Origin of the sequence: Planosporangium flavigriseum, assembly GCF_011947225.1 — a bacterium.
GTDB lineage: Bacteria > Actinomycetota > Actinomycetes > Mycobacteriales > Micromonosporaceae > Planosporangium > Planosporangium flavigriseum.
This window is the reverse complement of the sequence record NZ_JAATVW010000008.1, coordinates 56,378-112,305: the sequence shown is the minus strand read 5'-3', so window position 1 is coordinate 112,305 and position 55,928 is coordinate 56,378. Positions and strand designations below refer to the sequence as shown.

Below are 55,928 nucleotides of genomic sequence, written 5' to 3'. Positions count from 1 at the left end.
TCGGGTCGACGTGGTCACCCCGCAGCCGGGACACGAAGACCAGGTTGCCGCGGCTCTTGGACATCTTCTCGCCGTTCAGGCCGATCATCCCGGCGTGGACGTAGTGGCGCGCGAACGGGTGGACGCCGGTGAGCACCTCGGCGTGCGCCGCCGAACATTCGTGGTGCGGGAAGAGCAGGTCATTGCCGCCGCCCTGCACGTCCAGTCGGTCGCCGAGGACGGCAAGAGCGATGACCGCGCACTCGATGTGCCAGCCGGGCCGGCCCGGGCCCAGCACCCCGCCGGGCCAGGACGGCTCGCCGTCGCGGGCGCCGCGCCACAGCAGCGGGTCGAGCGGGTCGCGCTTGCCCGGCCGGTCGGGGTCACCGCCGCGCTCGGCGGCCAGCCGCACCATCTCCGACCGGGACAGGTTCGACTCGTACCCGAACCGCGGCGAGGCAGCGAGATCGAAGTACACGTCGCCGGTGCCGTCGTCGAGGCGGTAGGCCGCGCCCCGGTCGAGCAGGTCGGCCACTGTCGTCGCGATCCGCGGGATCGACTCGACCGCGCCCACGTACCGCTCCGGCGGCAGGATCCGCAGCGCCTCCATGTCCTCGCGGAACAGGGCGGTCTCCCGCATGGCGAGGACGACCCAGTCCTCGCGGTCCCGGGCGGCGCGCTCCAGCAGCGGGTCGTCGATGTCGGTGACGTTCTGCACGTACCGCACCGGAATGCCTGCGTCCAGCCAGACCCGGTACGCCAGGTCGAACGTGATCATCGTGGCGGCGTGCCCGAGGTGGGTGGCGTCGTACGGCGTGATGCCACAGACGTACATGGTGGCCGGCCGGCCCTCATCCGCGGTCACGGTCGACGCGACCTCGCGCCGGGCCGAGTCGAACAGGGCAAGGGTCGCGCCGGTGCCGGGCAGCGGCGGGACGTCGGGTGCCGACCAAGACTCCATGGCGCTCAAGGGTAATGGCGGCAGGTGGCGGCCACGCCGCGGGATGGATCAAACTGTGCCGAAGGTCGGGTCACACCGTCAGATCGGCGGCCACGGTATCGACGGCCAGTCGTCGTTCGGCTCCGGAAAGCACCGGGTGGCGAGCAGCCGGTCCACCCGCATCGCGAGCGCCCCGAGCTCCATCTCCGTCAGGTGCTCGGCGAGGGTCGAGCCCAGCCGGCCGCTCAGCTCGACCCGCAGCTTCTCCAGCAGCTCGACGCCGTCGTCGGGCAGCGGCTGCCCCACCCAGCCCCATAGCACGGTGCGCAGCTTGTCCTCGGTGTGGAAGGTCACGCCGTGGTCGACGCCGTACACGTGGCCGTCGACGGTCACGATGATGTGGCCGCCCTTGCGGTCGGCGTTGTTCACCACCGCGTCGAAGATCGCCATTCGCGCCAGCCGCGGGTCGTCGGCGTGCACGAGGGCGTACGGGTGTCCCTGCTCGTCGCGCGCGGCGGCCACCCGGTGCCAGCCGGCCGGCACCTCCCCGGTGGGCACGAATCCGAGCAGCGGGTCGTCCTGGCGCTCCTCGTCGATCCACAGCTGGCACATGCCGGGGCCGAACGGGCCGTCGCGCAGCACCGTCGGCGGCACGACGTCGAAGCCGGCCTGCGTCGACAGCAGGTACGCCGATATCTCCCGGCCGGCAAGGGTGCCGTCGGGAAAGTCCCACAGCGGCCGCTCGCCGCGGACCGGCTTGTACACGCACCGGGCGGTCACGCCGTCAGCGGTGATGACGGCCCGCAGCGTGGCGTTGGACGCGTCGACGAGACGCCCCTCCAGCTCCAACTCACCGTGGCGGAGCAGCGTCAGCGCAGTCTCGCCGGTGAGGGCGGCCCGCACGTCAGCCGGCACCTGGGAGGCCGGCATCGGGCCGGCCGGTAGGTCGGCCGCGCCATGTGGACCTGCCGTCACTGCCAGCTACCGCCGGTAACCGTTGTGCCGGGGGCAGAGGTGACCGCGCACGTCGAGCGGCTGGCCGCACAGCGGGCACGGCGGGCGGCCGGACGCGACGACCTTGCGGGCACGGTCGATGAAGGCACGCGCCGCCTGTGGGGTGAGCCGCACGCGCAACCGGTCCCGGTCGGCGGCCAGCTCCCCTTCTTCGTCTTCCTCTTCCTCTTCCTCGGCCTCGCCCTCGCCCACGGCGATCGCCTCGATCACCACGGTCGCGGTGTCGACGTCGAACGCCAGACCGAGCGTCCCGACCCGGAACTCCTCATCGAGCGGGGTCTCGAGCGGCTCGTTGTCGGCGGGTGACAGGTCAGCCGGCGGCAGCTCGACACCGAAGCGCCGGTGCGCCTCGACAAGCAGCTCGTCGAGCTTCTCGGCCAGCAGGGCCACCTGCACCTTCTCCAGCGCCACGGTGACCAGTCGGCCGCCCCCGCGAGCCTGCAGGAAGAACGTCCGCTCTCCCGGCGCACCCACGGTTCCGGCCACGAACCGCTCCGGCGGCTCGAACGCGTACACCTGGTGGGTCATATGGAAGACCCTATCCGCCCAGACGCCGCGTGTCGCGTCGGTCCATGCACCTCAGGCGACCTCCTCGGCCAGCCCGGCGCCGCCCCCGACGGCCGCGTCAGAGTCGCGGGTCGAGCGCCGCCGCCTGGTCTTTCGCCGCGGTACGAGCGTGCTCAGCGGCGCGCCGGAGTCGTTGAGGCGGAGCACGAACGGGCGCAGCGGCGTGTAGTTGATCACCGTCACAGACGCGGGTTCGATCACGATTCGTTGGAACATGTCCAGGTGTATGCCGAGCGCATCCGCGACGATGGCTTTGATCACATCTCCGTGGCTACAGGCGAGCCACAGCGCGTCCGGCCCGTGCTGCGCGTTGACCTGCGCGTCCCAGTCCCGCACCGCGGCCACGGCGCGGGCCGACATGGTGGCGATGGGCTCTCCGCCGGGGAACGTCGCCGCCGAGGGGTGCTGCTGCACCACCTTCCACAGTGGGTCCTTGGCCAGCTTCTTCAGCGACTGGCCCTCCCAGTCGCCGTAGCCGCACTCGATCAGCCGCTCGTCGACCTGCGGGGCCGAGTCCGGTAACGCCAGGGCGAGGGTCTCCCGGCAGCGCGCGAGGGGGCTGGTGACGACCGCGGCGAGCCGGACCCCGGCGAGCCGCTCCCCGGCCGCCTTCGCCTGCAGCTGCCCCGTGTCGTCGAGCCCGACCGGCTGGTGGCCCGCGAGGGTGCCATCGGCATTGGAGGTGGTCCGGCCGTGCCGGAGGAAGATAACGGTCGCCACGACGGGCAGCTTACGTGCCCGTCCCCCGCCTTTCATGATCGTGGAGGGTTTGTGTGGTTCTGATCCCGCAAACCCTCCACGGTCATGGCGTCACGTCGCGCTGATGGCCCCGGCCGCCAGCAGGCCGATGATCGCGAGGCCGGCGAGCACCCGGTACCAGACGAACGACACCAGCGAGTGGTTGGCGACAAACTTCAACAGCCAGGCGATCGAGGCGTACCCGACGATGAAGCTGACCACGATGCCGACGCCGGTCGCGGTCCAGCCCACGGTGGCCGCCACCTGGTCGGCCTGGCTGACCGCCTCCAGCGCGCCGGCCGCGCTCAGCGCGGGGATGCCGAGGAAGAACGACAGCCGCGTCGCGGTCACCCGGTCGATGCCGAGCAGCAGACCGGCGCTGATCGTCGCCCCGGACCGGGACACCCCCGGGATCAGCGCGATGCTCTGCGCCGCCCCGATGATCAGCGCATCCTTCAGCGTCACGTCACCCTCGGCCCGCTTCTGCGTGGCCCGGTACTCGGCGAACACCATCACCAGACACCAGGCGATCAGCATGTTGGCGACCACCCAGAGGCTCCGCAACGGACCCTCGATCAGCGGCTTGGCGACCAGCCCGACCACCGCGATCGGGAGCGAGCCGACGATCACGTTGAGCGCCATCCGCCAGTCCTGCGACTGGCGGGCCTCCGCGCTGGTGACCCCGCGCACGAAGCCCATCACGAACCGCACGATGTCGCGCCGGAAGTAGATGATCGCCGCGGCGATCGCGCCAACCTGGATGATCGCGGTGTACGCGGTGACCCCGGGCTCGTCGACCTGAAGGCCGAGCAGCTTCTCCACGATCGTGAGGTGGCCGGTCGAGGAGACCGGGAGGAACTCGGTGAGACCCTCGACGATGCCGAGGATGATCGCCTGCCAGATGTGCACGGTCGCTTACTCTCCCACTCCGGATTTGGCGTACGCCTCACTGATCTGACGCAGGGCGCGAACCCCGTCCTCGGCGTCGCCGACGAACAGTACCGCCGACAGCGTGGTCACGCCGGCTTCGGCGTACGCGCGCATCCGCTCGGCGATGCGGTCGACCGGGCCGAGTAGCGACGTACGGTCGATGAACTCCATCGGCAGCGCGGCCGCCGCGTCGCGGTGACGCTTGGCCAGGTACAGGTCCTGCACCTCGCGGGCCGCGTCGCCGTACCCCATGCGGGTGGCGAGCTGGTTGTAGAAGTTCTTCTCCCGGCTGCCCATGCCGCCGACGTACAGGGCGGCGTAGTTGCGGACCAGCTCGGCGCACGTGTCCACGTCGTCGCCGATGACCACCGGAACGTTGGCCACGACGTCGAAGCCGGCCATGTCCTTGCCGACCTTGGCGCGGCCCGCCGCGATGTGGGAGTGCTGTTCGGCGGCGAACTCCGGCGAGTAGAAGATGGCCAGCCACCCGTCGGCGATTTCGCCGGCGAGTTCGAGGTTCTTCGGCCCGACCGCGGCGAGGTAGATCGGGATGTGGTCGCGTACCGGGTGCAGGGTGAGCCGCAGCGCCTTGCCCGGGCCGTCCGGCAGCGGCAGCTCGTAGTGCTGGCCGTGGTACTCGACGTTCTTGCGGGAGAGCGCCATCTTGACGATGTCGACGTACTCACGGGTCCGCTCAAGGGGTTTCGCGAAGCGCACCCCGTGCCAGCCCTCGGAGACCTGCGGGCCGGACACGCCCAGGCCGAGCCGGAAGCGGCCGCCGGAGATGGTGTCCAGGGTGGCCGCCGTCATCGCGGTCATCGCCGGTGTACGCGCCGGGATCTGGAAGATCGCGCTACCCAGCTCGATGCGGCTGGTCTGGCCGGCGAACCAGGCCAGCATCGTCGCCGCGTCCGAGCCGTACGCCTCGGCCACCCACACCGACGAGTACCCCAGTCGATCGGCCTCCTGGGTGAGCGCCAGATGGTCGGCAGCAGCGGACCAAGCCGTTTGATAGCCGAGATTGAGTGCCAGACGCATCGAGCCTCCCCATTGAAAGCCGGCTTGAGAACCGGTCCGCGCCAACAGCCAACACATGCGGACAACGGTGTAGGTCAGGGTAACGGGGCGTCGGAACACCGCTGGAATCGGTCGAGCCGTATCGTTTCTGTCCATGCAGCAGCGACCGCTCGGCCGCAGCGGGCTGACGGTCTCCCGGCTCGCCCTCGGCACGATGACGTGGGGCCGGGACACCGACACCGACGACGCCGCCGCGCAGTTGAAGACCTTCCGGGACGCCGGTGGAAACCTCCTGGACACCGCCGACGTGTACGGCGACGGCGACGCCGAGACGACGATCGGCGCGCTGCTCGGCACCCTCGTCCCGCGCGACGAACTGATCATCGCGTCCAAGGCCGGGCTGCGGCCGGGGTCGTCACGCCGACGCGACGGGTCGCGGGCCCACCTGATGCGCGCCCTGGACGCCACCCTGACCCGCCTGGGTACCGACTACCTGGACCTGTGGCAGGTGCACGGGTACGACCCGGCCACCCCCCTCGATGAGACCCTCGCCGCGCTGGACACCGCCGTGTCCACCGGCCGGGTCCGGTACGCCGGGATCTCGAACTTCTCCGGCTGGCAGACCGCCCGCGCCGCCACCTGGCAGCACGCCTGGCCGGGCCGCACCCCCCTGATCAGCGCCCAGGTGGAGTACTCGCTGCTGGAGCGGGGCGTGGAGCGGGAGGTGCTGCCCGCGGCAGCAGCGCTCGGCATGGGGGTGCTGCCGTGGTCGCCGCTAGGGCGTGGGGTGCTGACCGGCAAGTACCGCAAGGGCGTACCCGCCGACTCCCGCGCGGCGTCGCCGCACTTCAAGCGGTTCCTCGAGCCCTATCTGGACGCGCGCTGCGCCAGCATCGTCGAGGCCGTGGCTACGGCCGCCGACGGCCTGGGCGCCTCGCCACTGGAAGTGGCCCTCGCCTGGGTACGCGACCGGCCGGGGGTGGTCGCCCCGGTGCTCGGGGCCCGCACCGTCGGCCAACTGCTCGGGGCGCTCCAGTCGGAGAAGGTCGTCCTGCCGCCGGAGATCCGCGCAGCGCTGGATGATGTGTCCGCGGTCACCTGGGGTTACCCCGAGCGCCAAACCTGACCTTCTGGCCTGGTCAAGTCCCCGAGACCGGGGCAGGATCGTTAACCATGGACTACGAGTACGCACCGTTGCGGTTGCCGGCGAACGTCGACCGGTTGACCGCGACGGCGCAGCTGACGATCCAGGCCGAGTACGCCGGGTGGGAGCTTGCCCGGGTGCGGTTGTACGCCGACGGCACCAGGCAGGTCATGCTGCGCCGGAAGGTCAGCGCCGCTTCGCAGCCCGGCTTGTCGTACTGATATCAGCGCAGGATCCGTCACCGGTCCCGACGCCACGCCGGGACCGGTGACGGAGTACCCGGCTCAGCCGCGGCCGGTGTCGCCGCGGCCGGTGTCGCCGCGGCCGCCCTCGCCCTCCTCCTCGACCTCGACGAAGGTGTGCTCGTCGAGCCGGTCGACGAGCCGATCGTCGGCGTCGAGCCGGAAGGGGCCCGTGCCGTCGTTGTCTGCGAACGCCGCCGGGTCCAGGCCCTCGGCGACCTCGGCGACCACGACCACCCCGTTGAGGGACTCCAGTTCCGGGATGTCCAGGGCACCCAGCGAGCCGTCGCTGGCCTGCATGAGCTCCAGCATCGCCGCACCGACGGACTCGACCGGTTCGACCGGCTCACCCTCCGCCCGCGGCCCCGCCCGCCGCGCGGACTCCGCGACTCTCAGCAAGGCACTCACGCTCGGCACCCGGAAGTCTCGGCGCTGGCGCACCGACACCACCCGAGGGTACGGGTCGTCGGCGCCCTCGGCACCCATGGCGAACTGCCGCTCGGCCTCCTCGGCGTCGATCGCGTCGACGTCCCACGGCGTCACCTCCCCGAACGCGTCGAGCAGCTGCTCGTCGTAGTCGAACGAGGCGTTGTTGAGTTCGACGTACGAACGCCACACCTGATCGTCGTCGGTGCGCCCGCCGGCGGCCTTGACAGCGGCGAGATGCGCCCGGGCTGCGGCGCACACCCGCTCCAGGGCGGCGTCCAGGTCCGTATTCTGGTCGGTCATCGTTTGGCTCCCCTTCAGGGTGATCGCTCGGTGTTCAGCATGATTGCGGGGCGTCAGCTCGGTTTCGGGCGTCAGCTCGGTTTCGGGCGTCAGCTCGAAGCGAGGAACCGGTCAAGCACGCGCGCACCGAACTGGAGTCCGTCGACGGGCACGCGCTCGTCGATGCCGTGGAACAGCGCACCGAAGTTGAGGTCTGCCGGCAGCCGCAGCGGCGCGAAGCCGAAGCAGCGGATGCCGAGCTTGATGAAGGCCTTCGCGTCGGTGCCCGCGGACAGCATGTAGGGCACGGCGCGCGCCGCCGGGTCCTCCGCGCGCAGTGCAGCGCCCATGGCCTCGACCAGGGGGCCGTCGAACGTCGTCTCCCAGGGGACCTGACGCTCGATGTACTCGATGTCGATGTCCGGGCCGACCACCGCCCGCAACTGCTCTTCGAAGATCTCCGACTGGCCGGGCAGAGTGCGGCAGTCGACGGTCGCGACCGCGCGGCCGGGGATGACGTTCTCCTTGTAGCCGGCGTCGAGCCGGGTCGGGTTGGCGATGTTGCGGACCGTCGCGCCGATGATCGTCGCGATCGGGCCGAGCTTGGCGATGGCCGCCTCAGGGTCGTCGAGGTCCAGCTCGATGTGCAGCGCTTCGGCGACCTCTGCCAGGAACGCGCGTACCGTGTCGGTCACCGTGATCGGGAAGCGGTGGCGGCCCAGCCGTGCCACGGCCTCGGCCAGCGCGGTGATCGCGTTGTCGTCGTTGACCATCGAGCCGTGCCCGGGCCGGCCGCGGGCGATCAGCCGCAGCCACTCCATGCCCTTCTCGGCGGTCTCCACCAGGTACAGCCGCAGGTTCTCGTCGACCGTGTAGGAGAAGCCGCCGACCTCGCCGATCGCCTCGGTGACGCCCTCGAACAGTTCCGGGTGGTTGTCGACCAGGTAGTGCGCGCCGTAGCGGCCGCCGGCCTCCTCGTCGGCGAGGAACGCCAGTACCAGATCGCGCGGGGGCACCCGGCCCTCCCGCCGCCACTGCCGGACGACCGCGAGGGTCATCGCGTCGAAGTCCTTCATGTCGATGGCGCCGCGGCCCCACAGGTACCCGTCCTTGATCTCGCCGGAGAACGGGTGGACCGACCACTCGCTGGCGTCGGCCGGCACGACGTCGAGGTGCCCGTGCACCAGCAGCGCTCCACGACTGGGATCGGCACCCTCGTAGCGGGCCACCACGCTGGTCCGCCCGGTGGCGCTCTCCCGGATCTCCGGGGTGAGGCCGACCTCGGCGAGCTTCTCCGCCACGTACTCGGCGGCGACCCGCTCCCCCGCGCTCGTGGAGGTATCACCGGTGTTGGTGGTATCGATGCGCAACAGGTCGCGGCAGATCTCCACCACCTCGTCGGCGGCGCTGACAGGGTGGCCGGCCGCGCCGGGAGCGTCTTGTGCGGTCATACCCCTCTTCTTACCAGTCGGGGCTGACACCGCGGACGCGGCCGGCGGCGGCCGGCGCGGATCCTTTTACCAGTTGAAGCCGGCAGTGTACGAGATCTGTGCCAGCACCGCCTGGCCGGTAGCGTTGGGGTGGAAGTAGTCCCAGGTGGACACCTGGGACAGCGCGAACGGGTAGTTGAAGACCGCGTTGCGGTCGAACGCGCAGTTCGGCCCGTACGCGGTGCAGGCCTGCGCCAACTGGGCGTTGAAGTCGACGACGCGCTGGCGTACGCGGTCACGGCGTGCGACGTCCGCGGGGGCGGTCGAGGTCGGGTTGGCTAACAGCGACTGGCAGATGCCGAACAGTCCCCAGGCGCTGCGGGCGCCGCTGTTGTCCTTGCCGACCGCCCACAGCCGCTTGACGTCCGGGATGCTGACGACCAGCACCTTCGCGTCCGGCAGCCCGGCGCTGAGCCTGCTCAGCGCCGCATCGATGGAGGCGCGGAACGAGCCGACCGAGGTCATTGTGGACTCCGAGCTGGTGCAGGCGTCGTTGGCCCCGATGAGCATCGTCACGTACCCGACGTGCCGGGAGACGACCGTGGTGGCCTGACCGGGCATGTCGGCGGCTTTGGCGCCGCTCCTGGCGTCGTTGTAGTTCCTGCCGGAGATCGCGCTGTTCTTGGCGCGGATGCGCAGGTAGTGGCTGTTGACTCCGCTGTCGTCGCCGGTGCTGTACGAGTGCGAGGTGCAGTCGACGTACCAGCCGCAGGCGTTGAACCCGCGGGTGATCGAGTCTCCCATGCTCGCCATTGAGCTGGGCGGTGGTCCGGGGGCCGCGAAGGCGGTGGTGGTGGGGATGATCGCGGCGGCCACGCCGATGGTGAGGGCGAGTAGGCCAGGGCGCACGAGTCTCATGGGCGGACCTCACTCCGTGCGACGAAGGTGTTACCGATAGGTAACTTTCATTAGCGCACGGAGAGTGATCCATTGACATGTGGCGATTGTGCGATTAGCGAAAGAGGCTTTATCAATTCCGCCGGCGCATCTGGCCGCTGGTCGTAGGCGGGCGGCAGGTGACGGATCAGCGGGGCGGTTTGCTGTTCGGACGACTGGGGTATCGATCGGGCAACGTCAGACCGACCGAAGGAGTTCACTCCGTGTCCGCGCCCCTGCCTCCGCTGCCGCCCATCTTCGCGGTGGGCGATGACGACGTCCTCCCAGGCGGGCGCACCATGGTCGACATCCTCGTCGACGACCATCACGAGATCTCGACCCTCTGCGACCGACTACGGGAGTCCCTGGCCGATCGCGCGGCAGCGCGGCCGCTCGCCGACGTCCTGGTGGCAACGCTGTCCCGACACCTGTCAGTCGACGAGCAGTACCTCTACCCCACCGCCCGGGCCGTGCTCCCCGACGGCGCACACCTCGCCGACCAGGAGCTGGCCGAGAACGCGGTGATGCTGCGCACCCTCAAACAACTGCACGGCATGGCCACCGACGATCCGGCGTACCCCGACATCGTCGACACGTTGACCCGGCAGGTACGCCACCACGCGTTGCGCGCGTCACACGAGGTGTTTCCCCGACTGCGGGAAATGTGCAGCGACAACGAACTGGCCCGGCTCGGCAACCGGGTGGAGATCGCGCACGAGGCAGCGCCCACCCGGCCGCACCCGGCCACCCCCGTTACTCCCCCGGCCAACAAGGTGGTCGACCCGGTCGTCGGCGCCGTGGACAAGGTCCGCGACGCCCTCACCGGCCGCACCACCTGGCCGGCGGATCTATAGATCGACGTTTACCGGTTTAGAGGGAAGGGAAATCAGGGATCATGGCTACTCTTCTGTGGATCCTGGCGGTAGTACTGGTCGTCTCCGGCATCGTGGCGCTGCTGCGCTCGCAGGTACTGTGGGGCATCGTGTTGATCATCGTCGGCCTGCTGGTCGGCCCGGGCGGGGTCAGCATCTTCGGCCATTGATCGTCGGCGCGCCGGACTCCCCGCCGGCCGCCCTTATCCCGGTGGGCCTGGAGGCGCCCCGCATGCCTCCAGGCCCACCGGCCTGTCCAGATCATGCACTCTCGTCCCCTCCGACGCCGCCGACACGCAACCCGCGAGCCGTTTCGCATGATCGTCGCCGGGGGTGTACAGTCAATGTCCGTGCCACCGGGCAGGCGGCGGGGCTTCCACGCCCCGTCTTTTCGTCCAGGGCACGGCAGGTCCGAGTGGCGGAATGGCAGACGCGCTAGCTTGAGGTGCTAGTGCCCGCATAGGGCGTGGGGGTTCAAGTCCCCCCTCGGACACAAACCATTACCCCACGGTGGGCGCCCAACATGTGCTTGGACGCTCACCGTTTGCGTTTCCGGATGGTAGGTCAACCGCACACCGAGCTGCCGATACAGTTTCGCCTTGTCGGCCGGATCGGCCTCCCGGAGGACCGCGATGGCGTCGGCGATCTCGTTCACGATGGCCGTGATCCCTTCGCGGCTCATGCGACGCGTGTCACTTCGGCTACCGGCCGCGTAGCGGGCGGCGTCGGCGTGGGCACGTGCGCGGTCGGCCTGAGCCTGGGCGATCCAGGCGGCGACCACGCTCGGATCGGCGCCCGCCTCGAGGGCCGAGCGGTAGCGTTCCAGTTTCGCGTCGCACTCCGCGATCATGGCCTGGGCCTGATTGAGCGCGGGGTTGGGAATGTCGGGCATGCTCACGTCGGCGAGGGCCGCGATGGTGCGGTCGCGCTCGTGTGGGGCGAACAGACCCGCCAACCAGGCGTCGAGAGGTTCGATCACGGCGTCTTCACGGATGTAGACGTTGCGAGGATGATCGAGCCGGTTGGCCAGGGCGTACTCCTGGGGAAACCGGCACCGGTAGTAGGCGACCCCGTGGGAGTACTGGCCCTGCATCTTGCGCCGGCATACCGCACAGCGCACTGCGCCCCGGAAGACGTACGTGTTGCGAGTCCGGTGCTCGACATGCCGACCGCCCTTGCCGGTGCCGCGGCGGGCGAGGATCTCCCGTGCCCGGGCAAACGTGTCATCGTCGACCAGCGGCGTGTGGGCGAGGGTCTTCGAACGGACCCACCTGTCCTGCGAGTTCCAGCGCATGACATTGGTGTAGCCCATGGCGACGTCGGCGACGTCCAGCAGGACCTCATCCGTGCGCTGCCTGTTCCACACTTGCCGGCCGGTGTAGCGAGGGTTGGTGAGGATCGTCCGGACGGCGCTTTTCGACCAGGCGATGCCGGAGCGGTGCCGGTTACGTGCCCGGTCGTGGGCCGACGGGCAGGGGATCCCGTCGCGGGTGAGCCCTTCCGCGATGACGAACAGCCCGTTGCCAGCCAGGAACTCGGAAAATATGCGCTGAACCACCGGGGCTGTCGAGGGGTCCGGGGTCAGGCCGTGCAGCCGCTTGCCGTCGGCGGCCTTGGCAGGGTTGGGGTGGGGGCCGAGATCCTTCAAGGTGTAGCCGTAGGGTGGCCGGCCGCCGAGGTAGCGGCCTTCCAGGTGGGTCTGTGAGGACATGGCGGTGCGCACCCGCAGCTTGATGCGATTGCGCTCGCCCTTGCTCATGCCCCCGAACACCGACATGACCAGCTCGTGGGCTTCGTTGTCGGGTCGATCGGTCCACCGATCTCGGGCACCCACAGCAACCAGGCGACGCGGTACGCGCTGAAGTCGCGCCCGAGCGCGCGCAGACAACTCGTCAGCACTCGATCGCGCGGGAGGGCGCCGTCGGACACCAACGCCCGGAAGGTCTCGGCCCAGCCCGCCTCGAGGCGGCTGTACTTGTCCACATTGGCGATGCTGACCTCACCGCCGCCCTCGATCTCGAACACCCGCCACAGCACCGTCTCGCGGAGCTCGGGATCGTTGTGGAGCGCGGCGATCCTCGCCTGCCCGTCCCACCGGTCCCCGAGTCCGGAAACCATGGCAAGGACGTACGCGTCGTCGTGATCCAGCGAAATCAGGCCCAGCCGCTCCACGGTTCGTATGCCCGCGAATGTGTTCGACTGCGTCCAGCTCTCGGCCAGCCAGCGGACGCCGTCCGACCACCTCAATTGGCGGATGCCTCAATACCAACACGGGTGGACCGGATTTTCGAGCCCACCATCGCGGTTGATGGGTCGTCTGGACCGACGTCGACTAGCTCTTCCATCCGAAGCCGTCTAACATCAGACAACATGACAACCGAATGGACCGGCGCGCGAGTTCAACCGCGACCCAGCCTCGCGAACCAGGTCATGGCAGACCTGCGGCAGGCCATCGCGTCGGGCGCCTTCGGCACGAACGGGCAGTTGCCGTCCGAGCCCGCCCTCAGCCAGCAACTCGGTGTCAGCCGACCGACGGTGCGCGAAGCCATTGCGGTGCTCGAGCAGGAAGGCCTAGTCATCCGGCGGCACGGGCTCGGCACGTTCGTGATGTCCGCCGTGGTCGAACTACCGAACATTCTCAACGTCAACACCGGGATCACCGACATGATCCGGTCGGCCGGCAAGGATCCGGGCGCCCGGAAGGCCACCGTCAGCACGATGGCGGCTGATGAACGGATCGCCGGCCAGCTAGGCATCATGCCGGGGACCTCGGTCGGGGTCATCGAGCGCACCCGCACCGCCGACGACCAGCCGGTTGCCCTGACCCGTGACTTCGTCCGCCTCGATCACCTCTCCAGCCACGGTTTGCTGCCCGAGCGTCTCCAGTCGTTCGTCGGCGGCGCCGACTCGCTCTACAGCTACCTTTCCAGCATCGGTGTCGCCGTTACCTACGGCGTCGCCAAGGTACTTCCGGCCAGAGCGACCGCTGAACTCGCCGAAGCGCTCGAGCTGAAGCCGGACGCCGACCTGCTTCTGCTCGAACAGACCGATTACAACAGCGCCGGAGCGCCACTTCTGTTCTCCGAGGAGTACCTTGTGCCCGGCCCGCTGACCATCTACGTGTTCCGGCGCGGACCGGGCTGAGGCGTGACGCCCTGCCGGCCAGGGCGTCAGTTGTACCAGGGCAGTCGCCTGCCGAGTTGATCGAAGACGCCCAGTAGCCGGGGCCGGCCGTCGCGGTGGTCAATGACGGCGATGTTGGCCCGCGTCACGAATGACTGGATACGGAAGCCGAACACCACCGTGGCGCCGACCGGGGCCATTCGCTCGTCGGCGTCGAGGAACCCGTAGTAGTCGATTCCCCCGAACTCCCCGCTGCTGCCGGAACCCGCCCCCAGGAAGGGCAGCCGCTGCTCCAGCAGTTGCTCGACGTTCTGGCCAACGAGCGCCTGGCGGGCGAATCCCGGCTGCAGCCACTGCGGGTCGTCGACGAAGAAACCACCGCCGTACACGTACGCCTTGCCGTTGAAGTGGTGCGCCACTTCGGTGACGTAACAGGCCGCCGGGATCTCCGGAAGATCCTCGAACTGCAGGTGGTACGGGGTCGTGCCGAGGAAGCCGTGACCCGGTTCGATGTGGGTCGCGCCCGCCTCGGCCTGCAGCGGAACGGTCAGCGCGCAGGTGTTCCCGGGCGCGTTCACCTGCCGGACGTCCACGCCCAGCCCGCGCAGGATCTCCGCCGCGCGCCGGATCGTCGCGAAGTTGCCGGTCGGCCGTGGCGCGCCGGAGTCGGCGTACGACACCGTCGGAAACGACGTCACACCGGCGATGTCGACACCCTCCGCCCGCCGGATCCGCTCGACAGCCTCGGGTAACTCGTCGAGCAGGAACCCGGCCTCCATGCCCGCCAGGTAGGTGTCGCGTTCCGGATCGGCCACCCGCAGCAGCACCTGCTGGACGTACCCCAGCTCGCGCGCAACCTGCCCCACCTGTTCGGCCTTGCCCACCGAGAAGACGGACACGACCTCCGGGCGGTCGGCGAGCAGGCCGGGCAGTTCGGAGCGCGGAATCTGGACCAGGTTTCCGATGTGCCCCAGCCGGAATCCGTTGGTGCTCAGCGCGTGGGCGCAGTCGACGTCGACCGACACCGTCTCGGCCGACCCTTCCGCCATCAGCGCCTGCGCGACGAGGGGGTTGCGGCCGACCTGCTTGAGCATCCAGTAAAGCGAGAGGCCGTACTGATCGGCCGCCGCGCGGATCGCCCGCCCGTTGGCCGCGATGGCGTCCAGATCAAGGACGTAGGTGTTGGCCGGAATCTCACCGCTCAGCGCCAGCTCGGCCGCGGAACGGACCAGTTGCGGGTTCCGGCTGAGCAGCTTGTCAAGAAACATCGCGGTCCCTCTGCGCGGACTTGTCCACATAGGAGCGCGCGACCCGCTCGATCCGGGACCGGGTCTCGGCCGGCGGCAACGGCGCGAAGTTCTCGTCGAGCTCGTTGCATCCGGTGTCGAAGAGCCCTTCGAGCTTCGGCTCGTTGCGCGCGATGCCACTCACGGCGGCGACGTAGGCGCGGTTCATGAAGATCTGGGGCAGCAGCAACGGGTACACCGCGGTGTCGCCGATCTTCGCACCGTCGACCGGCCCGCCGCCGAAGTAGTCGACGACGCCCTTGAGCCGCATCGGCATGATCCGCTCGGTGGCGTCCTCGAAGGTCGAGCCCACCATCGCCTGCGGGATCCACTGGTCCGGCGAGTACAGCCAGGTCAGCCCACCGCCCAGGGTGTAAGCCTCGCCCTCCCAGTAGTGCATGACCTCGCTGACGTACACCTGGGACTGCCGCTCAGGCAGGTCGTGGTAGAGGCCGTAAAGGCTGGACCCGGTCAGGCCGGAGCCCGGCTCCACGTCGGTCGCACCGTAGCGGGCGAGCGTCTCGAACGTAGCCGTGTTGCAGTTCGCCGCACAGTTGACCCGAAGGTCGGAAAGCCCTAGGTCCTTCTCCAGCTTCTCCTTGGCGCGAAGCATGGTGAAGAACGAGTCGGTGGGCTCCACCTTCCACGGGTCGGTGTGGTTGTAGCTGATGCAGGGGTGCATCGTGAGCCCGGCGATGTGCACGTTCGGAAGGTCGAGGATGGGGCGGATCTCCTCGACACAGGTGTCCTCGGACCAGCCGCCCACCATGCCGGCGAAGATCTCGTCGCCCGGCTTGTTGACCCGTACGTACAGCCCCTGGTCGCGTCCCTGCGCCCGGGCCGCCTCGGAGACCGCTTTCGCCGCCTCATACGAGTACACCGTGATCACGTCGGGGTTCATCCCCACGATCCGGCCGACCTGATGCTTGGGGATGTTGGACAGGTGCCCGACGTGGCCGACCGGCAGCCCGAACCGGTTCAGGATGTTGGCCTCGATGGCCTCGACGGCGACGATGCTGTCCAGGCCCTGCTCGAGTACGACCCGCGCCAGGTACGGATTGTGGCCGTCCTGCTTGGTCATGGCGTACACGCGCAGGCCTAGCCGACGGGCGACCGCCGCCATCGCCTTGGCGTTGTCGGCGATCGCGTCCAGGTCCAGCACGTACGTGGCCGCCGGGATCTGGCCACTCTGATGCAGTTCGATGGCTGCCCGGACGAGGTTGGGGTTTCGTTCGAGCACCCGGCGTACCGGAAGCTGCGGGTCCACTGCGCTGTCCACTGTGTCGCTCCTTGTTGCTGGATTGTCAGGCTGACTGAGGCACGGTTGCGAGGGCTACCGCGACCGATCCGTGCAGCGGCCCGCGGTGAGCCAGCGGGCTGGGTTCGATGGCGGGAGGCCGGTGCGCCAACCGCTGCGCGTGCTGGCGCACGGGGCCCAGCAGGGCGGCGTTGCTGCCCAATCCGCCGCCCAGGATGACAAGGGACGGATCCAGCGTGGACACGATGACGCTGATGCCCATTGCCAGCAGTTCGGCCTGGCGTTCCAGAACCCGGGCGGCCGTCGGGTCACCGGCCGCCGCCGCCTGGAACACCACCCGGGCATCGTGGTCGCTCCGCTCCGCCCCCGATTCGGCAGCGAATCGCTTTGCCACCGCCGGACCGGCCACGGCGTCTTCGAAGGCGCCCCTCTCACGGTGTTCGGCCGCGAACGGGTCGTTGCCCAGCGGCAGGTAACAGATCTCCCCGGCGCTTCCCCGCCCGCCGCCGAACACCTCCCCGCCGAGCACGATGCCCATCGCCACGCCGGTGCCGATGCAAAGTACGACGAAGTCGTCGCTCCCCTTCCCTCGCCCGCGCCAGCGCTCCCCCACCGCGGCCATGCGGACGTCCTGAGCGACGGCCACGGGCAGGCCAAGGGCTCGTTCCAGCGCCGCGGCAGGCCGGATCTCGTGCAACTCTGGGACGTTGCCGGCGCTCCACGCCCGGTCGGCCACCGGGTCGTAGCTTGCGGGGACTCCAACGCCGGCAGCCAGCACGGGCCCGGCGGCGGGGCCCGCGCGGCGGGTCAACTCGTCGCGCACGCTCGCGATCTGACCGGCCAGGTCCTGCTGGGTGGTCGGCACGATCAGCTCGTCGATCACGCCGCCGTGCAGGTCGGCCAGCGCAGCCATGATCTTCGTGCCGCCCACGTCAACGGCGAGTACCGTGCCGGCTGGCCGGGGCCGTAGGCTCACGCTGTCCCCCCTGGTTTCCACCAGACCGCGCGCCTGCAGCGCCCGCACCGCGGCCCGGGCCCGCGACCTGGATAGCGGCCGCAGGTCACCGAGCCCGATCGCCCCACTCGCGACCCGGGCCGCATCGACGACCGCCGCCGCGTCCGCAGCCGCGATGAGCCAGCGTCCCCAGGTACGCGACGGGCGTCGGCCAGCGGTGTACGTCGGGGCGCCGGCGGGCCGGGCATCGCTCATGGGTACCAGTTCCTACAGCGTGGTGATGACGGGAGTCGTGTTGACGAAGGAACCGGGCTCGACCCCGCGCCCCATCGCCACCGCCCGGCTCAGCAGTTGCGCCGGCACGATCTCGAACACGGGCGCCACGTACTCGTCCGCCGCGTCGATCGCGACGGCGAGCCGGCGGCCGGAGGCGGGCGACTCCTCCTCCCCGATGACGAGCACGCGCGCCCCGTACGCTTCCAGTTCATCGGCCAACTGCCGGTTGAGTTCGCCGGCCCGGCCGTTCGGCGCGAAGATCATAGCGAAGGTGCCCTGGCCGACGACCTCCACCGCGCCGTGGCGGAACTGGCCGCCGTTGATGCCTTCAGCCGGAAGCTTCGCGGTCTCCTTGAGGAGCAGCCCGGCGCCCAGCGCGCTGGAGATCGACGCTCCCCGGCCGAGCGCGATGGCGTACCCGGGGTCCCCGGCCAGCTCCACCATCGCCTCGAGCGCCGCCTCGGAGCGCTCGATGGCCCGGGACATGGGGTCGCCGTGCAGGAGCCGGCGGCGAGTGTCGGCGGTCGACTCCGTGCACATCTGCTCGGTGAGCATGAGCAGCAGCGCGACGGTAGCGGTGTAGGTCTTCAGGGCGACCGACAGGTCCGGCTCGGCGAGCAGCGGCAGGACGATGTCGGCGCGCTGGGCGAGCGGGGTGGTGGTGTCGTTGGTTACGACGATGAGCGGGTTCGACCGGGGCATCTGCTCGGCCAAGGCGGTCGCCTCCGCCGACCGGCCGGACTGGGACACGACCAGCACCGGTTGGCCTTCCCGGAGCGCCGGCAGACCGTACTCGATGAGGTAGGCGGTGTCCTCCAGAACGACGGGCTTGTGCGCGCCGTCGAGGACGGCCTTGGCCGCGAAGAGTGCGAAGTACGACGCGCCCATTCCGGTGATCACCGGCGGAACGGCGGTGCTGCGGAGGCAGGCGGCCGCCGCGCGGAGCGCGTCAGCCTGCTCGCCGTCGGCGTACTCGGTGCACACGCGCTCGAGCGTCGCGGGCTGGGCGTGGATGTCGGCGAGGAATCGTTGTGCGCTCATGCCACCTGTCCCGTCGTGACGCCGTCGAGGCACGCGTGCATCGCGGCGAGTGAGTCCGCGTACGCCTCGGCGTCGTGTTGTCCGTTGAAAAGGCTGCTGGTACCGCAGACGAAGGCGTCCGCACCCGCCGCCGCCAGCTGCGGCGTGGTGGTCCGGTCGATGTGGCCGTCCACCAGGATCGTGGTCTCCGGCCCGCACAGGTCCCGGGCCGCGCGGACCCGGGCGGGCGAGTTCTCGATCCAGGCCTGGCCGGCGAAGCCGGGCTCCACCGACATGATCTGCACGAACGGCAGGTCGGCGACCGACTCGATCGCCGCGACCGGGGTCGCGGGGTTGATCGCCACCCCGGCGCGCATGCCGGACTTGGCGATCTGGCCGGCGAGCCGGCGCGGGTAGGGGCTCGCCTCGATGTGGAAGATGAACACGTCACAGCCTGCGGTGGCCATCGGCTCGACGTACGAGGCTGGGTCTTCGACCATCAGGTGCACGTGTAACGGCCGGGCCGTCAGCGGTCGCAGTGCCGCGACGATGTCCGTGGTCAGCGCGAGATTCGGGACGAAGTGGCCGTCCATGACGTCGATGTGGAACGAGTCGACACCGGCCCGGTCGAGGGCGACGACCTCCTCGCCCAACCGATCGAGATGGGCGCACATGAGGGACGCGGAGAACTCAGCCACATCGTCTCCCTGCGATTCGGCCCGGGTGTGTCGGGGCATTTGACGCTAACATGTCAGACATCTTTACATCTGACGATCGTCCGGGTCAAGATCCGGTCGCGGCGTGTGCCACCTCCGCGCGGCCGTGGCACGCACCTATCGGCCTCGGAACCGCTAGCGGCGGCGGTAGACGTGTCCGTGCTTGCCCGGGCGGTACACGCCGTCTCGGACGACCGGGGTTCCGTTGACGAGCACCTGCTCCACCCCGGCGGGCGTGCGTTGAGTGTCGGTGTAGGAGGTGGTGTCGGCGACCGCGTCGATGTCGACCACGACGAGGTCGGCGGCGGCCCCGGGCTTGACCCGTCCGATGCGGGACAGGCCGAGGCGGTCGGCCGACAGACCGGTCATCTGGTACACAGCCTGCTCGAGACCCATCAACCGCTCGTCGCGAGCGAAGTGCCCCAGGAACCGCGGGAAGGCACCGTAGGCCCCGCGGTTGGGGTTGCCGTGGCCCGTGATGACCGCGTCGGTCTCCATGGATGTGTACGGAAGGCTGAGCACGTCGCGCAGCGGCGCGTCGGAACGCAGGTCCCCGGCGGAGCCCACCACGAGCATCATCGTCTGGCAGCGGTCGGCGACGAGCAGGTCCATCGTCGCGTCGAAGGGGTCGCGCCCCAGCCCTTCGGCCAACTGCTGCAGCGAGCCGCCCTCGAAGCGGGCGTAGTCGGGGTGCTGGATGGTCAGCAGCCGGATGTTGTCGTAGCCGAGGGAGTCGATCATGTTGTCGGTCCACTCCCCCAGACCGATCGGCCAGCGCGGCCGCTCCCGCTCGACGTAGCGGCGCACCTCCTTGCGTGTGGCCGGATCGGTGAGCCGGGCGAGAATCGCCTCGGTACCGCCCTCGATCGCCCAGGGTGGCAGCAACGCGGTCAGCGTGGTGTTGCCGGCGATGTAGGCCTGGCAGTCGGTCGCGATGTCGATACCGCCGGCGCGGGCCGACTCCATCACCTCGATGGCGCGCGGGATCAGCGGCCAGTTGGCCTCGCCGAGCGCGCACAGGTGGGAGAACTGGGCCCGCACGCCACTGCGGCGCCCGACCTCGACGATCTCCTCCATGGCCTGTACCAGGGTCTCGGAGATGCCCCGGCTGTGGCTGGTGAACAGGCCACCGGCCGCCGCCATCCGCTCGGACAGGCGCACCAGTTCGTCGGTGCCCGCGTACATGCCCGGCGCGTACGCCAGACCGGCCGACATGCCAAACGCGCCCGCATCGAGCGCCTCGTCGAGCAGCGACAGCATGACGACCCACTCGTCACTCGTCGGAGGCCGCTGCGCGAAGCCCATCGCGGCGATACGCAGCGCGCCGTGCGCGGCGAGCGGCACAACGTTGAGCGCCACCCCGCCCTGCTGCAGGTCGTCGAGGTAGGCGGCGAAGGTCGGCCACCCGGATCCGGCGTTGTCGGAGCGCAGCCAGGCGGTGTACGCCAGCGCTCCGTCCCGGTACCGGTCGGACACCGGCGCCGGGGCGTAGCCGCAGTTGCCCGTCACCAGCGTCGTGATGCCCTGCTGCAGGAAGCAGCTCAGGATGTCGTCATGGTCGGGGTCCGACAGCACGAAGTCGGAGTGGCTGTGGATGTCGATGAACCCGGGCAGCACGAAGCGGCCGTCAGCCCGGATCTCGGCGCAGGTGTCCACCTCGGCGGGAAGATCGCCGACGACCTCGATGACGCCGTCGGAGACGGCCACGTCGGCACGGAAGCGGGCCGCTCCCGTGCCGTCGACCACGGTCCCACCCCGTACGACGAGGTCGAAGCTCATACCGTGATCCCTTCCACGATGCGCGCTCCGGTCTCGGTGTCGAACACCATCGCGCGCGGCCAATCGACGGCCAGCGCGACCTTGGCGTCCGGCTCGAAGACCTGATCCGCCCCGCCGAGGGCGACCACGTTGGTCCCGTCCGGAGCGACCACGGTGTACTTCACCTGCTCACCCACGGCCTCAGCCGTCAGCACCTGCAACGGCCCGTCGGCGGACGGCCGCAGGCGCAGGTTCTCCGAGCGGATGCCCAGCGTGAACGTGGCCGGGAGCGGCCGGTCCGGGCCGGCCAGGCGGACCGTCTCGCCGCAGAGCTTCACCTCGCCCGCCTGGGCGTCGTACTCCACCGGCAGGAGGTTGAGCGGCTGCAGGCTGACAAAGTTCGCCACCCAGGTGTTGACCGGGTTGCGGTAGAGCTCCAGCGGCGGGGCGACCTGCTCCAGGCGGCCGCCCCGCATGACCGCGACTCGGTCGCCCATGCCGAGGGCCTCCTCCTGGTCGTGGGTGACGAACACGGTCGTCGCTCCGAACTCCCGGTGCAGCCGGACGACCTGGGAGCGCAGCGCACGGCGCAACTGGGCGTCCAGCGCCGAGAACGGCTCGTCCATGAGCAGCAGCGTGGGGCGCGAGACCAGGGCCTTGGCGATGGCGGCGCGCTGCCGCTCACCCCCGGACACCTCGTGCGGGCGCCGATCCAGCAGGTGCGAGATCTGCAGAAACGCGGCCACCTCGGCGATCCGCGCGTTGATCTCGTCGCGCGGGACGCCCGCCAGCTTCGGCGCGAACGAGATGCTCTCCCGCAGCGAGAGGTGCGGGTAGAGCACCGCCGACTGGAACACGACCCCGATCTTGCGGGCCTCCGGCGGCAGCGCGGTGACGTCCTGGTCGCCGAACCAGATCCGGCCGGAGTCGACCTCCGCCAATCCCGCGAGCAGGCTCAGCACCGTGCTCTTGCCGCTACCGGACGGCCCGAGGACGGTCAGCAGCTCGCCCGGCCGGATGTCGAGGTCGAGACTGTCCACCGCCCTTTGGCCACGACCGAAACTCTTGACGGCCGCCTCAATTCGGACTCCGACCTGCTTGGTCCCGGTGATCATGAGACGACGCTCCTAGACACTGACGAAGTTGACACGGCGGATGTAGCGCGAGAACACGATGGCCAGCACCATCGGCGGCAGGAGGCCGAGCACCAGGCCGGCGGCGACCTCGTTGGGAAGCGAGACCAGGAAGAACATGCCCGACAGCGCCGGCCCGAACGTCTGGGTGGGCGTACCGGTCGTGAAGATCAACGCGAAGGCGAACTCGTCCCACGAGGTCAGGAACGCGATGACCGCCATCGCCATCAGGCCGGGGCGGGCGGCCGGCAGCACGATCCGCCGGAACGCCGACCACCGCGAGCAGCCGTCGACCCGCGCCATCTGCTCCAGCGACGGAGGCAGGTTCAGAAAGAAGCTGTAGCCGACCCACACCGTCAGCGGCACGACGATCGTCAGGTGCACGATGACCAGCCCGGCCCGGGTGCCGGTGAGGTTCAACGCGTTGTAGAGCGCGAAGAACGGGACCGCCGTCGAGATCGGCGGAACCGACCGGGTGGCGATGATGGTGAGCAGCGACGAACTGCGGAAGCGCATCGCCACCCGGGCGAGGGCGTAGGCGGCCGGCACCGCCACGAGCATCCCGATGACCGTCGTCAGCACGGCCACGATCACGCTGTTGACGATGCCGTCGAGAATCAGCGGGCCGTTGCCGATGGGTGACAGTTCGCGGCCGTCGAGGCCGGCGGCCGGTGAACCGAGCATCCGGATGTAGTTGCTCAGCGTCGGGTGGCTGGGAAGCAGGCTGATGTGGCTCTGTGCGAACTCGGCGTGGTAGGTCACCGACACGATGCCGACCCAGACGATCGGGAAGATCGTCCAGACCAGCAGCGCGGCGGCCGCGGTGTGAATGAAGACCGAGCGCTTGCGCGACCTCATGTGTTCTTCCGTTCCCCCCGCGACCGCCGCGGGGTCACGATCAGGAAGTAGTAGAAGCTGGTGACAGCGATGATCAGGATGAGCAGGATCCAGGACTGGGCGGCGCCCTTGCCGAACTCCTGGTTCTGGAAGAACGTCTCGTAGACGCTGAAGGTCAGCGTCCGCGACGCGTTGCCCGGCCCACCGGAGGTGAGGAAGTAGATGAGGTCGAACGCCGTCGCCGCCTGGCCCGCCACCAGCACGAGGAAGATGGCCAGCGGCAGTCGGACGTAGGGCATCGTGATGTGCCGGAACCGCAGCCACACGCCCATACCGTCGATCTTGGCCAGTCGGTACTGATCCTCGGGAACCGACTGCAGCGTGGCGAGCAGGAAGTAGGCCCCGAGCGGGGCGAACTGCCAAGCGTGTACCACTGCCAGCGCCGGGACCACAGTGGACTTCGACAGGAAGTCCACACCGTCCATGCCCAGCCGCTCAGCCAGGCCGGCCAGCAGGCCGTACTGGGGGCTGTACACGTAGCGCCACAGGACCGCAGCTGCGTACGTCGACATCGACCACGGCAGGGCGATGAGCGCGACCAGGACGGCGCGTCCGCGGAACCGTTCCCGCAGGATCAGCGCGGATCCGAGCGCCACGCCTGTACTGACGAGCGTGACGCACGCTGTGTAATACACCGTTATCAGCAGTGACCACCAGGTCGCCTTGTCCGACAGCGCCCTGCTGTAGTTCACCAGTCCGGCGAACGACTTCGCTCCGGTCAGCGGATCGACCCGCTGCACGCTCAAGTACAGCGAGTAGAGCACCGGGTAGACGACCGTGGCGAGCAGAAGGATGGCCACCGGCGCCACAAGCATCAGCCCGAACTTGGTCGGGCTGATGCTCGAGGAGACTGCCACCTTGCGGGACTCGCGGCGCGGCAGCGCCCGCGGAGGAGCTTCGGTCGTCACGGCTTGAACTGCTCCATGAGCTCTTCGGCCTTGGTGCGCAGGTTCTTGACGACCGTGGCCGGGGTTGCGTCGCCGGTGACCGCCTTCGGAAGTTCCTGCGCGGCGTAGGTGAGCCAGCGCAGCGCCCACAGCTGGTGGAACAGCCCCTTCGGGTACTGGGCGTTCTCCAGCGAGTCCTTGAGGATCGGAAGGTTCTTGTCCGGCTCCGGCAGCCACTTCGAGGCCGCCTCGATCACCGACGGGTCGTCGTTGACCGCCGAGTAACCCTGGGTCAGGTACTTCTCCCGGGCCCACTTCAGTGGCACGTCGAACTGGTTGGTCTTGGGATCCTTGTAGCCGAAGTACTGGGCGAGGCGGTAGTCCTGGGCCAGCCGCTCGTCGTCCTTGCCGGGAGCGCCGACGACGTACAGGCCGACGTGCAGCATGCCCCAGTTCTGGCCCTGCCTGGGGATAGGCACGATCTTGCCGGCGACGCTGGAGCTGTTCTTGTCGTGCAGCGACGGCAAGTAGAACTGCAGGTGCGACGCGTACGCGATGCCGCCCTTGGCGTAGGTCTCGGCGAAGTCCGACTCCTGGAACGTCAGAATGCCCTTCGGCACGAGGCCCTCGGTGTAGAGCGCCCGCCACTGCTGGAGCATCTCGACCGCTTCTGACTTCTCGTCGAACTGCGGCGTGCCGTTGTCGGCGAACAGCGGGATGTTGCGGTTGAGCGCCTCCTGCACGAAGCCCCACGGGATACCGGCGAAGGACGTGATCCAGAACGGCAGGTACGGGGTGTCGCTCGCGCCGCTCTGCTTGATCTTCCGCGCCTGGTCGTAGAGCTCGGTGTACGTCTTGGGGTACTGGCCCTCGAGCCCGGCCTTCTGCAGCACCTCGGTGTTGGCCAGCATCATGCCGTGCACGAAGGCGAAGTACGGCAGGCCCATCAGGTGGCCGTTGACCGTGGCGGCGTCGCGGACGGCCGGAATCATCTCCTTCTCGGCATCCGCCCGTGCCCAAAACCGGTCGAAGTCCGCCACCCAACCGGCCTTCTGCCAGGCGGCGAGCACGTGAGTCAGACTGTAGGCCATGTCGACGGTCTGCTTCTGCTGCAGCAGGTTCTGCAGGATCGACGGGTAGTCACCGCCGATGACGTTCATGTTCACCTTGGTGCCGTACGCCTGCTGGAAGGCGTTGACGTTGGCTTGGACGAAGTCCGGATAGGCACCCCAGATCCGCATCTCCAACGGACTCTTAGAGCCCGCTGTCGGCAGGGTGAGCGGTGCGCCCTTACTCGCGGCCGATCCCGTCGACTCGCTTCCACAGGCGGCGAGCAGGGTCGGCCCGGCCGTTAGAGCGAGACCCGTAAGACCGGCCCGCTTGAGGAAATTGCGCCGTGAGTGCAGGTCCATACCTGTCCTTTCCTCTTCATGCCCCTTGTGCTGTTGCGCCCGGCCGCCACCGCGCGTCTTCGTTCCCGAATGTGCAATCTGCGGCACCTGACATCAGATGTCAGACACACTGACATCCGCTAGCGCGCCCGTCAAGAGTTTTCTTGATCCACCAGACCGCCGCGAGCACAGCCAGGCATGGACGGGACTGATGAGACACAGCTCTCCACCGTTGCGCCCAGCGCCGACCCCTACAGGGAAACGACGTGACGTGGCAGCCGTGACGCAACCGAGCACCGCACCGACAGGGCAGGAAGCGAATCGAAGAACGGCCGGTCACGGATCATTCGACCCTTATGTCTATCGGCAGCGCCACGCCGTGGAGTGCGGCATCTACCGGCTCAAGCACAACCGGACCCTCACTACGGGCTACGACAAACTCGCCATGCGCCACCAGACCAGAGTCCACATCGCCGCGATCAACGAATGGCCCTACTACGCTTATGAAACATGGCCCATCGGTCAAGCCTGACCTCTTCCGTTCGGGGGAAGAGGTCAGGCCTCCGCATCGCCGCAGGACAGCCCCTTGATCGACTCGAGCTGGCGCGCCCGACTTTCGAATCGGAGGCGATAGAGATCGTTTAGCCGCTTGCTCCCCTCCTGCTCCCACCGGTAAGTGCGACGACTCTCGGTGCGGGGTTCCAAAAACCCCGTCACCGTGGTTGACCTGGACAGACGCAGGGCTCGGCCATGCCGTCGGGCATCATCGTTACCCGTGTGGCTACGCCTGATCTACCTTGTGTTCTGCCGCATCGCCGGCTGGCTCGCTCTCCGCACCCGTACCAGCGTCGCCAAAGATGTAGAGATCTTGGTTCTCCGCCACGAGAACGCGGTCCTGCGCCGACAGACCCCCAAGCCGCGGCTGAACTGGGCCGACCGGGCGGTGCTCGCCGCCCTGATCAAGCTTCTGCCTCGAGCGTTGACGGCGCACCGGCTGGTCACCCCGGCCACGGTCCTGCGGTGGCATCGGCGGCTCGTCGCCCGCCACTGGACCCATCCCCATCGGCCCGGACGCCCAGCGGTCGATCCAGTCGTGGCCGGACTGGTTGAGCAGATGGCCCGGGATAATCCTGGCTGGGGCTACCAGCGCATCCAAGGCGAACTACGCGGCCTCGGCCACCAAATCGGCGCCTCCACGATCCGGCGGATCCTCAAACGACTAGGCATACCACCAGCACCCGCGCGCCGCGACCACACCACCTGGCGAAGATTCCTTTCCACCCAGGCATCGACCATGCTCGCCTGCGACTTCTTCCACGTAGGCTGCGCGCTCACCCTCCAGCGCCTGTACGTCTTCTTCGTCCTCGAGGTCGGCAGCCGCTACGTCCACATCCTCGGCGTCACCACCAACCCCGACGGGCCGTGGACCGCGCAGCAAGCCCGCAACTTACTCATGGACCTGGGCGAACGCGCCGACCAGTTCACCGTCCTCATCCGGGACCGGGCCGGCCAGTTCACCGCCGCCTTCGACACCGTGCTCGCCGATGCCGGAATCACCGTCTGCAAGAACCCACCGCGAAGCCCACGGGCCAACGCGTACGCCGAACGGTTCGTGCTCACCGCCCGCAGCGAGGTGACCGACCGCATGCTCATCCTCGGCGAGCGACATATTCGTCGAGCACTCGACGAATATGCCCGTCACTACAACGGCCACCGTCCCCATCGGGCCCTGCAGTTGCAGCCCCCACGCTCCGACCGTCCCGTCGTTGACCTCACCCACGAACGGATCAAACGCCGCCCCGTCCTCGGCGGGCTCATCACAGAGTACGAACGAGCCGCCTAGAAGCCCACGTCACCACCCGTTCCGGGTTTTGGAACCCCACAGGGGCGGCGAGCGCTCCGCACCGACGGCCTACCAGCGGTTCGAGGTGCCGGCGCGGTGATCGTGGCGGGCTACGACGTCCTGGTGGACCCTAGCTACCACCAGTTCGCGCTGCATGACCCCACCCGCGAGGAGTCGCCGAACTTCGAGGTCGCCATCCCCGCCGCCAGCCGGGATGTCGTCGGCTGGGCTCCCAACACGGTCGCGGTTCAGGTGGTCACCCACCTTGTCCAGGTGCGGGTACGGATCGAGGTGCTCGGCGGGCCGCCGGTCCCGGACGTCCCCGCTCACACCGACGAAGTGGACCTGAATCGTGACGGGATGCTGGAGTTGCCTGGCGGGCAGTTGAGCGTGCCGAAATCTCTGGATGAGCAGTGGATACTTGGCCTGACGCTTCCCACCGGCCCCGGTACGTACCGCGTGCGGGTGACCGGCTACAACCGCGCCCGGGTCGGGCGGCTCTGGCTTGATCGCGGGTGATCTTGTGCTGGCTACCGGCGGGCCTGGTCTACTTCGGAAGCTCCTCTGCTGGCGCGGTGAGCCGCATGCCGGTAGGCGTCCAGGACACTGATCGCGTAGACGAACAACCCTCCCGAGAACCTGCCCAGGAACGAGTGGTGTTCGGTCGTCAGGCGGTAGGTGATGGCACCTAGCAGCAGCATGTAGAAGACGAAAACCAGTCCACGTACCGGCGTTCGATTGATCACCTGGCCTGAGCCGGGCAACAGGATCGCGGCCGCCAACACGACCAGCGGGTGAGACAGCATTACGCCCTCCCCGCCGACTGGCCGGCGAACGCGTCGCCGACGCCGGCCAGCGTCTCGAGAACCGGTTGCAGATCTGCTGGTTGCACTCGTACCGAACCGAAATTGGCCCGGCGCGTCGTCCGGTACTGGGTCTGATCCCCCTCGGACAACCGCCATACCAGCCGCAGCCCACCGTCCCCGACGTACAGCTCCTTGGCGCGCGGCTCGGCGAAGAATAAGCGGTAGGGCTCGAATGCCGACAGGGGTGGCGCGCGGTCAGGGTCCGGGCTGGCGATCCGCACTCCGCCCGGCAACCTCCAACTGTCCGCGTACTCCCTGATGAAGGTGCCGTTCGGCGAGAAGAACTCGGTTCCGTCCGGGCGAAGCAGTATGTCCACCGGTGCGTCGACTTCCAACGGACGGGAGTGCGTGACGAGCAGCCACAGCACCGGTAGCTTGCGGAATCCCACCGCATCCACGACCGGTTCCAGCCGGATGGGATAGCCGCGGTAGCTACCCGTGAGGACGGGAAAGCCCAACCCGTCGTGATGCATTTCGACGCGGTCGAACAGCCGGCCGACCGCCTCGAAGAGCCGGCGCCTGTCCTGCCGCACCCGGCGCACATGTGAAACCTGCAAGGCGCACAGGCCGGAGGCGAGCAGGACAAGGCCACCGACGGACATAACCATGTTCACTTCCGCAGTCCGTCAGTATCCGCGGGGACGCGGCAGCGCTGCGGTGAATTGCGCACCCTTGCTCACGTACTTGTAGCGTCGGACGACGAACCAGACCGACGCCAGGAAGTAGAAAGCAAGGATTGACAGTAGCGACGTCCCGTAACCGAGGAAGGTCGCGAAGAACACGACGGCAACCAGCGCCATCAACACGATGACCGGGATCGGGTGATACGGCAGGAGGTACCCACGGGGGATCGAGCCCATGGGCCACAGGCGACGGAACCGGACGAAGTTCGGTCCCATGAAGCTGTACATGAGCAGCCCCGACAGGATCGAGAACGTGATGACCGTGCCGAGCAACGTCGGATCGTTGAGCAGCACGGGCAGCAGGGCGAACGCGATGGCCACCGGCACCAGGAAGACGATGGACCGAAACGGCGTGTGGTATTTCGGGTGCACGGCGCCGAACCACTCCGGCAGATAACGGTCCCGGGCCATCGCGAACCAAGCCCGCGACGCATCGTTGATGCATCCGTTCGCCGACGCGAGCGTCGCGCACAGGGTCCCGATCAGCAGCAGGACCATCAATACGTTGCTGCCGGTCACCCGGGCGGCGTCGAACAGGGGTGTGATCGAGACTCCCAGGTAATGCCACGGCAGCAGGGCCGCGCAGACATACCAGGTGATCGTGGCAGCGATGACCAGCGTCATCATTCCCGCCATGCTGCCGATCGGGATGGATCGGGATGCGGATCGGCATTCCTCAGCAGCTTGCGCCGTCCCCTCGATGCCGAGGTAGTACCACATACCAAACTGGAATGCGGCGATGACACCGAGCCATCCGTACGGAAGGCCGTTGGCGGCAGTGCCGGCCAGCCCCTCCAGGTGCAGCTCCGCGCCGGGATTCCAGCCCTGCACCCCAACGAACAACGCGATGATCGTAAAGAAGGCGAACCCCGTGATCAGGAAGTTCAGCGACAGCGTCGCGAAAACGCCCCGATAGTTCAGCCACGCGAGCGCGAGGATCGCTAGCGTGACGAACGGATAGGGCGACAGTGTCGTCGAGCTTCCCATCAAGTTCGCCAACGTGGTGAGGAGATAACTGAGCACGTTGGCGTTCGCCGCTTCGAGCATCGTGTAGGCGAGGGTGAGATACAGCCCGACGTTGAAGGCCATGAGAGGCCCGATCGTATGTTTCGCCTGGGCGTACTGACCGCCCGCCGCCGGCATGGTCGACGTGATCTCGGAGTTGATCATGACAATGGTGGTGTAGAGCAGACCTACCACCCAGGCGGCGATCAGAGCGCCGTACGTTCCGCCCTTCTCCACGGCGAAGTTCCATCCCATGAACTCCCCGACGAGCACGATACCGACACCGAGCGCCCATATGTGCATCGGCGAGAGCACCTTGCGCAGGCTGGGGTGCTCCTCCGCCCCCGGCGGAGCGGAGCGAATCTCGACCGAACTCATCGCTGACCCGCTTCCCGCGACTCCGAGATGTACCCGCCCTCAGGCGGCGGGGCTGTAGTGCCGCCGAGCGGGTCGATCAACAAGTCCGGGTCGTAGCGGCGCGACACCCGGACGACATCGACCAGCAGCCAGGCCGCGATGATGGCGCTCAGTATCCAGGCGATGAGTTCCAGCAGGCCTGCCGTGCTCATGGCTTCGCCCTTTCGTATCGGGGGCCGAACTTCTCAGCGATCACCTCGCGGTACTCATGCAGCGAGGTGCGGTAGACGAACGTCAGGTATCCCACGAGAAGCACGATGGTGCCCAGCAGAGCAAGGACGCTGAACCTGTACTTCTCGGACGCGGATTGCTTCGCGGCCACTGACGCGTTGACCGACGTGAGGTCGACCATTTCCGCGTCGATCATCTTCTGGTACTGCGCGCGCTCGGCATCGCTGAGGGGAAGCTCCGACAGTTGCTTGACCGGCGAGGATTTCGTCCCCGACGCGGTGTTGCCGGCCTCGAACCGCACGATGAAAGTTGTCACGAACAGGGTGACGAAGATGAGCGCCAGCATCGTCGCCGCGTCGATCAGTTGACCGCGGCGCGACTGCTTCGGAGGTTGGTAGGGCGTCATACCGCGCGCCCTACCCCGGCCCGCTGCTGCCGAGCGCGATCTAGGTTGAGGATGTCCTCGCGGTAGATCAGATCCCTGTTGGCGGCGTACGTGCGGATCATGCCGACGATCGACGCAGTGTTGAACGCACCCAGCATGAGCATGGAAGCCAGGAGGACAACCGACACGGTCGTACTGGATGCCACGGAACTGGCGGCGAAGTAGACAAGGGCTAAAAAGACCCACATGAGCACCGTGAAGGCGACTGCGAGCAAACGGTCGCGCCGCACCAACGACGTGATACGGGAATCCACGCTCCGGACCATACGTACCCCTCTATCGATACGTGCAGACCCCGGCATCCGGCTACCGCCGGAAGCCGCCTAGCGGTCGAGGATGGAGGCCTGAGCTGTGTGGTCTGTGGTCCGGACCTAGAACCTTTAGCTAGAAGACCATCTGGCCCGGACTGTGTCAAGGGTCACCACATGTGACCGCATCGATGGCCGGCCGGACTCAACCCAGAGGCCACTGTGGACCGCTGCTATGGGCGTCGGCATGACCGGACCCCCCTCGTCCCGGCGCAAGCAGCCGGAACCGGGCACGGATGGCCGGCCGGACGGCTGCGGTCGACTCCGGCCGCTGGGCCAGGCCCGCGCCGGCCGCCTACCACGAATTGAAGATCAGGCCGAGTCGTCGCGGCCGAAGACGATCTCGCGCAACTGGAGACGGGTGCGCTCGATGTGTGTGCGCATCAGCGATTCGGCGGCGTCCGGGTCGCCCTCGCGGATGGCGACGTAGATCGCTTGATGGTCCTGCCGGCTCTGCTCGACCGGCCCTTCGTGCATCAGGAAGTCGTGCGGGGTGAACAGCTCCCCACGGGCCGAATGGATGGCGGTCTGCAGTCGGGCGTTACCCGCAGATCGGGCCAGCGCGTCGTGAAACCGCGAATCGGCCTGGCGGAAGGCGGCCACACCCCTGCCGCGTCCGAGGCTCTTGATCGCAGCGCGCAGTGCCGCCAGGTCGGATTGAGTGCGACGGGCCGCGGCCAACCGTGCGGTGTGGGCCTCCAGCGCGATGCGATAGTCGATGATGTCGTCGAACTCACCGACCTGCTCGCGCATCCGGGCACGCCAGGTCTCAACCGGACGCTGCAACTCGGTCACGAAGGTCCCACCGCCGGCGCCGCGCCTGGCCTCGACGTAGCCGTCGTCCTGCAGGATCTTGATCGCGTCCCGCAGGCTCATCCGGGCGACCCCGAGCTGCTCGGCGAGCACACGTTCCGGAGGTAGCCGGTCCCCCGGGCCCACCTCGCCGCGGTGAATGAGGCTGCGAAGGTGCTCAGCGACTCCCTGCGTCAAGGTTATCGACGCGACCACCCGACTCATACCTGGCGAGCCTACCTCTGATTTCACGACCACACGGGTACGCAGCGATGGATGCCGATCGACAATAGCTCGCCGAAGCAAAGGTACAGGGTTCAGATCTTATACCTTCACTCCCCCATAACCAGATCAGCCCACCCGCGACCCACGCGCCGGACCCCACCGCCCGCGGGGCTCCAGCTCGTGCCGCAGTGGCACATCACGACGAGGCGAAATTCCGCGCTGCCGCGCTCGCCACCAACTGTCCCGGCCGTAGCGGCGCACGAGCCTCGAGGAAGCCCCGGACTGCCGCTTCATCGGACGGGAAGTCCGGAACTCCTTATGTACCAACGGTCCTGACGCTGTTCGTCGGCCTGTCCCCCGGCTCACCATCCCACGTGCCACCGACAGACCGATGGTCCTCGATCAACCCTTGACAGGAATTTGGTGAGCGTGGTCACATGGGCCGAAGGCCCTAGGTATAGACCCTAGACCTTACGCCCATTCGCGCCACACGAGGAGTGGTATATGTGCGGGATCGTCGGCCTTCACCTCAAGAATCCCGAGCTCTATCCCCGGCTGGGTGAACTGCTCGCCTCGATGCTCGACTGCATGACGAGCAGAGGCCCCGACTCCGCCGGGCTCGCGCTCTACGGCGACGACGCGGACCACCAGCCCCGGATGGAGATCTTCAAGGACGTCGGCCTGCCCCGGGAGATCTGCGAGCGGTACGGGGTGGCAAAGCGGTCCGGCTACCAGGGTATCGGGCACACCCGGATGGCGACCGAGTCCGCGGTCACGACCGAGCATTCGCACCCGTTCGCGCCGGCCGAGAACATGGCGCTGGTGCACAACGGCTCGTTCTCCAACCACGCGTCGGTGCGCCGGCGGCTCGAGAGCGACGGGATTCGCTTCGTCACCGACAACGACTCGGAGGTGGCCGCCCGCTACATCGCACACCAGGTGGGTCACGGCGCGGACCTGGGTGACGCGCTGCGGATGGTGCTCAAGGAGATGGACGGGTTCTTCACCCTGCTCGTCACGACGGCGACGCAGTTCGCCGTGATGCGCGACTCGTTCGCCTGCAAGCCCGCGGTGATCGCGGAGACCACCGACTACGTGGCGATGGCGTCGGAGTACCACGCGCTCGCCAGCCTGCCGGGCATCGGCAGCGCGACCGTGTTCGAACCGGCCCCGGAGGAGGTCTACACGTGGACACGCTGAACGCCGGCGGCGTGCGGCTGAGCTGTGCCGACCTGACAACCCGCGAGATCAACGCCGCGCTCGCGGAGTTGCCCGACGGCGCCGAGGCGCGCATCGAGGAGCCGTGGGGCAGGCACAACCTCGCGGTCGGCCTGACCAACCGGATCACCATCGACATCGACGGCAACGCCGGTTACTTCATCGGCGGCCTGTGCGACGGACCCGACATCACCGTCGACGGGTTCGTCGGATGGTCTGTCGGCGAGAACCTCATGAGCGGTTCCGTGCGCGTACGGGGAAACGTCTCGGAGTGCGCGGGCGCATCGGCGCACGGCGGCACGATCATCATCCACGGTGACGCGTCCTCGCGGGCGGGGATCTCGCTGAAGGGCGGGACGGTACTCGTCGGCGGCGATGTCGGCCACATGAGCGGGTTCATGGCGCAGGCCGGGACCATGCTCGTCGGCGGCGATGCCGGGCACGCGCTCGGGGATTCGCTGTACGAGGCCGTGATCTACGTGGCAGGGAAGATCGCTTCCCTTGGGTCCGACGCAAAGGTCGAGAACCTCACCGACAGTGACGTGCTCAGGGTCAAACAGCTGATCGACCTCGCCGGTTTCGACCACATCGACCCCCAGAACGTCAAGCGGGTGGCCTCTGCCCGTCAGCTGTACAACTTCGACGCGCTGAAGGACCAGAAGTACTGATGACTGAGACACTCCCCAGCTCGCTGCCGCTCGCCGAGTCCACACCCGCGCCAGCTCTGCCCGCCGACGCCCGACGCCGCAGCCACACCTTCCCGCCGGAGGTGGTCGCGCAGATCCAGCGCATGGCGGACGAGGGTCATTACGAGATCCGTGGCTGGGGCGCCAAACGGCACCTGCCCACCTTCGACGACCTGGTGTTTCTCACCGCCTCGGTGTCGCGGTATCCCCTGGAAGGGTATCGGGAGAAGTGCGAGACCAAGACCGTGCTCGGCACCCGGTACGCGAGCAAACCGATCGAGCTGGACATACCGATCACCATCGCGGGGATGAGTTTCGGGGCGCTGTCCGCCTCGGCCAAGGCCGCGCTCGGTCGGGCGGCAAGCGCCGTCGGAACCTCCACGACCACCGGCGACGGCGGGATGACCGAGGAGGAGCGCGCCGCGTCGAAACTCCTCGTCTACCAGTGCCTGCCGTCCCGGTACGGCTTCAACCCCAAGCATCTGCGGATGGCCGACGCGATCGAGGTCGTCATCGGGCAGGGCGCCAAGCCAGGCGGCGGCGGCATGCTGCTCGGCCAGAAGGTAAGCCAGCGCGTCGCCGACATGCGCACACTGCCACCCGGCATCGACCAACGGTCCGCGTCCCGCCACCCGGACTGGGTGGGGCCCGACGATCTGCGAATCAAGATCGAGGAGCTGCGGGAGGCGACCGGGTGGGAGAAGCCGGTATACGTGAAACTCGGCGCGACCAGGGTCGCCAATGACGTCAAGCTCGCGGTGGCGGCCGGCGCCGATGTCGTCGTCGTCGACGGAATGCAGGGCGGCACCGGCGCCACCCAGGACGTGTTCATCGAGCACGCGGGCATCCCGACGCTGGCCGCGGTACGGCTGGCCGCCGAGGCGCTACGCGAGATCGACATGGCCGATCAGGTCCAGTTGATCGTCTCGGGAGGCATCCGCAACGGCGCGGACGCGGCGAAGGCGCTCGCGCTGGGAGCCACCGCGGTGTCGATGGGCGTCGGGCCACTCATCGCGCTCGGCTGCAACAGCCGCACCTACCTGCAGGACGGCGTCGAGCACGACGCCACCGCCGACTACCGGGCGCTGGGAACGGAACCTGGCTACTGCCACCACATGCACACGGGCATGTGCCCGGTCGGCATCTCCACCCAGGATCCCAGGCTGGAGGCCCGGCTGGATCCCGAGTGGGGTACGCGTCGCGTGATCAACTACCTCAAGTCGGTGACCATGGAGCTCACCACTCTGGCACGGGCCTGCGGTAAGTCCAATGTGCACAACCTCGAGCCGGAAGACCTCGTGGCCCTCACCATCGAGGCCGCCGCCATGGCGGGGGTTCCCCTGGCCGGCACCAACTGGGTTCCCGGCAGCAGCGACTGCCGATGAGTCACACCGATCCGTCCCTGATCCGCCCCCTCAAGGAGAAGGCATGACTGGCACCAGTGACGCACGCGGCGAGTTGAAGGCCCGAGCCGAGGCCGACGGTATCGAGTTCTTCCTGGCCATGTTCGTTGACATGCACGGCAAGCCCTGCGCCAAGGCCGTACCGATGTCGAGCTTCGACCTGCTCATGGACGGTGGCGCCGGCTTCGCCGGCTTCGCCGCGGGCGACCTCGGTCAGTCCCCGTCCGACCCGGACATCACCGCGGTGCCCGACCCCGCGTCATACACCCGCCTGCCCTGGAAGCCCGGCGTGGCCGTGCTGCACTGCGATCCGTACGTGAACGGAGAACCCTGGCCGTACGGTCCGCGGGTCATCCTCAAGCGCCAGCTCGACGCGCTCGCCAAGGAACGCGGCTGGAAACTCATGACCGGCGTGGAAGCGGAGTACTCCCTGCTGCGCCGCGGTCCGGACGGCAAGCTCGGGTTCGCCGATCCGTTGGATTCCTCGGACAAACCCTGCTACGAGGCCAAGGGCCTGACGCGCATGTGGGACTTCCTGTCCAAGCTCTCGTCCTGCATGAACCAACTCGGCTGGGGCAACTACGCCAACGATCACGAAGACGGCAACGGCCAGTTCGAGAGCAACTTCGTCTACTCCGATGCGGTGACCACGGCGGACCGCACCATCTTCTTCCGTTACATGGTGCACATGCTGGCCCACGAAGCCGGCATGACCGCGACCTTCATGCCGAAGCCGTTCAGCTCGATCACCGGCAACGGCCTGCATATGCACCAGAGCCTGTGGACGCTTCAGGGCGACCCGCTGTTCGTCGACGACACCGACGGCCGCGGTCTGGGCCTGTCCAAGACCGCCTACCACTACATCGGCGGCCTCATCGAGCACGGGCGGGCGACCGCAGGTCTGATCTGCCCGACGGTGAACTCCTACAAGCGCATCGGCGTGGGCAAACCCAGCTCGGGGTCGACGTGGGCGCCCGCCTACGTGGCATACGGCGGGAACAACCGCACGCTCATGCTCCGGATCCCCGAGGGTGGCCGGGTCGAGCACCGCGGGGTGGACGGGTCGGCGAACCCCTACCTGGCTTCCATCGCGCTGCTGGCCGCCGGGCTGGACGGGGTCAACCGGGAACTCGAACCCGGCGAACCGGTGCGCGACAACCTGTTCGAACTGTCACCGGCGGAGATCGCGGGGCGGAGCATCGTGCACCTGCCCAAGACTCTCGACAGCGCGATCACCGAACTCGTCGCGGACCCGGTCCTGCGCGCGGCGCTCGGGAAGGTGCCCAACGGCGACTACATCGACTACTACGCCGAGGTGAAGCGGGCCGAGTTCGACGCCTATCACGCGGCTGTGTCGGACTGGGAGATCAAGCGCTACCTCACCCTCGTCTGAATCAGACATGCCCGGGGCGACGGCAGACCAGTGGCCAATGCGTCGGGTGTTTCACCTGAGGAATAGCTATTAACTGATCCGCGAGCGGTCCAGTCACGGGCAATACAACCTTCCTGTCACGTCGCTGACCCGGCCGGAAGGCGGGGTTACGCCGCCCCAAGGCGTTCACTCTCATGAAACGAAGTTGATTGTCAGGGTTGCTCACGGTCAGCGACAGCCGCAGGCTCCGCGGTACTGGATTAGGAGGAACGACGTGGCGAACGGCAACAACGGCCCGGTCAACGGCCATCGCCAACGCAAGAACAAGCCACCGCGCTACTCGGCATTCAGCCTCTTTCGACACGGCCTGTCGCACTCGGACTGGCCCCGGGTCTGGCGCACCCACCCGCTCAAACAGAGCTACGACGTAGTGATCATCGGTGGCGGCATACACGGCCTCGCCACCGCGTACTACCTCGCCACCAACCACGGCATCCGCGACGTCGCGGTGCTGGACAAGGGGTACCTGGGCGGTGGCGGATCCGGACGCAACACCGCGATCCTGCGGTCGAACTACCTGACTCCCGAGGGCGTCCGGTTCTACGACCGGTCCCTGCAGCTCTACCAGCACCTGGCCGCGGACCTGAACTTCAACGTGATGTTCTCCCAGCGTGGCCACCTGACGCTCGCGCACAACGACTCCTCACTGCGCACCATGCGCTGGCGGGCCGAGGTGAACAAGCTGCAGGGTGTCGACTCGGAGGTCATCGACCCCACCGAAATCAAGAAGCTCGTGCCGTTCCTGGATACCTCCGAGAACGTCCGCTACCCGATTCTCGGCGCTCTCTACCACCCGCCCGGTGGGATCATCCGGCACGACGCCGTCGTGTGGGGATACGCCCGGGCGGCCGACGCGAACGGTGTCCATCTGCACCAGAACACCGAGGTCACCGGCATCGACACGCGCGGCGGCCGGGTCACCGGCGTGCAGACCAGCCGGGGCCGTATCTCGACCCGTGTTGTGGTCAACTGCACCGCCGGCTGGTCGACGCTGATCTCCGACATGGCCGGCGTCGACATGCCGGTCACCACCTCACCGCTGCAGGCGGCCGTCACCGAACCGGTACGGCCGTTCCTCGACACGGTCGTGGTCTCCGGCACCCTGCACGTCTACGTCAGTCAGACCGACCGAGGCGAACTCGTGTTCGGCGCCAGCGTGGATCCGTTCACCTCCTACTCGATGCGCGGTTCGCTGGAGTTCGCCGAGGGCCTCGCCGGGCACGTGCTCGAACTGATGCCCGCGATATCGAAGATGCGCCTGCTCCGCCAGTGGGCCGGGCTGTGCGACATGACGCCGGACTACTCGCCGATCATGGGGCCGACCCCGGTCGAGGGGTTCTATGTCGATGTGGGCTGGGGCACCTACGGCTTCAAGGCGGGTCCGGTGTCGGGTGAGGCCATGGCCGCCTGCATCGCCCATCAGCGCCCACCGAAGATCATCGACGCGTTCGGCCTCGACCGGTTCACCTCAGGACAACTGGTCGGCGAAAAGGGCGCGGCAGCGGTCGGTCACTGAGTCCGGGGTGCCCGTTGCTCAGTCCTGACAAGGAATCCGAGAGGTAACTCCATGATCCAGCTTCCCTGCCCGTGGTGCGGCCCCCGCAATGCCACCGAATTCCACCACCGCGGCGAGGTCACCCCGCGCCCGGAAGTGGCCTCCGTAACTCCCGAGGAATGGCGGCGCTACCTCTACTTCCGGCGCAACGCATGCGACTGGGTGGAGGAGAGCTGGTACCACGCCGCCGGCTGCCGGCGCTTCTTCAAAGTACGCCGACACACCAGCACTAACGAAATCGTCCAGGCAGGAAGAGTGCAATGAGCCAGCAGGACACGCACGCCGCCCGTGGCACCGGCCGCATGCGGCTGGGACCTCAGCGAGGCGAGGTCATCGATCGGACCCGTACGCTAAGTTTCGCTTGGAACGGCAGGACCTTCTCCGCTCACCCCGGCGACACCATCATTTCCGCGCTCGCCGCGGCCGGTGAAAGCTGTTTCTCCCGGAGCTTCAAGTACCACCGCCCGCGCGGGCTGCTGACCGCGAGCTTCCACGATCCCGGCTGCATGGTCCAGGTCGACGACGAGCCCAACGTGCGCGGCGCGCACCGGCTCGTCGAGCAGGGCATGCGGGTCAGTTCCCAGGACACCTGGCCCTCGCTGCGCTTCGACGTCAAGGCGACCAACCGGTACGTGGGACGGTTCCTCTCCGCCGGCTTCTACTACAAGACGTTCATGAAGCCCGAATTCCTGTGGCCGGCCTACCAGAAGGTGCTGCGGCGGTTCGTGCACGCGGGCGCGATCTCCCCGAACACCCCCCACGAGTACTACGACAAGCGCTACGCCCATCCCGACGTCCTGATCGCCGGCGGCGGACCCGCCGGCATGGCCGCCGCGGTGGCCGCCGCACGGGCCGGCGCCCGCGTCCTCCTGGTCGAGGAGGAGCACCAGCTAGGCGGGCATCTGCGCTGGGCCGACCCGGCCGCGTTGGTCGATCTGGTCGCGGAGGTACACGCAACCGAGGGCATCGAGGTTCTGACGAACTCAGCGGTGCTCGGTCGCTACGACGACAACTGGATCGCCGTCGTCCAGCGCAACCTGCCCGGTATACCGGAACGGCTGATCAAGGCGCGGGCGCGGACGCTGATCGTCGCCGGTGGGCTGATCGAGCGTCCCTACGTCTTCGCCGGCAACGACACCCCGGGCGTGATGCTGTCGACGGCGGCGCGCAGGTTGATCAACCTGTACGCGGTCAAACCCGGCAACCGCGCGGTGGTCCTGACCGCCAACGACTCGGGCGACGCCGCGGTGAGTGACCTGCAGCGCGCCGGCGTCGAGGTCGTGCACGTCGCCGACGCGCGCGCGGGGGGAGACATCCTCCGGGTGCACGGGCGGCAGCGCGTGACGGCCGTCGAACTGGCCGACGGCCGCAGGATCAAGGCGGATCTGCTCGTAACGGCGACCGGGTGGACGGCGCCGACCTCCCTGCTCAACATGGCGGGCGATGTGCCGGTGTACAACCCGCGCGCGGCCCGTTTCCTGCCCGGTGGCAAGGCCGGCGGGAGCGTCCTGGCGGTCGGCGGGATCGCCGGCGACGGCACCCTGGACCAGCTGTGCGAGCACGCGGCCACCGTGGGCGCCGAGGCCGCGCGGCGCGCCGCGACGCGCCGGTACATCCAGCTCCAAGCCGTGCCCACCCGCAACGGCCACGCGCCCGCCGAGCCCAGCGGCGAGGAGACGACGATTCCCGAACTGCCGGTGGCCGAACACCCCGAACTGTGCCGCGGCAAGACGCACGGGATCGTGGACTACTCCGAGGACGTCTCGTCCAAGGACCTGTTCATGGCGGTGCGGGAAGGCTACGACTCGGCCGAACTCGCCAAGCGGTACACCACGGCCACGATGGGACCGCTTCAGGGCAAGCTCGAGACGATCAACGCGATCGCGGTCATCGCCGAGGCCACGAGTCGTACCATCGCCGAAACCGGAACGACCACCTGGCGGCCGATGTACGTGCCGGTCACCCTGGGGGCGCTCGCCGGGCGCATCTTCGAACCGGTGCGCCACTCGCCGATGCAGCCATGGCATGTCAAGAACAACGCCAAGCCACTGATCGCCGGTCAGTGGATCCGGCCCGACCACTACGGCGATCCGGCGGCCGAGGTTCGCGCCGTCCGCAACGGTGTCGGCATCATCGACGTCACCCCGATCGGCAAGCTCGACCTGCGCGGGCCGGACGTGCCGAAACTGCTCAACCTGCTGTACGTCAACAAGTGGTCCAACCTGGGCATCGGGCGCGTCCGCTACGGCGTGATGTGCGCCGAGGACGGCGTGGTGTTCGACGACGGCGTCACCGGACGGCTGGGTGCGGACCACTACCTGATGAGCACCACGTCGTCGGGCGCCGCAGCGGTCTGGGAGTGGGTCGAGAACTGGCTGCAAACCGAGCACCCCGAGTGGCAGGTGCACGTCACCCCCATGACCACCGCCTACGCCAGCATCAACGTGGCCGGACCGCAGTCGCGCGAACTGGTCGGCAGGCTCACCGAAGGGGTCGACCTGTCCCCCGAATCCTTCGGCTACATGAATGTGCGCACCGGCCGAGTGGCAGGCGTCGACGACTGCGTGTTGTGGCGCATCGGGTTCACCGGCGAGCTCTCGTACGAGCTGCACGTGCCGGCCTCGTACGGCCTGCACGTCTGGGAGGCGTTGCTGGAGCACGGCAAGGATCTCGGTGTCCAGCCGTTCGGCATGGAGGCCCAGCGCATCCTCCGCCTGGAGAAGGGGCACCTGATCGTCGGGCAGGACACCGACGGGCTGACCAAGGCCTACAGCGCCGGCCTGGACTGGGCCGTGAAGCTCGACAAGGACGACTTCGTCGGCAAACCCGAGCTGGCGTGGCAGAAGGAACGGGGCGACGGGATCCGTCTGGTCGGCGTGCAGCCGGTCGACGGCCGGATCGTGCCACCCGAGGCGAGCCAGATCATCACATCACGCGGAAAGATCGTCGGACGCATCACCTCGAGCCGCATGTCGCCAACCCTCAACCGGTCGATCTGTCTGGCTCAGGTGGACGCCGCACTCGCCGCCCCGGGCACCGACGTGACCGTCCGGCTCCCCGACGGCCGGGACATCACCGCCCGGGTGATGCCGCAGCTGGCCCACGTGGACCCGGAGGGCAAACGCCAGGAGATCGACGGCCGGGCCTCGGGTCTGCGGCCGCATGCCGCCCCTGTCGCCCGGAGCCCGATCTCACCAGGCGACGCGGTCACCAGGATCGCCGACTGGACCGTGAACGCACGGCCCAGTCACGCCGCCCTGACCATCGCTGATTACACGCCGCTGGCCAAGATCGGCGTCCGCGGGCGCCACGACGGTGCGCTTGCCGGCGCGTTGGGCACCCGATTCGGTCGCGCACAGCGTCTCGCGTCCGGGAACGGCCGGCGCGGCGACAGCGACAGCGACAGCAATCTGGTGATCGGCTCGGGCCCCGGCGAATGGCTGGTGCTCGGTGATCCCGGCAGCCAGGACAAGCTGCTGACCGGGGTACGGAGCGTGGCCGAGGAGACCGGTGAGTTCGCTTCGGCCATCGACCTGACACACGGGCGCGCCATGATCCGGCTCGCCGGCGAGCGCTGTGCCGATCTGCTGGCCAAGGTCTGCGGTATCGACCTCTCCGACGAGTTCACTCCGGACGGGGCCGCGTTCCGCACGTCCGTAGCCAAGCTGGTGACCGATGTGGTGCGCATCGATCAAGACGGAGTGCGCGGCTACATCCTGCACTGCGAACGCTCGTCCGGCCAGTACCTCTTCGACTCCCTCCTAGACGCGGGTGCCGGGTTCGGCATTGAAATCGACGGCTTCCCCACATCAGTGGCCCTCTGAGAGGAGACCCCTCATGGCTTTCCCTTCTGACCTGGAAATCGCCCGCGGCGCCTCGCTCAAACCGCTCGACGACATCGCCTCCGAAATGGGCCTGCCCGCCCACCATCTCGAGCCCTACGGCCGTAACGTGATGAAGATCGGGCTGGACGCGATCGAAGAACTCGCCGATCGACCCAAGGCCAAGTACGTCGTGGTCAGTGCCATCACCCCGACTCCCCTGGGCGAGGGCAAGACCACCACGACGGTCGGGCTCAGCCAGGGCTTCAAGCACATCGGCAAGCGGGCGACGGTGGCCATCCGGCAGCCCTCCATGGGGCCGACCTTCGGCATCAAGGGCGGCGCCGCCGGCGGCGGGTACAGCCAGGTGGTGCCGATGGAGCTGCTCAACCTACACCTCACCGGCGACATGCACGCCGTGACCGCAGCGCACAACCTGCTGGCCGCGGTCATCGACAACCACCTCTACCAGGGCAACGAACTCAATCTCGACCAGCACAACATCACCTGGCGCCGCGTCCTCGACGTCAACGACCGAGCACTGCGCAACATCGTGGTCGGGCTGGGTGGCGGCATGGACGGGGTCCCGAGGCAGACCGGCTTCGACATCACCGCCGCGTCCGAGGTCATGGCCGTCCTCGCGCTGACCACCTCCCTGGAAGACATGCGCGAGCGGCTCGGCAGAATCGTGGTCGGCTACAACAAGGACGGCGAGCCGGTCACCGCGGAACAGCTGGAGACGGCCGGCTCGATGGCCGTGTTGCTCCGCGAGGCGATCAAGCCGAACCTGTTGCAGACGCTGGAGAACACGCCGGTACTCGTCCACGCCGGACCGTTCGGCAACATCGCCACCGGCAACTCCTCCGTGGTGGCCGACCTCATCGGCATCCGGTCCGGTGACTTCCTCATCACCGAAGCAGGCTTCGGCGCCGACATGGGCGCCGAACGCTTCTTCAACATCAAGTGCCGCACCTCGGGGCTCTCCCCCGACGCCGCGGTCGTCGTGGCGACCGTGCGGGCACTCAAGGCGCACTCGGGCAAGTACCGGATCGTCGCCGGCAAGCCGCTCCCCCCTGAACTGCTGCGGGAAAACCCCGCTGACGTGGCGGCGGGAGCAGCCAATCTGCGCAAGCAGATCGAGAACATCCGGCTGCACGGCGTCTCGCCCGTGGTGGCAATCAACGCTTTCCCGGACGATTTCGCCTCCGAGCACGACGCCATCCGGCAGATCGCCGAAGAGATGGGCGCCCGGGCCGCGGTGTGCACCAACTTCGCCCAGGGTGGCAAGGGCGCTGCGGAGCTCGCCGAAGCGGTCGCGGAGGCCGCGGTGGAGCCTTCGAAGTTCCAGGTGCTCTACCCGGATGGGGCCAGCCTCAAGCAAAAGATTGAGACGGTTGCCAGGAAGGTCTACGGCGCCGACGGCGTGCATTACTCCCCGCAGTCGCAGCGACAACTGGAAACCTATGAACGCGCCGGCTTCGGCACGCTGCCCGTGTGTATTGCCAAGACCCACCTGTCGATCTCGTCCGACCCTACGCTCAAGGGCGCACCCACTGGCTGGACCTTGCCAGTACGTGAAGTCCGCGCCTCTGTCGGCGCGGGATTCGTCTATCCGATCTGCGGGGACATGCGCACGATGCCGGGGCTCGGCAGCGCTCCCGCCGCCACGCGCATCGACCTCGACGAGCACGGCGACATCGTCGGGCTCTCATGACCGATGCCGTGCCCGACCGTACGGTCCGGCAGTTCCTGGACGCGCTCGCCGCCCGTACCAGCGCGCCTGCCGCAGGTGCGGGCGCGGCGCTGACCGTCGGCGCGGCCGCCGCGTTGGTCGCCATGGCAGCCCGGTTCACCGAGAGTCCGCTCAGCGGGCTGGCCGAGCGGGCGGACCGCCTCCGCGAGGAGGTGCTCCTGCTCGCCGACGCGGACGGCGAAGCTTACGTCGCCGCGCTGGCCGCGCTCCGGCTGCCTCGGCAGCAGCCGGAGCGACAGCAACGCATCACCACCGCGATGCAGGCGGCCACCGAGGTGCCGTTGGCGATCGCCAGGGCCGGTTCCGAGATCGCCACGATGGCGGCCAAGTTGGCCAGCGAGGGAAACCCCAACCTGGTCGGCGATGCGCAAGCGGCAGCCCTGCTGGCGGAGGGCGCGGTCAACGCGGCGGTGCGGATCGTTCAGCTCAACCAGAAAATCGGCGGGCTCGACGGAACCTGGACCGACCAGGCCGATGCCTGCCTGCGCATGGCGAGCGACGCGACGAGGACATCTGCGGGGAGGGCGCCATGAGCGCACACGTGCTCGACGGCCGGCGGTACGCCAAGGAGCTGCGCGAGGCCTTGCTGGCCGACGTGCGCGAACTGGCCGAGCACGCAACCCGCCCAGGGCTGGCGACCGTCGTGGCCGGAGACAGCTACCCCGCACACGCTTACGAGCGTCGGGTACGCACACTCGCCCGTCAGCTCGGCATTCACTACGTCTGTGAGGAATTGCCCGCCGACGTCGCGGAGGCGGACGCGATCGCCGTCGTCGGCAAGCTGGGCGCCGACCCACGCGTCTCCGGAATCCTGATCCTCCGCCCCTTGCCGCCGCAGGTGTCCGAGGCCGCGCTGTACCGCGCGCTCGATCCACTCAAGGACATCGAGGCGGTCCATCCGGTGAACGCCGGACTCCTCGCACTCGGCAGGCCCCGGTTTGTTCCGTCGACCCCGGCCTCCGTGTTCCATCTGCTCGATCGCTACCTCGTCGAGTCCGGCCGGGATCCGGCTGCGGTGTACCAGCGCAGCAACGTCGTGGTGGTCGGCCGGTCGGCCAACGTGGGGAAGCCTGCGATCACGCTCGGCATGGAACGCGGTGCGACGGTGATCTCCTGCGACGCGCACAGCTACTCGTCGGGACTGCTCTACGAGCACACGAAACGAGCCGATGTGCTCATCGTCGCCACTGGCGTGGCCGGGCTGATCTCCGCCGAGCACGTCAAGGACGGCGTGATCGCGATCGACGTGGGGATCAACCCGGTGGTCAATCCGAACGGCGAAACGGTCCGGCTGGTGGGAGACCTGGACTTCTCCTCGGTCGTCACGAGGGCGGAAGCCGTGACGCCGGTACCCGGAGGTGTCGGGCCGATCACCGATGTATGGCTGCTCCGGAACACCGTCACCGCCGCGCGGCGCGCCCTGAGCATGGCGATAACCCGGCCGTTGCTGGAAGGGTTGAATCTGCTCACCGCATACGAGCCGATGGCGAGCAGCGCAGGTCGGTAAGGAGAAGACCGCGGTTCACCCCCAGCGATCGGGCGTTCCTGGCGGCGCTGCTGCACCGGCTGCGCTGCTGCACCGGCTGCGCTGCTTCACCGGCTGCGCTGCTTCACCTGCGGCCACGAGTACGACGGCCAGCCGCTCGACCTCTGCCCGTCCTGCGGCGGCAGCGGCCTCGTCGTCGCGGCCGCTGCCGAGGTGGCGGTACTCGCCTGGACCAGGTAGCTGCGGGGAAATGGCGAGGGTGGGGACCGTGACGCTCCTCCCTCTCGCTGCACCTTCCCGTTGAATGCGGTGATCCGCATGGAACGATGATCCGCCATGAGTCACGCCATCGCTCCTCTCACCGACGTCACCTCGTGGCTGCGCAGCAGTGGACTGGAGATCGTGCTCTTCCTGAGCGGCGCGATCCTGCTCGCGCGGTTCGTCCGGTGGTTCGGAGACCTGATCACCCGGCGGATCGACGCCGCTTCGACCGACTCCGGGGGCCTGGTGCGCTCGGAGTCGTCCAAGCACCGCCACGTGCTGACACAGGTGGTCATGTGGGGCGCCGTCGTACTCGTCTACTGCGTCTGCGCGGCGCTCATCCTGCAGCGGCTGGGGATCCCGGTGACCGGCCTGGTAGCGCCGGCCGCCATCGTCGGGGTCGCGCTGGGCTTCGGGGCCCAGCGGATCGTGCAGGACATTCTCGCAGGGACGTTCATCATCGCCGAGCGCCAGTACGGGTTCGGCGACATGATCCGCCTCTCGGCGATCGGCTCGGAGGCCGGCGTCATCGGCACGGTCGAAGAGGTCACCCTGCGCATCACCCGGATGCGCACGGCGAACGGCGAAGTCGTGATCGTACCCAACGGCCTGATCGTGCAGGTGATCAACATGTCGCGGGACTGGGCGCGCGCCGTCATCGACATCCCGGTGCCCAGCACCACCGACATCAACCGCGTCCGGGACGTCCTGCGTCAGGTCGGCGAGGACGCCGTCGGCGACGAGCGGCTGGGACCACTGCTGCTCGGCGCGCCGTCCGTGCTGGGGGTGGAGAGCATCGAGGTGGACAAGCTGCACGTGCGCATCGTGGCTCGGACCCTGCCCGGCAAACAGTTCGAGGTGGGCCGCGAACTTCGCGCGCGGGTGGCGGCCGCGCTGCTGCGGGACGGCGTCGTCGTCGCGGCGGACGTGAACACGGCCAACCCCACCGGAGCGGCGTGATGCCCCAGTACCGGTTGGGTGGCCGCCTGCGCACGTCGACCGCCCTCCTGTCGCTGGTCTTCCTGGCCACGCTGGCGACCTACCTGCTCGTACGTCCGGAGCCCGATTCGGTCACGCGCAAAACCACCTCGGTACCCGCGCAGCCGCTCAGTACGCCCACGACCGCGCCGCCGGCCACCATCCGGCCGCAGCCCCGACCGTCGCAGCCAACCACGCCGGCGGTCACCAGCCTGCCCTCCGCAACCGGGGCACCGCCCCCCGCCAGCGCCTCGCCCAGCGCTCCGGCCCCCTCAGCCGGCCCGGCCAGCCCAGCTGTTCCCAGCGAGAAGCCGTCGCCCTCGGCTGTTCCGTCCCCTTAGGACACCGCTCGGCGCCCTGTCCGGGAAGGGACAGCGCGCCGAATGCTGGGTGATCGGTGCCGCCCGGCTACATCAGCGCCGCCGGCCTGGTGCAGCAGGAGTTCGCCATGACCGGCACCACGCAGCGGACGGTTGAGGATCTACCTTGGGGCCACCCAAGGCGGTCAGCCGGCTGCCCCGGCAACCGTTGTCAAGGCACGCACGGACACCAGCAGGACCGGGACGCTGGACCGTTCAAGGGTCGCGCGGACAACGCGAGCGCGGCCGGGGGTGAACATCTGTGACCAGCCGAGCACGATCAGGTCGCAACCGACCTCACGCGCGACGATCGGAACGAGGTCCTCGCTTCGGCCCAGGCGCGCCTCGAACCGAACGGCGCTGTTACCCCAGGGACAATGGCGGGCCAGGAACTCGCTCGCCCAGATCGCGTGCTCGTGCTGGGGTTGATCGGTGAAGGCGGGCAGCGTCTGCGGTCCGAGGCAATGCAGGACGACGATGTCGATCCCTACCCGTGCGGCGAGTTCGATCAGCGGCCGCGGGGCCAGCGACGTCGCAACGCTGCCCTCCAACGGCGCCAGCACCCGGGTGTACGAAACGTGAGGATCCGCCTGGGGTGGGACGACGAGCACCGGCTTCGTCACCGTGGTCGCCACCGTGACAGCCGTGGCGCCGAGCGGCCGCGGATCGGTCGGGATGCGGCGCGCACCAATGACAAGTACCGCGACCTCGTCAGCCTCCGCCGCCTCGACGAGGCGCGCGACAACGTCTCCGTCGATGACGCGCAGCGGTACGCCGGCGTCTGCCGCCAGACGGCGCGGCACCTCCGAGCCGTCGCACCTGACATGCAGCGCCGTGACCTGGACGCCGAGGAACGCGGCGAGCGCGCGGGCGGCGGCCAGCACCGGCTTGGCGGCCGGGCTGCGGTCGAGCGCCGCGAGTACCTGCCTCATGGTGACGTCACCTCCCACCGGCCGCCTGTCCGCCGGAGCCGCAGCGCGTCGGAGTCGATCTCCACTCCCCGCGGCTCGACGCGCAGCCGGAATGGCACGCCGCGGTAGCGCAAACCGAACTCGAGCGCGTTCCACCGCGGTGGTAGGCGGGGGTCGACGACCAGGCACCGGTGCGTCGCGCGTACGCCGGCGAACCCGAACGCCAGGGCCTGCCACAGCCCGCCCATCGTCGCCAGGTGCAGGCCGCCCGCGGTGGTGCCGGTGAGGTCGTCGAGGTCGATGCGGGTGGCGACCCGCAACCATTCCAGCGCCGGCTCGAAGCGCCCGCCACGGGCCAGCAACGCCGCGTGGATCGCCGGGGACAGTGAACTGCCGTGCGCGGTGCGCGGTTCGTAGAAGTCGAGGTTGACAGGCAGCGAGCCGGGCGCGACCTGATCGGGGACGAGGTGGTGCAGCATGAGCACGTCCGGCTGCTTGAGGACCTGCGTCTGCTTGATCCGTTTGGTTCCCAGCAGCAGGTCGGCGGCGACCGGGCGGGCTGCGAGCTCGGCGATGACGATCGGCTCCAGGCCGAAGAAGCCGGTGAACTGCTCGTACACCCCGGTCCGCGGGTCGTACCCATCGACGAGTGCAGCGGCGATGGCTCGCCAGGTCGTCCGTTCCTCGTCGGCAACGCCGGGCAGCGCCGCTGCCCGGCGCAGGTTCCACCGCGCCATCACGTTGGTGTACGCGTTGTCGTCGACCGGTTCGTGGTACTCGTCCGGGCCGGTCACCGTGTCGATGTGCACGCGCCCGGCGCGGTCGCGGCGGACCCGGGAAGCCCAGTAGCGGGCCGTCTCGACCATCAGTTCACGTCCGGCACCGGCGGCGAAGTCCGCATCACCGGTCCAATCGAGGTAGCAGGCCGCTGCCCATGCCACGTCGGCGACGATGTGCTCCTCCCACTCGCCCGTCCGCACCCGGATGACCTCCCCCGTCGGCAGGCGGGCCGAGGTGGGGGTGACATCACCGCCGGACAGGGCGGACTCCCACGGAAAGCGGGCGCCCGCGCGTCCCCGCCGGATCGCCTCGGCGCGTGCGGCGGGCAGGCGACGGACCCGGTACTCCAGCATCGCCCGGGCTGCGGCCGGGTGGGTGGCGGCGAGGAACGGCAGCACGAAGACATCGCTGTCCCAGAAGACGTGCCCCCGGTACGCCGATCCGGTCAGGCCCCGCGCGCCGACCGCCGCCTCGCCCTGTTCACCGACGGAGGCCATGAGGTGGAACAGCGTGAGGCGGATCGTGCGCTGCAGGTCCGGGTCGCCGTCGACGACGACCTCCGCCTCGCGCCAGCGCCGCGCCCACGCCTCGCGGTGCTCGTGCAGCAGGCGGTCGAACCCCACCTCCTCGGCCGTCACCGCAGCGGCTTCGGCGACGCGCGGGTCCGGATCATAAGCGCCGAACCGCTCGAAGACGGGGCCGAGCCGGTGGTCGCGCAACGCCGTGGTGACGGGCCCGGGCACCGTCATCGCGCCGCCGGGTGGGAGCAGGGCCGGGTCGGCGTACACGCGCATCACGACCGTGCCGGGCCGGGCGAGCGACGAAAACCGCAGTGAGGTGAGCGGCCCATCCTCGTACAGGATCCCGGCGCGCAGGTCGAGTGTCCGGCGGTACGGGCGAATATCGGCCGCACCCGCCAGACGTGACCATGGCGGCAGCCGGGCGAGTTCGGTCGCGGGACCCTCACCTTCGTAGCACCCGGAAAGGAAGACGCCGGGCGTCGTGGCCCGATCACCGACCAACGGGCTGCCACGCGTACCGAGCCGCCCGTCGGCGAGCGTCAGCAGCGACTCGTACATCCGCTCCCGGTGCGGGTCGAACCCCTTCACGGTGATGCTCCACCCCGGCGCGACAGGGACAGCGGGCAGTACAGGCGGGGCCGGCTGGATCCGCACGCCGCGGCGGTGAACGTTCACCTCAGGCAGGCTGGGTGATGCGGGTGAGGGCTGCTCATGATGTCGCGAGCGCGCATCGTCGTCCTCCCGCCGGCCGGGGTAAGACCTCCTACCGTGTCCACGGTGCCCGGCAATGCCCGGTCTCAACCGTCTCGCACGGTCGGGAACGGTCATCGCCTCGGACAAGACCGGAACCCTCACGTCCCTACCGAGCCGTCACGACAGCCGGCCGACGCCAGCAGTATTGCGCACCCGCCGGGGTACAGCCGGAGGGTGTTGGTCCTCGTGGACGCCGCGAACGTGGTCGGATCGATACCGGATGGCTGGTGGCGCGACCCGGCCGGCGCCACCGAGCGGCTGCGCGACGCGCTCGCCGCCGCCGGGCCGCGAGCCGTGCCAGGTGCCCGCGACGACGCCGAGCTGGTCCTCGTCGTCGAAGGCGCTGCCCGTGGTGTCAGGCCCGTTCCCGGGATACGGGTCGTCGCCGCGGAAGGTGAAGGTGACGACGCCATCGTCGAACTGCTCCACCGCGAGGGCACGGGTAGCGACATCGTCGTCACCGCCGACCGCGGCCTACGGGAACGGGTGGAAGCGTTGGGCGCACGCGTGGTCGGCCCTCGAACGCTTCGCCTTCCTGACTACTGGCGAAGCCGCCTGCGGGCGGGTGGACGCCACCGGCGCCGCCGATTGCCGCGCGTTCGCCGCTGGCGGCGCCCACGCCTGCCGCGCGTTCGCCGGTGGCGACGCTCCCGGCGCCGGGCTCGCCGCTAGAGCGAAGCCGGTCAGCGAGCGGATAATGGCTGGTACGGCGAACGCTACGAACATTCCGGCCCGCGAAGCTCTGCCCGGCGGCCCGGAACCTTCGTGACCGACCGAGACGAGGCGATGTCGTGAGCCGTCCTGCGATGCTCACCGTCGACGATGATCAGGCCGTGGCCCGGGCCGTCGCCCGTGACCTGCGCCGCCGGTACGGGCGGAACTTTCAGATCATCAGGGCGTCCTCGGGAGCCGGGGCCCTCGACGCGCTCCGCGAGCTCAAACTGCGCGGCGGACGGGTCGCGGCCATGCTTGCCGACTACCGGATGCCGCAGATGAACGGCATCGAGTTCCTGGAGCAGGCGATGGACCTGTTCCCGCACGCCCGCCGGGCCATCCTGACCGCGTACGCCGACACGGACGCCGCGATCCAGGCCATCAACGTCGTCGACGTCGACCACTATCTCCTCAAGCCGTGGGACCCGCCGGAGGAGAAGCTATACCCGGTGGTGGACGCCCTGCTGGAGGCGTGGCAGGCGGCCGGTGACCGGGAGGTTGAGGAGGTCAAGGTCGTCGGGCACCGGTGGAGCGCCCCGTCGTACCGGATCCGCGATTTTCTGGCCAGCAACCTGGTCCCCTACCGGTGGTTCGCCGCGGACGAGCCGGAGGGGCGCCGGTTGCTGGACGCCGCGGAGGCGACGCCGGAGGCGGTCCCGCTCGTCGTGACCCCTGACGGGCAGGCGTTGAGCGCACCCACCGCCGCCGAGGTGGCCGCGGTCGTCGGGCTGTCCACCGCGCCGGTCCGCGACTTCTACGATCTGATCATCGTCGGCGGCGGTCCGGCCGGCCTCGGCGCCGCCGTCTACGGCGCCTCGGAAGGCCTGCACACGGTGCTGGTCGAGCGCCGAGCCATCGGCGGACAGGCCGGGCAGAGTTCCCGCATCGAAAACTACCTGGGCTTCCCCGACGGGGTGTCCGGCGCCCAGCTCACCGAACGGGCGCGCCTGCAGGCCGGCAAGTTCGACGCCGAGGTACTCACCACCCGCGAGGCGGTGGGGCTGGAAGCCCGTGGCTCGGCGCGGGTGGTGCGCTTCAGCGACGGGAACGAACTGTCCGCCCACACGGTGATCCTCGCGACCGGGGTGTCCTACCGGCCACTCGCCGCGCCGGGCGTGGCCACGCTGGTCGGGCGCGGCGTCTACTACGGCTCCGCCGCCACCGAAGGGCCGTCGTGCGCGGCCACCGACATCTACATCGTCGGCGGGGCCAACTCCGCCGGCCAGGCGGCGATCTTCTTCTCCCGGTTCGCCCGCAGCGTCACGCTACTGGTGCGCGGCGACTCGCTGGAGCGGTCGATGTCCTACTACCTGATCCAGCAGATCGCAGGCGTGGACAATATCGCGGTACGTACCCGCTGCGAGGTTATCCAGGCGCACGGCGACGAGCACCTGGAGTCGATCACCCTCCGCGACAGCAAGAACGGCACGACGACCACCCTGCCCTGCGGGCACCTCTTCGTGTTCATCGGCGCCCAGCCACGCACCGAATGGCTCGACGGCACCGTGCGCCGCGACCGGCGGGGATTCATCTGCACCGGCCCCGACCTGCTGGTGGAGGGAGACCGGCCAACCGGTTGGGACCGCGACCGTGACCCGTTCTACCTCGAGTCCAGCGTCCCCGGCGTCTTCGCCGCCGGCGACGTGCGGGCCAACTCCGTCAAACGGGTCGCGTCGGCCGTCGGCGAAGGGGCGATGGCGGTCACGCTGGTGCACAGGTACCTGGAGGCACGATGACCCCCGCAGAGCTCAAGACGCTGTTCCTGTTCGAGGACCTGACCGACGAGCAGCTCGGCTGGCTCGCCGCGCACGGCGGCGAGCGCACCTTCCCGGCGGGCGCCACGGTGTTCACCGAAGGCGAGCCCGCCGAGCTCTTCCTCGTGCTCCTGTCCGGCACGCTGGCGCTGTCCAGGCGGGTGCAGACCGACGACGTGGAGACCGTACGTACCGATCAGCGCGGCGTGTACATGGGCGCGGTGCGGCCCTACCTGCGCGAGGGGCCCGGCGGGGGCCAAACCTACCCCGCCACGATGCGGGCCATCAGCGAATGCGAGTTCTTCGTCCTGCCGGCCGAGGACTTCGGGACGATGATCCGCGAGTGGTTCCCGATGGCGATGCACCTGCTCGAAGGGCTCTTCTTCGGTATACGCGCCAACGAGGCCCTGGTCGGTGAGCGCCACCGCCTGGCCGCGCTCGGCTCGCTCGCCTCCGGCCTGATGCACGAGCTCAACAACCCGGCCTCCGCCACGGTCCGCGCCACGGCGGCGCTGCGTGAGCGGGTCGCGGGCATGCGCCACAAGCTGGGCATGCTCGCCGACGGCCGGATAGTTCCCGAGCAGTTGCGGGCGTTGACGCAGTTGGTGGAGCCGATCATCGAGCGCGCCGCGAAGGCCCCCGAACTGTCCCCGATCCAGGCCAGCGACCGCGAAGACTCACTCGGCGACTGGATGGACGAACACGGCGTCACGTCGGGTTGGGACCTGGCGCCCGTACTGGCCGCGGACAGCCTCGACGTCAGCTGCCTGGATGAGATCGCCCGCACCGTGGCACCTGGACTGCTCGACCAGGCGCTGCGCTGGATCGGGTACGCCCTGGAAACCGAGCAACTCCTGACCGACATCGAGGACGCCGGCAACCGGATCTCGTCGCTGGTCGCCGCGGCCAAGCAGTACTCGCAGCTCGACCGGGCGTCGCACCAGTGGATCGACGTGCACGACGGGCTCAAGAGCACCCTCGTCATGCTCGCCCACAAGATCGGTGACGGCATCCGGGTGGTCAAGGACTTCGACCGTACGCTCCCGGAGATCCCGGCCCACCCGGGCGAGCTCAACCAGGTCTGGACGAACCTCATCGACAACGCGGTGCAGGCCATGAACGGATCGGGCACGCTCACGGTGCGTACCGGCCGAGACGCCGACCGGGTGCTCGTCGAGGTCTGTGACACCGGTCCGGGCATCCCGCCGGAACTGCGCCAACGGGTCTTCGAGCCGTTCTTCACCACGAAACCGGTGGGCGAAGGGACCGGATTGGGCCTCGACATCGCGTACCGGATCGTGGTCAACCAGCACGGCGGCGACATCGGCGTGGTATCGAACCCCGGCGACACCCGCTTCCAGGTCAGACTGCCGTTGAGTGAGCCGGCCTCCCACTGATGGCAGGCGATCCAGCAGATAGGTCGGTCACGGATCCTCGATCAGGCTGGCGTAGTCGGCCACGGCGAGGGGGCCCTGGGTCAGTGAGCCGTCGGCGCGAGGGATGCCGATGCGGTGCCCGTCGCGTGTGAAGGCCACACCGTTGACATCGGGCCGGTTGGCGAGGGTGCAGACGACCTGGGCGAACGCCAGAACCTCGTCGTTGCGGCCGGCGCCCTGCAGCCCGGATCCGATCTCGACGAGCGCCGCGCCGCTGGCCAGATGCACCCCGGAGATGACGTTCGCGCCGGCGAGCGCGCTGGTCAGGCCGGCGTCGCGTTCGCTGGCGGTGGGTCCGGCCAACAGTTCGCGTACGAGATCGTTGACCGACGGCTGGACGCGCATCTGGCGGGAGACGGCGACCAGCTTGTCACCCCTGACAAGGTACAGCTTCTCCGACATGGCTCCCGGCACGGCGGCCGTCGGCGCGCTGGACACCACGGCCTGGTACGGGCCGGCCGGGGGCGTGATCTCACGCGCGGACGGGTCCGGCGGCACCCCACAGCCACCCAGCGCCGCAGCGGCGAGCGTCGCGACCAGCGCGACGAGGACCTTGGCTCTCACGGTGTGTTCTCCGGCAGTTCGACCCGGAACCGAGCTCCGCCGCTCGGACGGTCGGTGACCAGGACACTCCCGCCGTGCGCCGCGACGTGTTCGGAGACCAGCGCCAGCCCCAGACCGGTCCCCTCGCCGTCGCCTCGGGCGTTGGCCGAGCGGCCCCGGAAGAACCGGTAGAAGATCGCCTCCCGATCCTCCGCCCGCACGCCGGGTCCTTCGTCGTCGACCTCGACGTACCGTACGCCGGCGGCGTGGCCGATTCGGACGGCGACCGCGCCCCCACCATGCCGACCGGCGTTGTCGACGAGGTTGACCAGGACCTGCTCGAACCGGCGCCGGTCCACCTGCCATGTCGCATCATGGGCGCCGTCGACGCGGACGATGTCGGCTGGTAGGCCGCGCGATCGGCACACCTGCCGGGCGAGCTCGGCGAGGTCGACCGGGGCGCGCTCGGGCGGTTGGTCGCTGCGGGCGAGTTCGAGCAGGTCGGTGACCAGTGTCTGGAACCGGGACACCTCATCGGTGACGAGGGCCACCGCGGTGGCGCTACGCGCGTCGAGGTCGGCCCGCCGCTTGGCGAGCACGCTGGCGGCGGCGGCCAGGGTCTGCAGCGGGGAGCGCAGCTCGTGGCTGACATCAGCGGCGAACCGGCGGTCGCGCTCGATTCGCCGGGCCAGTTGGTCGACCATCTGGTTGAACGACGCGGCGAGTCGTGCGAGCTCGGGTTCGGTGGCCGGGTCGAGCCGGGCGGTCAGGTCGCCGTTGGTGATCTCTTGCGCCGCGGCGGCGACCGAGGCCAGTGGCCGGAGCACGCACCGGGTGGCATGCCAGCCGCCTCCCGCGCCGGCGACGGCGGTGGCGCCTGCCACCAAGGTCAGCACCAGCGCCAGCACCTGGAACGTATTCTCGAGCTCCTGCAGCGAGTGCACCTCGTAGAACACCGTGGACCGCGCCAGCGGCACCGCCACGACCAGGGCCGAGTGCCCGTCGGTACGCACCCGCTGCACGCCCGGACGGCCCTGCTCGGCCAACTGGCGCAGGCTCGCCGGTACCACAGAGGTGCCGCCCGCGTCCGCGGTACGGGCGTACCAGGTCCCGTCCCGGCGCAGCACCGGTCGCCGGATCGCCCCGGTGTCGAGGGAGCGCAGCACCTCGACGATGTCGGGTTGATCGGTGGCCAGGCCCGCCTGCACGACCGTGGCGTCGAAGTAGGTGACGCGCACGGCGGTACGTTCCCGCTCGGCCAGCAGCGAGCGGCGGGTCAACTCGTACGACAACAGCGCGATCGAGGTCGACAGCAGCAGCGCACCGGCGGCGAAGCCCGCCATGAGGCGTACGCGAAGGCTCGGGCTTCTCATCGCAGCAGCTTGTAACCCAGGCCGCGCATGGTGACCAGGTGCCGCGGCGCGGCGGGGTTTTCCTCGATCTTCTGGCGGAGCCGGCCCACGTGCACGTCGACGAGGCGCTCGTCGCCGATGCTGTACTCCCACACCCGCTCGAGCAGTTGCTGGCGCGACAGCACCCGGCCGGCATGCTCGGCCAGCTCGCACAGCAGCCGGAACTCGGTGCGGGTCACC

The 55,928-nt window shown here is 68.9% G+C and carries 55 protein-coding genes, 1 tRNA gene and 2 pseudogenes (2 of these 58 running past the window's edge); 24 read left to right on the top strand and 34 right to left on the bottom strand.

The genetic code is table 11. The features are described 5' to 3' along the window. From mshC to HC028_RS13775, 6 genes are all read right to left on the bottom strand, one after another. Positions 1 to 940: the 5' portion of a cysteine--1-D-myo-inosityl 2-amino-2-deoxy-alpha-D-glucopyranoside ligase gene (mshC, locus tag HC028_RS13800; protein ID WP_168077213.1), read on the bottom strand. The gene continues 308 nt to the left of window position 1, outside the view; only the first 940 of its 1,248 coding nucleotides appear in the window; its start codon is at positions 938 to 940; its stop codon lies off the left edge, out of view. A 78-nt stretch (positions 941 to 1,018) separates the two neighbouring features. Continuing rightward, positions 1,019 to 1,849, bottom strand: coding sequence for an SCO1664 family protein (locus HC028_RS13795; RefSeq protein WP_168077446.1), 831 nt, complete (start codon positions 1,847 to 1,849; stop codon positions 1,019 to 1,021). Positions 1,850 to 1,900: 51 nt separating this feature from the next. Further along, positions 1,901 to 2,461: a DUF3090 domain-containing protein gene (locus HC028_RS13790; RefSeq protein WP_168077211.1), complete on the bottom strand. Its 561-nt coding sequence runs from the start codon at positions 2,459 to 2,461 to the stop codon at positions 1,901 to 1,903. 51 nt (positions 2,462 to 2,512) lie between these two features. Beyond that, a complete protein-coding gene (locus tag HC028_RS13785; protein ID WP_373313965.1) occupies positions 2,513 to 3,256 on the bottom strand; it encodes a histidine phosphatase family protein in 744 nt (247 codons plus the stop codon). Between the two features lie 54 nt (positions 3,257 to 3,310). Continuing rightward, on the bottom strand, positions 3,311 to 4,147 hold the full coding sequence (locus HC028_RS13780) for an undecaprenyl-diphosphate phosphatase (protein ID WP_168077209.1): 837 nt from the start codon (positions 4,145 to 4,147) through the stop codon (positions 3,311 to 3,313). A 6-nt stretch (positions 4,148 to 4,153) separates the two neighbouring features. Beyond that, positions 4,154 to 5,206 (bottom strand): LLM class F420-dependent oxidoreductase, encoded by a 1,053-nt coding sequence (locus HC028_RS13775; RefSeq protein ID WP_168077207.1) that lies wholly within the window; start codon positions 5,204 to 5,206, stop codon positions 4,154 to 4,156. Between the two features lie 133 nt (positions 5,207 to 5,339). Here HC028_RS13775 and HC028_RS13770 point away from each other — a divergent pair, with 133 nt between their 5' ends. After that, entirely contained in the window at positions 5,340 to 6,311 is a 972-nt protein-coding gene (locus tag HC028_RS13770) for an aldo/keto reductase (protein ID WP_168077205.1), read from the top strand. Positions 6,312 to 6,358: 47 nt separating this feature from the next. After that, positions 6,359 to 6,550, top strand: a complete 192-nt coding sequence (locus tag HC028_RS13765) for a DUF5703 family protein (protein WP_168077203.1) — start codon at positions 6,359 to 6,361, stop codon at positions 6,548 to 6,550. A gap of 63 nt (positions 6,551 to 6,613) precedes the next feature. Here HC028_RS13765 and HC028_RS13760 read toward each other — a convergent pair whose 3' ends face one another. The 3 genes from HC028_RS13760 to HC028_RS13750 all read right to left on the bottom strand — a co-directional run bounded on the left by HC028_RS13760 (position 6,614) and on the right by HC028_RS13750 (position 9,627). Continuing rightward, entirely contained in the window at positions 6,614 to 7,300 is a 687-nt protein-coding gene (locus HC028_RS13760; protein WP_168077201.1) for a hypothetical protein, read from the bottom strand. Positions 7,301 to 7,389: 89 nt separating this feature from the next. Continuing rightward, positions 7,390 to 8,730: a M20/M25/M40 family metallo-hydrolase gene (locus HC028_RS13755; RefSeq protein WP_168077199.1), complete on the bottom strand. Its 1,341-nt coding sequence runs from the start codon at positions 8,728 to 8,730 to the stop codon at positions 7,390 to 7,392. Between the two features lie 66 nt (positions 8,731 to 8,796). Continuing rightward, complete coding sequence (locus HC028_RS13750; protein ID WP_168077197.1) at positions 8,797 to 9,627, bottom strand: SGNH/GDSL hydrolase family protein; 831 nt, start codon at positions 9,625 to 9,627, stop codon at positions 8,797 to 8,799. Between the two features lie 242 nt (positions 9,628 to 9,869). Between HC028_RS13750 and HC028_RS13745 the strand changes: the two genes are divergently transcribed. From HC028_RS13745 to HC028_RS13735, 3 genes are all read left to right on the top strand, one after another. Continuing rightward, positions 9,870 to 10,499 carry a hemerythrin domain-containing protein gene (locus HC028_RS13745; RefSeq protein ID WP_168077195.1) on the top strand — a complete coding sequence of 210 codons (630 nt, stop codon included), beginning with the start codon at positions 9,870 to 9,872 and terminating at the stop codon, positions 10,497 to 10,499. A gap of 41 nt (positions 10,500 to 10,540) precedes the next feature. Next, entirely contained in the window at positions 10,541 to 10,687 is a 147-nt protein-coding gene (locus tag HC028_RS13740) for a GPGG-motif small membrane protein (protein ID WP_168077193.1), read from the top strand. A 239-nt stretch (positions 10,688 to 10,926) separates the two neighbouring features. Continuing rightward, positions 10,927 to 11,010 (top strand) — tRNA-Leu (locus HC028_RS13735). Here HC028_RS13735 and HC028_RS28700 read toward each other — a convergent pair. Together HC028_RS28700 and HC028_RS27075 are read right to left on the bottom strand one after the other, a co-directional pair. After that, positions 10,966 to 12,228, bottom strand: a complete 1,263-nt coding sequence (locus HC028_RS28700; RefSeq protein ID WP_420850186.1) for a recombinase family protein — start codon at positions 12,226 to 12,228, stop codon at positions 10,966 to 10,968. The genes HC028_RS13735 and HC028_RS28700 overlap by 45 nt on opposite strands. A gap of 44 nt (positions 12,229 to 12,272) precedes the next feature. Next, on the bottom strand, positions 12,273 to 12,764 hold the full coding sequence (locus tag HC028_RS27075) for a DUF6493 family protein (RefSeq protein ID WP_205861395.1): 492 nt from the start codon (positions 12,762 to 12,764) through the stop codon (positions 12,273 to 12,275). A gap of 123 nt (positions 12,765 to 12,887) precedes the next feature. On the opposite strand from HC028_RS27075, the gene HC028_RS13720 reads away from it, so the two are divergent. Next, positions 12,888 to 13,661, top strand: coding sequence for a GntR family transcriptional regulator (locus HC028_RS13720; protein WP_275941286.1), 774 nt, complete (start codon positions 12,888 to 12,890; stop codon positions 13,659 to 13,661). 26 nt (positions 13,662 to 13,687) lie between these two features. Here the strand turns inward: HC028_RS13720 and HC028_RS13715 are convergent, their stop codons facing one another. The 11 genes and pseudogenes from HC028_RS13715 to HC028_RS28695 all read right to left on the bottom strand — a co-directional run. Continuing rightward, the gene (locus HC028_RS13715; RefSeq protein WP_168077191.1) at positions 13,688 to 14,908 is read right to left on the bottom strand and encodes an alanine racemase; all 1,221 of its coding nucleotides are present in this window, start codon (positions 14,906 to 14,908) and stop codon (positions 13,688 to 13,690) included. After that, the gene (locus HC028_RS13710; RefSeq protein WP_203981424.1) at positions 14,898 to 16,205 is read right to left on the bottom strand and encodes an alanine racemase; all 1,308 of its coding nucleotides are present in this window, start codon (positions 16,203 to 16,205) and stop codon (positions 14,898 to 14,900) included. The genes HC028_RS13715 and HC028_RS13710 overlap by 11 nt, the downstream gene beginning before the upstream one ends. Positions 16,206 to 16,230: 25 nt before the next feature. Further along, positions 16,231 to 17,394 carry an ROK family protein gene (locus HC028_RS13705; protein WP_168077189.1) on the bottom strand — a complete coding sequence of 388 codons (1,164 nt, stop codon included), beginning with the start codon at positions 17,392 to 17,394 and terminating at the stop codon, positions 16,231 to 16,233. Positions 17,395 to 17,406: 12 nt separating this feature from the next. Continuing rightward, complete coding sequence (locus HC028_RS13700) at positions 17,407 to 18,456, bottom strand: SIS domain-containing protein (RefSeq protein ID WP_168077187.1); 1,050 nt, start codon at positions 18,454 to 18,456, stop codon at positions 17,407 to 17,409. After that, a complete protein-coding gene (locus HC028_RS13695; RefSeq protein WP_168077185.1) occupies positions 18,453 to 19,133 on the bottom strand; it encodes a ribulose-phosphate 3-epimerase in 681 nt (226 codons plus the stop codon). The genes HC028_RS13700 and HC028_RS13695 overlap by 4 nt, the downstream gene beginning before the upstream one ends. 153 nt (positions 19,134 to 19,286) lie before the next feature. Next, a complete protein-coding gene (locus HC028_RS13690) occupies positions 19,287 to 20,930 on the bottom strand; it encodes an N-acyl-D-amino-acid deacylase family protein (RefSeq protein ID WP_168077183.1) in 1,644 nt (547 codons plus the stop codon). After that, on the bottom strand, positions 20,927 to 22,024 hold the full coding sequence (locus HC028_RS13685) for an ABC transporter ATP-binding protein (protein ID WP_168077181.1): 1,098 nt from the start codon (positions 22,022 to 22,024) through the stop codon (positions 20,927 to 20,929). Before HC028_RS13685 ends, HC028_RS13690 begins: the two co-directional genes overlap by 4 nt. A 12-nt stretch (positions 22,025 to 22,036) precedes the next feature. After that, complete coding sequence (locus HC028_RS13680; RefSeq protein ID WP_168077179.1) at positions 22,037 to 22,900, bottom strand: carbohydrate ABC transporter permease; 864 nt, start codon at positions 22,898 to 22,900, stop codon at positions 22,037 to 22,039. Then, positions 22,897 to 23,847 carry a carbohydrate ABC transporter permease gene (locus HC028_RS13675; RefSeq protein ID WP_168077177.1) on the bottom strand — a complete coding sequence of 317 codons (951 nt, stop codon included), beginning with the start codon at positions 23,845 to 23,847 and terminating at the stop codon, positions 22,897 to 22,899. Before HC028_RS13675 ends, HC028_RS13680 begins: the two co-directional genes overlap by 4 nt. Next, the gene (locus HC028_RS13670; RefSeq protein WP_168077036.1) at positions 23,844 to 25,067 is read right to left on the bottom strand and encodes an ABC transporter substrate-binding protein; all 1,224 of its coding nucleotides are present in this window, start codon (positions 25,065 to 25,067) and stop codon (positions 23,844 to 23,846) included. The genes HC028_RS13675 and HC028_RS13670 overlap by 4 nt, the downstream gene beginning before the upstream one ends. A gap of 102 nt (positions 25,068 to 25,169) precedes the next feature. After that, positions 25,170 to 25,238, bottom strand: a pseudogene (locus HC028_RS28695) (twin-arginine translocation signal domain-containing protein); the annotation flags it as partial. Between the two features lie 250 nt (positions 25,239 to 25,488). On the opposite strand from HC028_RS28695, the gene HC028_RS13660 reads away from it, so the two are divergent. The 3 genes from HC028_RS13660 (at position 25,489) to HC028_RS13650 (ending at position 27,579) form a co-directional block, all read left to right on the top strand. Next, on the top strand, positions 25,489 to 25,749 hold the full coding sequence (locus HC028_RS13660) for a transposase (protein ID WP_168077175.1): 261 nt from the start codon (positions 25,489 to 25,491) through the stop codon (positions 25,747 to 25,749). A gap of 243 nt (positions 25,750 to 25,992) precedes the next feature. Then, positions 25,993 to 27,060, top strand: coding sequence for an integrase core domain-containing protein (locus tag HC028_RS13655; RefSeq protein ID WP_168077173.1), 1,068 nt, complete (start codon positions 25,993 to 25,995; stop codon positions 27,058 to 27,060). A 96-nt stretch (positions 27,061 to 27,156) separates the two neighbouring features. Next, complete coding sequence (locus HC028_RS13650) at positions 27,157 to 27,579, top strand: hypothetical protein (protein ID WP_168077171.1); 423 nt, start codon at positions 27,157 to 27,159, stop codon at positions 27,577 to 27,579. A gap of 11 nt (positions 27,580 to 27,590) precedes the next feature. Here the strand turns inward: HC028_RS13650 and HC028_RS13645 are convergent, their stop codons facing one another. The 7 genes from HC028_RS13645 to HC028_RS13615 all read right to left on the bottom strand — a co-directional run bounded on the left by HC028_RS13645 (position 27,591) and on the right by HC028_RS13615 (position 31,972). Beyond that, entirely contained in the window at positions 27,591 to 27,866 is a 276-nt protein-coding gene (locus tag HC028_RS13645) for a hypothetical protein (RefSeq protein ID WP_168077169.1), read from the bottom strand. Further along, positions 27,866 to 28,534 (bottom strand): hypothetical protein, encoded by a 669-nt coding sequence (locus HC028_RS13640; RefSeq protein WP_168077167.1) that lies wholly within the window; start codon positions 28,532 to 28,534, stop codon positions 27,866 to 27,868. The genes HC028_RS13645 and HC028_RS13640 overlap by 1 nt, the downstream gene beginning before the upstream one ends. 18 nt (positions 28,535 to 28,552) lie before the next feature. Beyond that, on the bottom strand, positions 28,553 to 29,992 hold the full coding sequence (locus HC028_RS13635) for an APC family permease (RefSeq protein WP_168077165.1): 1,440 nt from the start codon (positions 29,990 to 29,992) through the stop codon (positions 28,553 to 28,555). Further along, positions 29,989 to 30,183 carry a hypothetical protein gene (locus HC028_RS13630; RefSeq protein ID WP_168077163.1) on the bottom strand — a complete coding sequence of 65 codons (195 nt, stop codon included), beginning with the start codon at positions 30,181 to 30,183 and terminating at the stop codon, positions 29,989 to 29,991. The genes HC028_RS13635 and HC028_RS13630 overlap by 4 nt, the downstream gene beginning before the upstream one ends. Then, entirely contained in the window at positions 30,180 to 30,608 is a 429-nt protein-coding gene (locus HC028_RS13625) for a hypothetical protein (RefSeq protein ID WP_168077161.1), read from the bottom strand. The genes HC028_RS13630 and HC028_RS13625 overlap by 4 nt, the downstream gene beginning before the upstream one ends. Next, complete coding sequence (locus HC028_RS13620; RefSeq protein WP_168077159.1) at positions 30,605 to 30,901, bottom strand: hypothetical protein; 297 nt, start codon at positions 30,899 to 30,901, stop codon at positions 30,605 to 30,607. Before HC028_RS13620 ends, HC028_RS13625 begins: the two co-directional genes overlap by 4 nt. A gap of 366 nt (positions 30,902 to 31,267) precedes the next feature. Beyond that, complete coding sequence (locus tag HC028_RS13615; RefSeq protein WP_168077157.1) at positions 31,268 to 31,972, bottom strand: FadR/GntR family transcriptional regulator; 705 nt, start codon at positions 31,970 to 31,972, stop codon at positions 31,268 to 31,270. A gap of 504 nt (positions 31,973 to 32,476) precedes the next feature. Between HC028_RS13615 and HC028_RS13610 the strand changes: the two genes are divergently transcribed. The 12 genes from HC028_RS13610 to HC028_RS13550 all read left to right on the top strand — a co-directional run bounded on the left by HC028_RS13610 (position 32,477) and on the right by HC028_RS13550 (position 46,906). Beyond that, positions 32,477 to 33,172: a class II glutamine amidotransferase domain-containing protein gene (locus HC028_RS13610; protein WP_168077155.1), complete on the top strand. Its 696-nt coding sequence runs from the start codon at positions 32,477 to 32,479 to the stop codon at positions 33,170 to 33,172. Next, positions 33,160 to 33,858, top strand: coding sequence for a GltB/FmdC/FwdC-like GXGXG domain-containing protein (locus tag HC028_RS13605; protein ID WP_168077153.1), 699 nt, complete (start codon positions 33,160 to 33,162; stop codon positions 33,856 to 33,858). Before HC028_RS13610 ends, HC028_RS13605 begins: the two co-directional genes overlap by 13 nt. Beyond that, a complete protein-coding gene (locus tag HC028_RS13600; RefSeq protein WP_168077151.1) occupies positions 33,858 to 35,261 on the top strand; it encodes an FMN-binding glutamate synthase family protein in 1,404 nt (467 codons plus the stop codon). The genes HC028_RS13605 and HC028_RS13600 overlap by 1 nt, the downstream gene beginning before the upstream one ends. 43 nt (positions 35,262 to 35,304) lie before the next feature. Next, a complete protein-coding gene (gene glnT / locus HC028_RS13595; RefSeq protein WP_168077149.1) occupies positions 35,305 to 36,672 on the top strand; it encodes a type III glutamate--ammonia ligase in 1,368 nt (455 codons plus the stop codon). Positions 36,673 to 36,925: 253 nt separating this feature from the next. Beyond that, complete coding sequence (locus HC028_RS13590; RefSeq protein ID WP_168077147.1) at positions 36,926 to 38,227, top strand: sarcosine oxidase subunit beta family protein; 1,302 nt, start codon at positions 36,926 to 36,928, stop codon at positions 38,225 to 38,227. A 51-nt stretch (positions 38,228 to 38,278) separates the two neighbouring features. Next, positions 38,279 to 38,530, top strand: coding sequence for a sarcosine oxidase subunit delta (locus tag HC028_RS13585; RefSeq protein WP_168077145.1), 252 nt, complete (start codon positions 38,279 to 38,281; stop codon positions 38,528 to 38,530). After that, a complete protein-coding gene (locus HC028_RS13580; RefSeq protein ID WP_168077144.1) occupies positions 38,527 to 42,090 on the top strand; it encodes a 2Fe-2S iron-sulfur cluster-binding protein in 3,564 nt (1,187 codons plus the stop codon). Before HC028_RS13585 ends, HC028_RS13580 begins: the two co-directional genes overlap by 4 nt. Further along, positions 42,038 to 43,801 carry a formate--tetrahydrofolate ligase gene (locus HC028_RS13575; protein ID WP_203981425.1) on the top strand — a complete coding sequence of 588 codons (1,764 nt, stop codon included), beginning with the start codon at positions 42,038 to 42,040 and terminating at the stop codon, positions 43,799 to 43,801. Before HC028_RS13580 ends, HC028_RS13575 begins: the two co-directional genes overlap by 53 nt. Beyond that, positions 43,798 to 44,373 carry a cyclodeaminase/cyclohydrolase family protein gene (locus tag HC028_RS13570; protein WP_168077143.1) on the top strand — a complete coding sequence of 192 codons (576 nt, stop codon included), beginning with the start codon at positions 43,798 to 43,800 and terminating at the stop codon, positions 44,371 to 44,373. The genes HC028_RS13575 and HC028_RS13570 overlap by 4 nt, the downstream gene beginning before the upstream one ends. Next, a complete protein-coding gene (locus HC028_RS13565; RefSeq protein ID WP_168077142.1) occupies positions 44,370 to 45,347 on the top strand; it encodes a bifunctional 5,10-methylenetetrahydrofolate dehydrogenase/5,10-methenyltetrahydrofolate cyclohydrolase in 978 nt (325 codons plus the stop codon). Before HC028_RS13570 ends, HC028_RS13565 begins: the two co-directional genes overlap by 4 nt. Positions 45,348 to 45,662: 315 nt before the next feature. Continuing rightward, a complete protein-coding gene (locus HC028_RS13555) occupies positions 45,663 to 46,547 on the top strand; it encodes a mechanosensitive ion channel family protein (protein WP_168077141.1) in 885 nt (294 codons plus the stop codon). Next, on the top strand, positions 46,547 to 46,906 hold the full coding sequence (locus tag HC028_RS13550; protein WP_168077140.1) for an Rv3103c transmembrane domain-containing protein: 360 nt from the start codon (positions 46,547 to 46,549) through the stop codon (positions 46,904 to 46,906). The genes HC028_RS13555 and HC028_RS13550 overlap by 1 nt, the downstream gene beginning before the upstream one ends. 164 nt (positions 46,907 to 47,070) lie before the next feature. On the opposite strand, the gene HC028_RS13545 is transcribed toward HC028_RS13550, so the two are convergent. Next, positions 47,071 to 47,856: a universal stress protein gene (locus tag HC028_RS13545; protein WP_168077139.1), complete on the bottom strand. Its 786-nt coding sequence runs from the start codon at positions 47,854 to 47,856 to the stop codon at positions 47,071 to 47,073. Further along, on the bottom strand, positions 47,853 to 49,724 hold the full coding sequence (locus HC028_RS13540) for a glycoside hydrolase family 65 protein (RefSeq protein WP_168077138.1): 1,872 nt from the start codon (positions 49,722 to 49,724) through the stop codon (positions 47,853 to 47,855). Before HC028_RS13540 ends, HC028_RS13545 begins: the two co-directional genes overlap by 4 nt. Positions 49,725 to 50,063: 339 nt before the next feature. Between HC028_RS13540 and HC028_RS13535 the strand changes: the two are divergent. The 3 genes and pseudogenes from HC028_RS13535 to HC028_RS13525 all read left to right on the top strand — a co-directional run. Continuing rightward, positions 50,064 to 50,417: pseudogene (locus HC028_RS13535) on the top strand (PIN domain-containing protein); the annotation flags it as partial. A gap of 263 nt (positions 50,418 to 50,680) precedes the next feature. Next, positions 50,681 to 52,339 carry an NAD(P)/FAD-dependent oxidoreductase gene (locus tag HC028_RS13530; protein ID WP_168077137.1) on the top strand — a complete coding sequence of 553 codons (1,659 nt, stop codon included), beginning with the start codon at positions 50,681 to 50,683 and terminating at the stop codon, positions 52,337 to 52,339. Beyond that, positions 52,336 to 53,754: an ATP-binding protein gene (locus HC028_RS13525; RefSeq protein WP_168077135.1), complete on the top strand. Its 1,419-nt coding sequence runs from the start codon at positions 52,336 to 52,338 to the stop codon at positions 53,752 to 53,754. The genes HC028_RS13530 and HC028_RS13525 overlap by 4 nt, the downstream gene beginning before the upstream one ends. A gap of 27 nt (positions 53,755 to 53,781) precedes the next feature. On the opposite strand, the gene HC028_RS13520 is transcribed toward HC028_RS13525, so the two are convergent. The 3 genes in view from HC028_RS13520 to HC028_RS13510 are tightly spaced (each overlapping or abutting the next) and all read right to left on the bottom strand, a layout consistent with a single transcriptional unit that may run on beyond the window. Then, on the bottom strand, positions 53,782 to 54,357 hold the full coding sequence (locus tag HC028_RS13520) for a GerMN domain-containing protein (RefSeq protein ID WP_168077133.1): 576 nt from the start codon (positions 54,355 to 54,357) through the stop codon (positions 53,782 to 53,784). Further along, positions 54,354 to 55,709: a sensor histidine kinase gene (locus HC028_RS13515; RefSeq protein ID WP_168077131.1), complete on the bottom strand. Its 1,356-nt coding sequence runs from the start codon at positions 55,707 to 55,709 to the stop codon at positions 54,354 to 54,356. The genes HC028_RS13520 and HC028_RS13515 overlap by 4 nt, the downstream gene beginning before the upstream one ends. After that, positions 55,706 to 55,928, bottom strand: the end of a protein-coding gene (locus tag HC028_RS13510) for a response regulator transcription factor (RefSeq protein ID WP_168077129.1). It continues 452 nt past the right edge of the window; 223 of the gene's 675 nt are visible here — the last part of the coding sequence; the start codon falls outside the window, past its right edge; its stop codon occupies positions 55,706 to 55,708. The genes HC028_RS13515 and HC028_RS13510 overlap by 4 nt, the downstream gene beginning before the upstream one ends.

Bases quoted from the DNA above. Each gene is read 5' to 3' on its own strand.
- HC028_RS13795 (WP_168077446.1), bottom strand. From the start codon at position 1,849: ATGCCGGCCTCCCAGGTGCCGGCTGACGTGCGGGCCGCCCTCACCGGC.
- HC028_RS13790 (WP_168077211.1), bottom strand. From the start codon at position 2,461: ATGACCCACCAGGTGTACGCGTTCGAGCCGCCGGAGCGGTTCGTGGCC.
- HC028_RS13785 (WP_373313965.1), bottom strand. From the start codon at position 3,256: ATGAAAGGCGGGGGACGGGCACGTAAGCTGCCCGTCGTGGCGACCGTT.
- HC028_RS13775 (WP_168077207.1), bottom strand. From the start codon at position 5,206: ATGCGTCTGGCACTCAATCTCGGCTATCAAACGGCTTGGTCCGCTGCT.
- HC028_RS13770 (WP_168077205.1), top strand. From the start codon at position 5,340: ATGCAGCAGCGACCGCTCGGCCGCAGCGGGCTGACGGTCTCCCGGCTC.
- HC028_RS13765 (WP_168077203.1), top strand. From the start codon at position 6,359: ATGGACTACGAGTACGCACCGTTGCGGTTGCCGGCGAACGTCGACCGG.
- HC028_RS13760 (WP_168077201.1), bottom strand. From the start codon at position 7,300: ATGACCGACCAGAATACGGACCTGGACGCCGCCCTGGAGCGGGTGTGC.
- HC028_RS13755 (WP_168077199.1), bottom strand. From the start codon at position 8,730: ATGACCGCACAAGACGCTCCCGGCGCGGCCGGCCACCCTGTCAGCGCC.
- HC028_RS13750 (WP_168077197.1), bottom strand. From the start codon at position 9,627: ATGAGACTCGTGCGCCCTGGCCTACTCGCCCTCACCATCGGCGTGGCC.
- HC028_RS13740 (WP_168077193.1), top strand. From the start codon at position 10,541: ATGGCTACTCTTCTGTGGATCCTGGCGGTAGTACTGGTCGTCTCCGGC.
- HC028_RS28700 (WP_420850186.1), bottom strand. From the start codon at position 12,228: ATGTCCTCACAGACCCACCTGGAAGGCCGCTACCTCGGCGGCCGGCCA.
- HC028_RS13720 (WP_275941286.1), top strand. From the start codon at position 12,888: ATGACAACCGAATGGACCGGCGCGCGAGTTCAACCGCGACCCAGCCTC.
- HC028_RS13715 (WP_168077191.1), bottom strand. From the start codon at position 14,908: ATGTTTCTTGACAAGCTGCTCAGCCGGAACCCGCAACTGGTCCGTTCC.
- HC028_RS13705 (WP_168077189.1), bottom strand. From the start codon at position 17,394: ATGAGCGATGCCCGGCCCGCCGGCGCCCCGACGTACACCGCTGGCCGA.
- HC028_RS13700 (WP_168077187.1), bottom strand. From the start codon at position 18,456: ATGAGCGCACAACGATTCCTCGCCGACATCCACGCCCAGCCCGCGACG.
- HC028_RS13690 (WP_168077183.1), bottom strand. From the start codon at position 20,930: ATGAGCTTCGACCTCGTCGTACGGGGTGGGACCGTGGTCGACGGCACG.
- HC028_RS13685 (WP_168077181.1), bottom strand. From the start codon at position 22,024: ATGATCACCGGGACCAAGCAGGTCGGAGTCCGAATTGAGGCGGCCGTC.
- HC028_RS13680 (WP_168077179.1), bottom strand. From the start codon at position 22,900: ATGAGGTCGCGCAAGCGCTCGGTCTTCATTCACACCGCGGCCGCCGCG.
- HC028_RS13670 (WP_168077036.1), bottom strand. From the start codon at position 25,067: ATGCGGATCTGGGGTGCCTATCCGGACTTCGTCCAAGCCAACGTCAAC.
- HC028_RS13645 (WP_168077169.1), bottom strand. From the start codon at position 27,866: ATGCTGTCTCACCCGCTGGTCGTGTTGGCGGCCGCGATCCTGTTGCCC.
- HC028_RS13640 (WP_168077167.1), bottom strand. From the start codon at position 28,534: ATGGTTATGTCCGTCGGTGGCCTTGTCCTGCTCGCCTCCGGCCTGTGC.
- HC028_RS13635 (WP_168077165.1), bottom strand. From the start codon at position 29,992: ATGAGTTCGGTCGAGATTCGCTCCGCTCCGCCGGGGGCGGAGGAGCAC.
- HC028_RS13630 (WP_168077163.1), bottom strand. From the start codon at position 30,183: ATGAGCACGGCAGGCCTGCTGGAACTCATCGCCTGGATACTGAGCGCC.
- HC028_RS13625 (WP_168077161.1), bottom strand. From the start codon at position 30,608: ATGACGCCCTACCAACCTCCGAAGCAGTCGCGCCGCGGTCAACTGATC.
- HC028_RS13615 (WP_168077157.1), bottom strand. From the start codon at position 31,972: ATGAGTCGGGTGGTCGCGTCGATAACCTTGACGCAGGGAGTCGCTGAG.
- HC028_RS13610 (WP_168077155.1), top strand. From the start codon at position 32,477: ATGTGCGGGATCGTCGGCCTTCACCTCAAGAATCCCGAGCTCTATCCC.
- HC028_RS13600 (WP_168077151.1), top strand. From the start codon at position 33,858: ATGACTGAGACACTCCCCAGCTCGCTGCCGCTCGCCGAGTCCACACCC.
- glnT (WP_168077149.1), top strand. From the start codon at position 35,305: ATGACTGGCACCAGTGACGCACGCGGCGAGTTGAAGGCCCGAGCCGAG.
- HC028_RS13585 (WP_168077145.1), top strand. From the start codon at position 38,279: ATGATCCAGCTTCCCTGCCCGTGGTGCGGCCCCCGCAATGCCACCGAA.
- HC028_RS13580 (WP_168077144.1), top strand. From the start codon at position 38,527: ATGAGCCAGCAGGACACGCACGCCGCCCGTGGCACCGGCCGCATGCGG.
- HC028_RS13570 (WP_168077143.1), top strand. From the start codon at position 43,798: ATGACCGATGCCGTGCCCGACCGTACGGTCCGGCAGTTCCTGGACGCG.
- HC028_RS13565 (WP_168077142.1), top strand. From the start codon at position 44,370: ATGAGCGCACACGTGCTCGACGGCCGGCGGTACGCCAAGGAGCTGCGC.
- HC028_RS13555 (WP_168077141.1), top strand. From the start codon at position 45,663: ATGAGTCACGCCATCGCTCCTCTCACCGACGTCACCTCGTGGCTGCGC.
- HC028_RS13550 (WP_168077140.1), top strand. From the start codon at position 46,547: ATGCCCCAGTACCGGTTGGGTGGCCGCCTGCGCACGTCGACCGCCCTC.
- HC028_RS13545 (WP_168077139.1), bottom strand. From the start codon at position 47,856: ATGAGGCAGGTACTCGCGGCGCTCGACCGCAGCCCGGCCGCCAAGCCG.
- HC028_RS13525 (WP_168077135.1), top strand. From the start codon at position 52,336: ATGACCCCCGCAGAGCTCAAGACGCTGTTCCTGTTCGAGGACCTGACC.
- HC028_RS13515 (WP_168077131.1), bottom strand. From the start codon at position 55,709: ATGAGAAGCCCGAGCCTTCGCGTACGCCTCATGGCGGGCTTCGCCGCC.